51 protein-coding genes and 1 pseudogene (1 of these 52 running past the window's edge) are annotated in these 56,788 nt (G+C 71.8%); 27 read left to right on the plus strand and 25 right to left on the minus strand.

Annotated features, from left to right (window positions below):
- Positions 1–22, plus strand: partial view of an alpha/beta fold hydrolase gene (locus OG841_RS26130; RefSeq protein ID WP_328639272.1) — the 3' end only. It extends 899 nt beyond the left edge of the window; 22 of the gene's 921 nt are visible here — the last part of the coding sequence; its start codon lies off the left edge, out of view; its stop codon occupies positions 20–22.
- A gap of 91 nt (positions 23–113) precedes the next feature.
- Here OG841_RS26130 and OG841_RS26135 read toward each other — a convergent pair whose 3' ends face one another.
- The 3 genes from OG841_RS26135 to OG841_RS26145 all read right to left on the minus strand — a co-directional run bounded on the left by OG841_RS26135 (position 114) and on the right by OG841_RS26145 (position 3,196).
- Positions 114–1,703: a transporter gene (locus OG841_RS26135; RefSeq protein WP_328639271.1), complete on the minus strand. Its 1,590-nt coding sequence runs from the start codon at positions 1,701–1,703 to the stop codon at positions 114–116.
- The gene (locus tag OG841_RS26140; RefSeq protein WP_328639270.1) at positions 1,700–2,470 is read right to left on the minus strand and encodes an ABC transporter ATP-binding protein; all 771 of its coding nucleotides are present in this window, start codon (positions 2,468–2,470) and stop codon (positions 1,700–1,702) included. Before OG841_RS26140 ends, OG841_RS26135 begins: the two co-directional genes overlap by 4 nt.
- Before the next feature lie 63 nt (positions 2,471–2,533).
- Positions 2,534–3,196 (minus strand): bifunctional DNA primase/polymerase, encoded by a 663-nt coding sequence (locus OG841_RS26145; protein WP_266563312.1) that lies wholly within the window; start codon positions 3,194–3,196, stop codon positions 2,534–2,536.
- Positions 3,197–3,666: 470 nt separating this feature from the next.
- Here OG841_RS26145 and OG841_RS26150 point away from each other — a divergent pair, with 470 nt between their 5' ends.
- The gene (locus OG841_RS26150; protein ID WP_328639269.1) at positions 3,667–5,052 is read left to right on the plus strand and encodes a transcriptional regulator; all 1,386 of its coding nucleotides are present in this window, start codon (positions 3,667–3,669) and stop codon (positions 5,050–5,052) included.
- A gap of 170 nt (positions 5,053–5,222) precedes the next feature.
- On the plus strand, positions 5,223–7,037 hold the full coding sequence (locus OG841_RS26155; RefSeq protein ID WP_328639268.1) for a hypothetical protein: 1,815 nt from the start codon (positions 5,223–5,225) through the stop codon (positions 7,035–7,037).
- Positions 7,038–7,073: 36 nt separating this feature from the next.
- Here the strand turns inward: OG841_RS26155 and OG841_RS26160 are convergent, their stop codons facing one another.
- Positions 7,074–8,411 (minus strand): ABC transporter substrate-binding protein, encoded by a 1,338-nt coding sequence (locus OG841_RS26160; protein WP_328639267.1) that lies wholly within the window; start codon positions 8,409–8,411, stop codon positions 7,074–7,076.
- Positions 8,412–8,529: 118 nt separating this feature from the next.
- Between OG841_RS26160 and OG841_RS26165 the strand changes: the two genes are divergently transcribed.
- Both OG841_RS26165 and purU read left to right on the plus strand, forming a co-directional pair.
- Positions 8,530–9,030 carry an SCO4402 family protein gene (locus tag OG841_RS26165; protein WP_079072335.1) on the plus strand — a complete coding sequence of 167 codons (501 nt, stop codon included), beginning with the start codon at positions 8,530–8,532 and terminating at the stop codon, positions 9,028–9,030.
- 46 nt (positions 9,031–9,076) lie between these two features.
- Complete coding sequence (gene purU / locus OG841_RS26170) at positions 9,077–9,946, plus strand: formyltetrahydrofolate deformylase (RefSeq protein ID WP_328639266.1); 870 nt, start codon at positions 9,077–9,079, stop codon at positions 9,944–9,946.
- 165 nt (positions 9,947–10,111) lie between these two features.
- Here purU and OG841_RS26175 read toward each other — a convergent pair whose 3' ends face one another.
- Positions 10,112–11,464, minus strand: coding sequence for a zf-HC2 domain-containing protein (locus OG841_RS26175; protein ID WP_371570825.1), 1,353 nt, complete (start codon positions 11,462–11,464; stop codon positions 10,112–10,114).
- Positions 11,465–11,835: 371 nt separating this feature from the next.
- Positions 11,836–12,417: a sigma-70 family RNA polymerase sigma factor gene (locus OG841_RS26180; protein WP_328639265.1), complete on the minus strand. Its 582-nt coding sequence runs from the start codon at positions 12,415–12,417 to the stop codon at positions 11,836–11,838.
- Between the two features lie 315 nt (positions 12,418–12,732).
- Between OG841_RS26180 and OG841_RS26185 the strand changes: the two genes are divergently transcribed.
- Together OG841_RS26185 and OG841_RS26190 are read left to right on the plus strand one after the other, a co-directional pair.
- Complete coding sequence (locus OG841_RS26185) at positions 12,733–13,113, plus strand: STAS domain-containing protein (RefSeq protein WP_311717794.1); 381 nt, start codon at positions 12,733–12,735, stop codon at positions 13,111–13,113.
- Positions 13,114–13,277: 164 nt separating this feature from the next.
- Positions 13,278–13,790 (plus strand): EF-hand domain-containing protein, encoded by a 513-nt coding sequence (locus OG841_RS26190; protein ID WP_326667293.1) that lies wholly within the window; start codon positions 13,278–13,280, stop codon positions 13,788–13,790.
- Here the strand turns inward: OG841_RS26190 and OG841_RS26195 are convergent.
- Complete coding sequence (locus OG841_RS26195) at positions 13,769–15,277, minus strand: class I adenylate-forming enzyme family protein (RefSeq protein ID WP_365119211.1); 1,509 nt, start codon at positions 15,275–15,277, stop codon at positions 13,769–13,771. The genes OG841_RS26190 and OG841_RS26195 overlap by 22 nt on opposite strands.
- 139 nt (positions 15,278–15,416) lie before the next feature.
- Between OG841_RS26195 and OG841_RS26200 the strand changes: the two genes are divergently transcribed.
- The 4 genes and pseudogenes from OG841_RS26200 to OG841_RS26215 all read left to right on the plus strand — a co-directional run bounded on the left by OG841_RS26200 (position 15,417) and on the right by OG841_RS26215 (position 18,911).
- Positions 15,417–16,550, plus strand: coding sequence for an acyl-CoA dehydrogenase family protein (locus OG841_RS26200; RefSeq protein WP_371566941.1), 1,134 nt, complete (start codon positions 15,417–15,419; stop codon positions 16,548–16,550).
- A 1-nt stretch (position 16,551) separates the two neighbouring features.
- Positions 16,552–17,001: pseudogene (locus tag OG841_RS26205) on the plus strand (acyl-CoA dehydrogenase family protein); the annotation flags it as partial.
- Positions 17,002–17,277: 276 nt separating this feature from the next.
- Positions 17,278–17,940: an acyl-CoA dehydrogenase family protein gene (locus tag OG841_RS26210; protein WP_371570827.1), complete on the plus strand. Its 663-nt coding sequence runs from the start codon at positions 17,278–17,280 to the stop codon at positions 17,938–17,940.
- 509 nt (positions 17,941–18,449) lie between these two features.
- Positions 18,450–18,911, plus strand: coding sequence for an ATP-binding protein (locus tag OG841_RS26215; protein WP_328643570.1), 462 nt, complete (start codon positions 18,450–18,452; stop codon positions 18,909–18,911).
- Between the two features lie 316 nt (positions 18,912–19,227).
- On the opposite strand, the gene OG841_RS26220 is transcribed toward OG841_RS26215, so the two are convergent.
- The gene (locus OG841_RS26220; RefSeq protein ID WP_266384638.1) at positions 19,228–20,154 is read right to left on the minus strand and encodes a cyclase family protein; all 927 of its coding nucleotides are present in this window, start codon (positions 20,152–20,154) and stop codon (positions 19,228–19,230) included.
- Between the two features lie 85 nt (positions 20,155–20,239).
- Here OG841_RS26220 and OG841_RS26225 point away from each other — a divergent pair, with 85 nt between their 5' ends.
- From OG841_RS26225 to OG841_RS26240, 4 genes are all read left to right on the plus strand, one after another.
- A complete protein-coding gene (locus OG841_RS26225; protein ID WP_365119207.1) occupies positions 20,240–21,106 on the plus strand; it encodes an SDR family oxidoreductase in 867 nt (288 codons plus the stop codon).
- Between the two features lie 132 nt (positions 21,107–21,238).
- Positions 21,239–22,390 carry an acyl-CoA dehydrogenase family protein gene (locus tag OG841_RS26230; RefSeq protein ID WP_371566942.1) on the plus strand — a complete coding sequence of 384 codons (1,152 nt, stop codon included), beginning with the start codon at positions 21,239–21,241 and terminating at the stop codon, positions 22,388–22,390.
- On the plus strand, positions 22,390–23,439 hold the full coding sequence (locus tag OG841_RS26235; protein WP_328639260.1) for a Zn-dependent alcohol dehydrogenase: 1,050 nt from the start codon (positions 22,390–22,392) through the stop codon (positions 23,437–23,439). The genes OG841_RS26230 and OG841_RS26235 overlap by 1 nt, the downstream gene beginning before the upstream one ends.
- 74 nt (positions 23,440–23,513) lie before the next feature.
- The gene (locus tag OG841_RS26240) at positions 23,514–24,797 is read left to right on the plus strand and encodes an MFS transporter (RefSeq protein WP_365119203.1); all 1,284 of its coding nucleotides are present in this window, start codon (positions 23,514–23,516) and stop codon (positions 24,795–24,797) included.
- Here OG841_RS26240 and OG841_RS26245 read toward each other — a convergent pair.
- Entirely contained in the window at positions 24,684–25,733 is a 1,050-nt protein-coding gene (locus tag OG841_RS26245; RefSeq protein ID WP_365119201.1) for a GlxA family transcriptional regulator, read from the minus strand. The two genes, OG841_RS26240 and OG841_RS26245, sit on opposite strands and share 114 nt — an antisense overlap.
- A 71-nt stretch (positions 25,734–25,804) precedes the next feature.
- Between OG841_RS26245 and OG841_RS26250 the strand changes: the two genes are divergently transcribed.
- Positions 25,805–27,115: an MFS transporter gene (locus OG841_RS26250; protein WP_365119200.1), complete on the plus strand. Its 1,311-nt coding sequence runs from the start codon at positions 25,805–25,807 to the stop codon at positions 27,113–27,115.
- A 4-nt stretch (positions 27,116–27,119) separates the two neighbouring features.
- Here the strand turns inward: OG841_RS26250 and OG841_RS26255 are convergent, their stop codons facing one another.
- From OG841_RS26255 to OG841_RS26280, 6 genes are all read right to left on the minus strand, one after another.
- Positions 27,120–27,713 (minus strand): flavin reductase family protein, encoded by a 594-nt coding sequence (locus tag OG841_RS26255; RefSeq protein ID WP_365119198.1) that lies wholly within the window; start codon positions 27,711–27,713, stop codon positions 27,120–27,122.
- Between the two features lie 60 nt (positions 27,714–27,773).
- Positions 27,774–28,565 (minus strand): enoyl-CoA hydratase/isomerase family protein, encoded by a 792-nt coding sequence (locus tag OG841_RS26260; RefSeq protein ID WP_365119196.1) that lies wholly within the window; start codon positions 28,563–28,565, stop codon positions 27,774–27,776.
- On the minus strand, positions 28,556–30,781 hold the full coding sequence (locus tag OG841_RS26265) for an acetate--CoA ligase family protein (RefSeq protein ID WP_328639254.1): 2,226 nt from the start codon (positions 30,779–30,781) through the stop codon (positions 28,556–28,558). The genes OG841_RS26260 and OG841_RS26265 overlap by 10 nt, the downstream gene beginning before the upstream one ends.
- Positions 30,782–30,887: 106 nt before the next feature.
- The gene (locus OG841_RS26270; protein ID WP_328639253.1) at positions 30,888–32,384 is read right to left on the minus strand and encodes a flavin monoamine oxidase family protein; all 1,497 of its coding nucleotides are present in this window, start codon (positions 32,382–32,384) and stop codon (positions 30,888–30,890) included.
- Positions 32,385–32,532: 148 nt separating this feature from the next.
- Positions 32,533–33,726, minus strand: coding sequence for a flavin-containing monooxygenase (locus tag OG841_RS26275; protein WP_371566943.1), 1,194 nt, complete (start codon positions 33,724–33,726; stop codon positions 32,533–32,535).
- 251 nt (positions 33,727–33,977) lie between these two features.
- Positions 33,978–35,633 (minus strand): subtype B tannase, encoded by a 1,656-nt coding sequence (locus OG841_RS26280; RefSeq protein WP_371566944.1) that lies wholly within the window; start codon positions 35,631–35,633, stop codon positions 33,978–33,980.
- A 175-nt stretch (positions 35,634–35,808) separates the two neighbouring features.
- Here OG841_RS26280 and OG841_RS26285 point away from each other — a divergent pair, with 175 nt between their 5' ends.
- The 4 genes from OG841_RS26285 to OG841_RS26300 all read left to right on the plus strand — a co-directional run bounded on the left by OG841_RS26285 (position 35,809) and on the right by OG841_RS26300 (position 38,344).
- Positions 35,809–36,255: a DoxX family membrane protein gene (locus tag OG841_RS26285; RefSeq protein ID WP_059206620.1), complete on the plus strand. Its 447-nt coding sequence runs from the start codon at positions 35,809–35,811 to the stop codon at positions 36,253–36,255.
- Positions 36,255–36,668, plus strand: a complete 414-nt coding sequence (locus tag OG841_RS26290; RefSeq protein WP_328639250.1) for a Zn-ribbon domain-containing OB-fold protein — start codon at positions 36,255–36,257, stop codon at positions 36,666–36,668. Before OG841_RS26285 ends, OG841_RS26290 begins: the two co-directional genes overlap by 1 nt.
- Before the next feature lie 161 nt (positions 36,669–36,829).
- Positions 36,830–37,426: a GNAT family N-acetyltransferase gene (locus OG841_RS26295; protein ID WP_328639249.1), complete on the plus strand. Its 597-nt coding sequence runs from the start codon at positions 36,830–36,832 to the stop codon at positions 37,424–37,426.
- Between the two features lie 39 nt (positions 37,427–37,465).
- Positions 37,466–38,344 (plus strand): GNAT family N-acetyltransferase, encoded by an 879-nt coding sequence (locus tag OG841_RS26300; protein WP_328639248.1) that lies wholly within the window; start codon positions 37,466–37,468, stop codon positions 38,342–38,344.
- Here OG841_RS26300 and OG841_RS26305 read toward each other — a convergent pair.
- Together OG841_RS26305 and OG841_RS26310 are read right to left on the minus strand one after the other, a co-directional pair.
- A complete protein-coding gene (locus OG841_RS26305) occupies positions 38,323–38,988 on the minus strand; it encodes a pyridoxine/pyridoxamine 5'-phosphate oxidase (RefSeq protein ID WP_328639247.1) in 666 nt (221 codons plus the stop codon). The two genes, OG841_RS26300 and OG841_RS26305, sit on opposite strands and share 22 nt — an antisense overlap.
- Positions 38,989–38,991: 3 nt before the next feature.
- Positions 38,992–39,417: a pyridoxamine 5'-phosphate oxidase family protein gene (locus OG841_RS26310; protein ID WP_371566945.1), complete on the minus strand. Its 426-nt coding sequence runs from the start codon at positions 39,415–39,417 to the stop codon at positions 38,992–38,994.
- 41 nt (positions 39,418–39,458) lie between these two features.
- Between OG841_RS26310 and OG841_RS26315 the strand changes: the two genes are divergently transcribed.
- Positions 39,459–40,781 carry a hypothetical protein gene (locus OG841_RS26315; protein ID WP_371566946.1) on the plus strand — a complete coding sequence of 441 codons (1,323 nt, stop codon included), beginning with the start codon at positions 39,459–39,461 and terminating at the stop codon, positions 40,779–40,781.
- Positions 40,782–40,793: 12 nt separating this feature from the next.
- On the opposite strand, the gene OG841_RS26320 is transcribed toward OG841_RS26315, so the two are convergent.
- Positions 40,794–41,963 (minus strand): thiolase C-terminal domain-containing protein, encoded by a 1,170-nt coding sequence (locus OG841_RS26320; RefSeq protein WP_328639244.1) that lies wholly within the window; start codon positions 41,961–41,963, stop codon positions 40,794–40,796.
- An 81-nt stretch (positions 41,964–42,044) separates the two neighbouring features.
- Here OG841_RS26320 and OG841_RS26325 point away from each other — a divergent pair, with 81 nt between their 5' ends.
- Positions 42,045–43,292, plus strand: a complete 1,248-nt coding sequence (locus OG841_RS26325) for an acyl-CoA dehydrogenase family protein (RefSeq protein ID WP_371566947.1) — start codon at positions 42,045–42,047, stop codon at positions 43,290–43,292.
- Positions 43,289–43,759, plus strand: coding sequence for a nitroreductase/quinone reductase family protein (locus tag OG841_RS26330; RefSeq protein ID WP_328639242.1), 471 nt, complete (start codon positions 43,289–43,291; stop codon positions 43,757–43,759). Before OG841_RS26325 ends, OG841_RS26330 begins: the two co-directional genes overlap by 4 nt.
- 73 nt (positions 43,760–43,832) lie before the next feature.
- Here OG841_RS26330 and OG841_RS26335 read toward each other — a convergent pair whose 3' ends face one another.
- A complete protein-coding gene (locus tag OG841_RS26335) occupies positions 43,833–44,468 on the minus strand; it encodes a TetR family transcriptional regulator (protein WP_057608492.1) in 636 nt (211 codons plus the stop codon).
- 135 nt (positions 44,469–44,603) lie between these two features.
- On the opposite strand from OG841_RS26335, the gene OG841_RS26340 reads away from it, so the two are divergent.
- From OG841_RS26340 to OG841_RS26350, 3 genes are all read left to right on the plus strand, one after another.
- A complete protein-coding gene (locus OG841_RS26340) occupies positions 44,604–45,356 on the plus strand; it encodes a VOC family protein (protein WP_328639241.1) in 753 nt (250 codons plus the stop codon).
- 170 nt (positions 45,357–45,526) lie between these two features.
- Positions 45,527–47,875 carry an outer membrane protein assembly factor BamB family protein gene (locus OG841_RS26345; RefSeq protein WP_328639240.1) on the plus strand — a complete coding sequence of 783 codons (2,349 nt, stop codon included), beginning with the start codon at positions 45,527–45,529 and terminating at the stop codon, positions 47,873–47,875.
- A 73-nt stretch (positions 47,876–47,948) separates the two neighbouring features.
- Positions 47,949–48,395, plus strand: coding sequence for a hypothetical protein (locus tag OG841_RS26350; RefSeq protein WP_328639239.1), 447 nt, complete (start codon positions 47,949–47,951; stop codon positions 48,393–48,395).
- Between the two features lie 3 nt (positions 48,396–48,398).
- Here the strand turns inward: OG841_RS26350 and OG841_RS26355 are convergent, their stop codons facing one another.
- The 4 genes from OG841_RS26355 to OG841_RS26370 are packed head-to-tail and all read right to left on the minus strand — an operon-like array spanning position 48,399 to position 51,734.
- The gene (locus tag OG841_RS26355; RefSeq protein WP_328639238.1) at positions 48,399–49,367 is read right to left on the minus strand and encodes an alpha/beta fold hydrolase; all 969 of its coding nucleotides are present in this window, start codon (positions 49,365–49,367) and stop codon (positions 48,399–48,401) included.
- Between the two features lie 36 nt (positions 49,368–49,403).
- Entirely contained in the window at positions 49,404–50,189 is a 786-nt protein-coding gene (locus OG841_RS26360; protein WP_371566948.1) for an enoyl-CoA hydratase/isomerase family protein, read from the minus strand.
- Positions 50,174–50,581, minus strand: coding sequence for a Zn-ribbon domain-containing OB-fold protein (locus OG841_RS26365; RefSeq protein ID WP_326667344.1), 408 nt, complete (start codon positions 50,579–50,581; stop codon positions 50,174–50,176). The genes OG841_RS26360 and OG841_RS26365 overlap by 16 nt, the downstream gene beginning before the upstream one ends.
- A 1-nt stretch (position 50,582) precedes the next feature.
- Entirely contained in the window at positions 50,583–51,734 is a 1,152-nt protein-coding gene (locus OG841_RS26370; RefSeq protein ID WP_365119169.1) for a lipid-transfer protein, read from the minus strand.
- A gap of 105 nt (positions 51,735–51,839) precedes the next feature.
- Between OG841_RS26370 and OG841_RS26375 the strand changes: the two genes are divergently transcribed.
- Positions 51,840–53,390: a FadD3 family acyl-CoA ligase gene (locus OG841_RS26375; RefSeq protein ID WP_371566949.1), complete on the plus strand. Its 1,551-nt coding sequence runs from the start codon at positions 51,840–51,842 to the stop codon at positions 53,388–53,390.
- Between the two features lie 83 nt (positions 53,391–53,473).
- Here the strand turns inward: OG841_RS26375 and OG841_RS26380 are convergent, their stop codons facing one another.
- Together OG841_RS26380 and OG841_RS26385 are read right to left on the minus strand one after the other, a co-directional pair.
- Complete coding sequence (locus OG841_RS26380) at positions 53,474–53,662, minus strand: hypothetical protein (protein ID WP_328639234.1); 189 nt, start codon at positions 53,660–53,662, stop codon at positions 53,474–53,476.
- 199 nt (positions 53,663–53,861) lie between these two features.
- On the minus strand, positions 53,862–56,753 hold the full coding sequence (locus tag OG841_RS26385; RefSeq protein ID WP_371566950.1) for an AfsR/SARP family transcriptional regulator: 2,892 nt from the start codon (positions 56,751–56,753) through the stop codon (positions 53,862–53,864).
- Between the last annotated feature and the right edge of the window lie 35 nt (positions 56,754–56,788).

Consider the following 56,788-nt stretch of genomic DNA (forward strand, 5'->3'; position numbering starts at 1 on the left):
GGCCGGCTTGGACAACGACTGACGGGCCGCGGTAACCGCCAGGGCCTCCCGCGGCCGTCACCGCGCCCCCGCCCCCGGCCCGCGGCACCGTCCCGCCCGCCCGCGGCCACACGTCAGCCCTTGCTGACCGCCACCAGGATCTCCGGGAGTTGGCGGGCGGTTCGTGGGGCTGCCAGTCGTAGTCCCGCCAGCGTGATCGCGGTGCCGTACACCGCGCCGATCGGCAGCAGGACCCAGCTCCACTCGTCGCCGTCCGCGCTGAGGTTGGCCCAGATCGTCAAGGCGATCACGGGAGCGCACAGCAGGGCGGCCGAGACCATCCCTCCGACGACGGCGGCAGCGGCGAGGCCGGACTGTCCCGGGGCCACGTTCTTGTAGCCCTCCTGCGGAATCGAGTAGGGAAAGCGCGCCGACGTCCACGCCCCGGTCGCCAGCATCGCCCCGAGCAGAGCGAAGGACACGCCGAGCACCTCGGGCAGCTTCGGCCAGTCGTCGATGAGCGCGGTCGTCAGTACTGTGACGAGGGTGGCGTACGGCAATGTGATCACCAGCAACGCCAGCGCACGCCCCCGCAGTTCGACGTAGGCGTCCCGCGTCGAGGAGATGGTCATCGCGACCATCCAGAACGCGGAGGTGTCCTGCCCGAACTGGTTGTACATCTGCACGCCGAGCATTCCCGCGGCGAAGCACGCGAAGTAGATGGACCCCGTGCCCTGCAGCGCGTTGAACACCGGCACGATCAGCCCGATGGCCAGCGAAGTCACCCACGCGGCCTTGGTCTTGGGGTCGCGCCACACATAGCGCAGGCTGCGTTCCATGACGGTGCCCGTGCGGCCGGCCGGCAGCAGCCGGGCGAGCCCCGTCGAGCTCCGCTCACGGGCGGCCCCCTGGGCGGCGGGGAGGGTGGAGCCGTCGGGGGAGGTCATCAACCGGGTCAGATGGCGGGACCAGAGGGCGAGCAGACCGACCAACGCTGCTGCGGACAGAAGGAGTTGGAGGACAGCGATCCCGTACGACCCCTCGCTCGCCGAGTCGACCGCCCCGATCGCCGAGGCGGGCGGGATCCACTTCAGCACCTCGGCAGGCCCGTCCAGCTGCCCCAGCCCACCCGAACCGAGCCGCTGCGCACCGAAGTTCACGGCCTGCGCGCCGATCGCGATGACCAGTCCGCTCAGCACCGCCAGATCGCGGCCCTTGCGGCTGGTCAGCAGCCGGATGTTGGCCACGGCGACGGCCCGCGCGAGGGCCACGCAGACCAGCAGCGCGAGCACGACACCGATCACGGAGACGACGTACGCCGACGCGCCGTGCGCGACCGAGACGACGGACCCGACGAGCATGCAGAGCGTGAACACCGGCCCGATACCGACCAGCGAGGCCACCAGCAGCGCCCGTACGAGGGGCCGGGGCCGCAGCGGCAGCATCACCAGGCGGGTGGGGTCGAGGGTCTCGTCGCCGCCGGGGAAGAACAGCGGCATCACGGCCCAGCCGGCCGCCAGCACGGCGACCAGCGGGACGACGACGGAGGCGGCGTGCTCGTCGCCGCGCAGGGCGATGAGGCCGAGCAGCTGAAGGGCGGAGAAGAGGAGTACGGCGACGGCCGAGGCGATGTAGGCGGCCCGCCGCCCGCCGGACTGCCGCAGGCCGTTCCTGAGCAGCGACAGCTTCAGCCGTACGACGACCGGGGTGATGTCTGGGGTCATCGGGCCCCGCCGCCCAGCCAGTCGAGGTTCGCGCCGGTGTCCTGCCCCTGGGCGCCGACCAGTTCGAGGAACGCCCGTTGCAGTGAGGGCGCGCCGCCCCGCACCTCGTCGAGCGTCCCGTGGGCGCGGATGCGCCCGGCGGCCATGACGGCCACCCAGTCGCACAGGGACTCCACGAGCTCCATCACATGCGAGGAGAAGACGACGGTGGCGCCGGAGGCCGTGTAGCGCTCCAGCACGCCCCGGATGGTCTGTGCGGAGACGGGGTCGACGCCCTCGAACGGCTCGTCGAGAAACAGCACTTCGGGGTTGTGGAGCAGGGCCGCCGCGAGCCCGATCTTCTTCCGCATCCCGGTCGAGTAGTCGACGACCAGTTTGTGCTGGGCCCCGGCCAGATCGAGCACGTCGAGCAGCTGAGCGGTCCGCCGGTCGACCTCGGCCCCGGGCAGCCCCCGCAACCGGCCGGAATAGGCGAGCAGTTCACGACCCGACAGCCGCTCGAACAGTCGCAACCCCTCGGGCAGGACGCCGATCCGTGCCTTGACGTTCACCGGGTCCTGCCACACGTCCTGCCCGACGATCTCGACGGACCCCTGATCGGGGCGGAGCAGCCCGGTGACCATGGAGAGAGTGGTGGTCTTCCCGGCCCCGTTGGGCCCGACAAGCCCGATGAACTTCCCAGCAGGCAGTTCGAGATCAATCCCGGCGACAGCAACCTGCTGCCCGAACCGCTTCCAGAGCCCACGCACACTCACAGCCGACGTCATGAACGCCAACCTTAGGCGCGTGGGTGCTGTGCCTTTTCATGCGGCTCCGCCGCGTGGCTCACGTCACCTGTCCCGACCGCAGGCGTAGGCGAGCGGGGAGATCAACTCCTCGGCATCCGGAAGCCAACGGTTCGCAGGTGTCGGACGGCAGGCCCACTGAACGGCACCGGAGGACCCGTACCGAGTGGGGGGACCGGCGACGTACGACCCTTCCCCCAGCGCGATCAGATCGAGCGACGAGGGAGTCCAGCCGAGCTTCCGCACCAGCTCCGGCACCTTCACCGACGCCCCCGGCAACACGAAGAAGTGCATCCGGCGATCGGGCGTCAACGTCACGGGTCCCAGCGTCGACTCCATCCGCTCCATGCGGGCCAGCGCCAGAAACCCCGCCGTCTCCGGAACGGAGATCGCGTCGAACGTCCGGCCGGTCGGCAACAGAATCGAGGCCGTCGGCTGCTTCTGCCACATCCGGCGCGCGACCGTCGCACTGCCGGTGGCCTGCGTCGCCCAGTCCTCCCGAGAGGGATGCGCCCCCGGCGCGGCGCACGCGGCGTCACCGCAGGAACACCGCTGCACCCCGTCGACGGCTTCCAGCCAGGTGCCGGGGAAGACGTCCCAGTGGCGCTCCTCGGCGTATCGAACGGCTGTCTCCAGCAGCGATTCCCCGCGCTGCTTCGGAATCTGAGCGGCTTCGGTGCCCGCGATCGTCTCTTCCACGCTCAGCACAACTCCCGCGCCAACCTGGGGTTACGGCCGGGCCCCGGCGTCGGACCGACTTCTGCCCAGTGAAGCCGGCACGCGTTCCCCCATGTTCGGCTGCGTTCGCGCGGGGGGACCGCGGGGTGGCCCCCGTCGCCACCCGCGAGTCTCGTCCTTCGGGCGGACGGAACCAGTCCGACGCCAGGACCTGCGCGCGCGGGGGAGGAGCATTGATCGGGCATCTGGGGCGCATGGATGCATGTGTGGGGGCGCGCGAGAGGAACCGGGGCGTGAGCGGGGTAACCACGAGAGGGGGGCAGGCTTCTGCCTTTACCCCGGCAATCCTCGCATGCCTCGCATTTTAGACGTCACGGTGGGGCATTGATCTTCACGGCCGGATCTTTTCGGTGGGTTCGAAGGGATCCGACGGACCGATCCGGTGGAAGACACGTCAACTCGGTGCGTGGGCAGGCACCGCAGCCACAGGGGGTACGCCAATGGCCGCAAGGCCTCTCGTCGCGCGGCAGCCGAACGAACGGCTGCAGGCGCTCATCCAGGAGGCGGGGTGCTCGAACGCCGGGCTCGCCCGCCGGGTCAACATGTGCGGCGCCGAGCACGGCCTCGACCTGCGCTACGACAAGACGTCCGTGGCCCGCTGGCTGCGCGGACAGCAGCCGCGGGGCAGGGCGCCCGCGATCATCGCGGAGGCCCTCGGGCGCAAACTCGGCCGTACCGTCACGATCGACGAGATCGGCATGGCCAACGGCAAGAACCTCGCCTCCGGCGTCGGGTTGCAGTTCTCGCCGACGGTCCTGGGCGCCATCGAGCAGGTGTGTGAGCTGTGGCGCAGTGACGTGGGCCGCCGGGACTTCCTGTCCGGGTCCTCGGTCGCCGCGTCCGCGTTGGTCGAGCCGAGCCGCGACTGGCTGATCTCCTCGCCCGACTCGCAGGTGGCGCGCCAGGCGGGCCCGCGCGTGGGGCAGTCCGACGTGGCGGCGGTGCGCGCGATGACGCAGGCGCTCGTCGACCTCGACCACCAGTACGGCAGCGGGCATGTGCGCCCGGTCGTCGTGCACTACCTCAACAGCGTGGTCTCCGGGCTGCTCGCGGGGTCGTACCGGGAGGCGATCGGGCGTGAACTGTTCGCCGCCGTCGCCCGGTTGACGGAGCTCGCCGGATACATGGCGATCGACACCGGGCAACCGGGCCTGGCCCAGCGGTACTACATCCAGGCGCTGCGGCTCGCGCAGGCGGCGGGCGACCGCGGATACGGCGGCTATGTGCTCGCCGCGTCCATGAGCCACCTCGCCGCGCAGCTCGGGAACCCGCGCGAGATCGCCCAGTTGGCGCGGGCGGCGCAGGAGGGGGCGCGGGGTCGGGTGACACCGCGCGCAGAGGCGATGTTCTACGCGGCGGAGGCCCGCGGGCACGCACTCATGGGCGACGCGCGGGCCACCCAGGTGGCGTCCGGACGGGCCGTGCACGCGCTGGAGGCGGCGGACCCCTCCTCGGGCGACGATCCCGCCTGGATCGCGCACTTCGACGAGGCCTATCTGGCCGACGAGTTGGCCCACTGCCACCGCGACCTCGGTCAGGCCGAGGCGGCGGCGCGGTGCGCGCAGGAGTCCCTGGACGGGCTTCCCGAGAACAAGGCGCGTCGGCGGGCCATCGGTCTGGTCCTGCTCGCCTCCGCGCAGGTGCAGCAGCGCGAGATCGAACAGGCCTGCAACACCGGCCTGAAAGCGGTCGAGTTGCTGGAGACCGTGCGCTCCAACCGGGGCGCGGAGTACCTCGACGACTTCCAGCAGCGCCTGGAGCCGTTCCGGGACGAGGCCGTCGTCAGGGAGTTCGGGGCCCGGCTGGACCTTCAGGCGGCCGCGTAAAGGAGGACGTATACAGCGGATGCGGGCCCGGAACTGTCACGTGATCTCCCGGGATTTGTTACTGCGGTCACAGGGACGCAGGTCACGTCCTGTGCTACGTGGCACCGGGCTCGGAGGACCCGGTAGCGTGAACCGACGATTCCGAAGTTCCCGCATCAGTAGGAGTCCCGGTGACGCAGAGTGGACAGGGCGAGCAGCCCTCGGCGCGCGAAGCGCGCGAAGGCATCGTGCTGCCCTCCGACGGCGGGGAACCCCTGCTGCCGGGACAGACGGGTGGCCACGGCGGTCCGCAGCCCGGATACGGGCCCCCGCAGCAGGGCGGTTACGGCGGCCCTCCGCAGCCGGGCCCGTCCGGCCCGGCGCCCGACGCGGCGTACGGCCGGCCTTCGGACGCCCCGTCCTACGGCCAGCCGCCCGGCGGTCAGGCATGGGGCACCCCGTGGGGCCCCGGCCAGCAGCAGGACCAGGCCCAGCAGGGCCAGGATCAGCCGCAGGCCCAGGACTGGTCGCAGCCGCCCACCCAGACCTGGGGCACACCCCAGTCGCCCGGCGGCATACCGCCCCAGTCCCAGCCGCAGCCCGCGCCGGGTTACGACACCGACGAGCCGACCTCGTACTACCTGCCGCCCGTCGGTCAACCCGCCCCCCAGTCCCAGCCGCTGCCCCCGCAGCAGGGCCAGGTCGCGCCCTACGAGGCTCCCGGGGCCGGTGCGCCGCAGCAGCAGCCCGCGCCGGGCTACGACTCCAACGAGCCGACCTCCTACTACCTCCCGCCCGTGGGCCAGCCCCTCCCGTCGGGCCCCGGCATACCCGCCTCCGCGCCCCTGCCGCCCGCCGACGAGGGCGCCACGCAGTTCATACCGCCGGTCGCGGCCGCCCCCGCCACCCACGAGGGGGCCACCCAGTACCTCCCGCCCGTCCGCCCCGGCGCGCTCCCGCCCGAGGTGTCCGCCGAGGCGGCGCACTACCCGAGGCAGCACCCGCAGTCCCCGTACGGCGCGCAGTCCCCGTACGGCGCGCAGCCCCCGCAGAACGCGGCCCCCGGCGCCGGCGCGTTCCCGCCCGCAGCGCCGAGCGGCCCCGACGCCGAGGCCACGCAGTTCATCGCGCCCGTGCCCGGGCAGACCCCCGGCGCACCCTACGGCGGGGAACGGCAGCCGCCCTCCGAGTTCGACAACCTCTTCCGGGGTGGGCCGGGCGCTGACGGCGGGGCCGCGTCCACGCAGCAGATGCCGCGGTTCGCCCAGCCCGAGGCCGTACCGCCCGCGTACGGGGCCCAGCAGCAGGCGTACGGCGCCCAGCCGCCGTACGGCCCGCCCGGCGGTGACGTCTACGACGACGGCGACCGAGGTGGCCGCGGGCGGTCGCGGGTGCCGGTGATCGCAGCCGTGGGCATCGGTATCGTCGTGCTGGGCATCGGTGCGGGCGCGCTGCTCGCCGGGGGCGGGGGCGGCGACGGGGGCGACAAGAACGAGACCGTGTCGGCGACGGCCCCCGCGACCGACGGCTCCGCCTCTCCTTCCTCCGATCCCGCGAAGGGGCAGGCCGCCGAGCTGGACAAGTTGCTCGCCGACAGTGGCAACAGCCGTTCCTCGGTGATCAGCGCGGTGGCGAACGTGAAGTCCTGCAAGAACCTCGGCCAGGCGGCCAAGGATCTGCGGGACGCGGCGGCCCAGCGCACCGGCCTGGTGACTCGGCTCAAGGCGCTCCCCGTCGACCAGTTGCCGAGCCACGCCGAGCTGACCGACGCCCTCACCAGGGCCTGGCAGGCGTCCGCGTCCGCCGACAACCACTACGCGGCCTGGGCCGACCAGTCCGCCGGCAAGAAGGGCTGCAAGAAGGGCCAGGCCCGCATCACGGGCCAGACCCAGGCCGGCAACCGGGACAGCGGCACCGCCAGCACCGAGAAGGCCGAGGCGGCCCGGCTGTGGAACGCGATCGCCAGGAAGTACAGCCTGACCGAGCGCACGGCGACCCAGCTGTGAGCGGTCCGCGGGGGGCGTCTCGGCGCCCCCCGCGGGTCAGTTGACGTCCGCGTTCTGGAGGGTCCTCGTCACGTCGGTGAAGCCCTTGCGGGCCGCCACGAGCTGGCCCTGGCGCACCACCTGGAGCGTCACATGGGCGTTGACCATGCGCGGGAAGCCCACCGAGGCGAGGTCGTCGGTGGAGCTCCAGGTGTCCCGGGTGGTCCACCGCAGCGTCGGTGTCAGACCGCCGGTCGGGATCTTGAGCCCGTTGTTGAGAGTGGCGCGGATGCTGCCGGCGGACACCTCGCCGCTGCCGAGCGACTCGACGGCCTTCTTGAACACCGTGTAGGCGATCCAGGTGGTCTGCACCCCCGCGTCCGCCGAGTCGATGCGGTTGTCGCCGAAGGCCTCCTCGCTGATGACCTTCTTCATCGCGGCCCAGCGGGCATCGCTCTCCACGGGGTACCAGCCGGTGATGTACGAGCCCTCGTAGGGTCCCGACGCCCCGCCTGACGCGTCGATCACCGTCTGGTCGACGCTGCCCATCGCCATGGCCGTGCGCACCTGCGGGTAGTCCGCGCGGGCGCGCCGGAAGGAGTCCATGAAGGTGCTGGTGCGGTCGCCGAGCGCGGGCACCACACACCCCTGCTTCGAGCCGGCAGCCGGGGCGCCGGACGTCGAGCCGTCGAGCGCCTTCGTGGACTGCGCCGAGTACTCGCTGGCGTCGTCCGCGGCCCGCACGTCGCCCGCGGCCCGGTGTCCGCCGGTGGCCAGCCCGGAGTCCAGCAGTACGGGCAGCTCGTCGCCCGCGATGGTGTCGGGCCGTACGAGGGTGACGTTGCCGCAGGCTGTGGCGAGCGCCTTGCCGAGGCCGGCCAGCAGGGTGGGCTGGCCGCCGTTGACGGGGTAGGACAGCGGGCTGGTGAACTCGGCGTTGGTGACGCCGTAGCCGCCTATGTAGGGGATGCCGGCGCCCTCGAGGGGCGGGAAGAAGGAGTCGGCGTATTGGCTGTAGGAGCCGACGACCGCGACGACGTTCTCCTTGACCGCGCGCCGGGCGCACTTCGCCGCGGACACCCCGTCGTTGTGGTCGTTGCAGGTCAGGACGGTGAGCTTACGGCCGTTGATGCCGCCCTTGGAGTTGATCCAGCGGGCGTACGCCTGGGCGAAGGCGGGCATGCCGGGCTTGTTGGTCGCCTTGGTGTCCGACGGGGCCCAGGTCATGACCTTGATCGGGCCGTCCCCGGAACCCCCCGTGGTACCGGGGACGACCCCGCAACCGGCGGCGAGGGAAGCACACGCCACCAGCGCCCCCGCCGCGAGGGCGGTGGCTCTGACGGGCCGGTGGTGCTGGGGGAGGAAGGTGCTGCGGATGCGTCGCCTGCCGGTCATGGACCCACACGCTTCCGTCACATCGCCAACTCGGGAGTGACCCTCGGTAGATGAAGGGTGACGTAAAGGTGAACAGCGGGGGCCTGTGAGGCACGTATGGGGGAAGAACGTACGATCGGTGACCGTGCAAGGTTCGGAGAACTCTTCCCGTCGCGGCCGTCGCTCCTCCACCATGGGCGGCATGCCACTGAACGACATGCCGTGGTGGCGCTGGCGCAGCAATGTGCGCTCCGCGCTGCACATGCTCTCCGACCCGGGGTTCCAGCAGAACGTCTGGCTGGCCGGCGTCGAGGGGTACGGGGACGTCACCGACGCCGTGTACCGCCTCGTCGAGGACACCTGGCTCGACAACTGGTCCGCCGAGAAGTACGTGGGCACGATCTTCCGGGACTCCCAGGAGGCGGCCCTCGTCGACACCGCCGTCCTGCGGGTGCTGCGGATCATGCACCAGGTCGGTCCCGACGCCCCCGTCTCCGTGTACATGGAGAACCCGGGGTGGCCGGACGCGGTGCGGGCGGCGCGGGACGCGCACGTGCGCATGGCGACGGCCGACGGGGAGGACCCGGACGGGCCGCCGCGCACGCTCGAGGTGCTGCAGATCATGACCCGGTCCGCGTGACGGACGCGCTGTCTGCCGCACCGGTGGATATGCGACCCTGTCCTGCATGAACGAGCAGTCCACCCCGGCCGACCAGTACGTCCTGACCCTGTCCTGCCCCGACAAGCAGGGCATCGTGCACGCCGTGTCGAGCTATCTCTTCATGACCGGCTGCAACATCGAGGACAGTCAGCAGTTCGGCGACCACGACACGGGTCTGTTCTTCATGCGCGTCCACTTCTCGGCGGAGGCGCCGGTGAGGGTGGACAAGCTGCGGGCGTCGTTCGCCGCGATCGGTGACTCCTTCGACATGGACTGGCAGATCAACCGGGTCGAGGACCGGATGCGGGTCGTGCTGATGGTCAGCAAGTTCGGGCACTGCCTGAACGACCTGCTCTTCCGTGCGCGCATAGGTGCGCTGCCGGTGGAGATCGTCGCGGTGGTGTCCAACCACACCGACTTCGCCGAGCTCGTGGGGTCCTACAACATTCCCTTCCACCACATTCCGGTGACGCGGGAGAACAAGGCCGAAGCGGAGGCGCGGCTGCTGGAGCTGGTGCGCGAGCAGGACGTCGAACTCGTCGTGCTCGCCCGGTACATGCAGGTGCTGTCCGACGATCTCTGCAAGCAGCTCAGCGGCAAGATCATCAACATCCACCACTCGTTCCTGCCGAGCTTCAAGGGCGCGAAGCCGTATCACCAGGCTCATGCGCGGGGGGTCAAGCTGATCGGGGCGACGGCGCACTATGTGACCGCGGACCTCGACGAGGGGCCGATCATCGAGCAGGAGGTCGAGCGGGTGGGGCACGGCGTGACGCCGGACCAACTCGTGGCGATCGGGCGGGACGTGGAGTGCCAGGCGCTGGCGCGGGCCGTGAAGTGGCACGCCGAGCGCCGGATTCTGCTGAACGGGCGGCGGACGGTCGTGTTCGCCTAGGAGCTCGGGGGCCTGTGCTTGTAGGGCGGCTGCGGGTCAGTGGGGGCTCGTCGCGCAGTTCCCCGCGCCCCTGAAAGACCTCGACTGCACATGCCTCGAGGGGCGCGGGGAACTGCGCGAGCAACCACGAACCACCCGCAGCCGCCTACGAGCCCCCGCCCGCCCCTACATCCGGCTCAAGCTCGCCGCCGCGAACAGTACGTCCCTGATCGCCTCGCGATCACCCAGCTGCCCCGCCGCGGCCTCCGCCGGCGGCACATGGCCCGCGGCCAGCTGGCAGAACTCCACGCCGTCCAGCGCCACATGGGCCACCTCGTGCTCCGCCGAACCCACCGCCGCGGGGGAGTCCAGGGGGATCAGCCACTCGCCTCCACCCAGGCCCTCGATCTCCAGACGCAGAGTGCGGCCAGGGCCTCCGGCGCTCACGAGATGCCGTCCATGGGTCGGTGACGCCAAGCCCTTCTGCCGCCGTTCCGCCAGCACCGCGGGCAGCACGCGGGCCGCCAGGTCGATCATGCGGTGGAGATGGCGGGGGGACGGCGGCTCGTAGGGGTAGTCGACCGCCTCCGCGATGTCCTCCGCGTGGACCCAGCACTCGAAGGCACGGTCCAGCATCGCGTCGTGGAGGGGGAGGACGAAATCGCCGTAGGCCACCTCGAGTTTGCCGGAGGTGCCGCCGGTGAACGACACCGTGCGGACGAGGTCGTGGCTCTGCTCGCGCCAGGGGGTCCGTACCGAGCGGGTCGGCGGGAAGTGCGACGCGCGCCAGTACGCCTCGGTGCGGCCGGCCGGTGTGGGCGCGTCCACGGAGACCTCGCCCATCGGATCGTCCAGACCCAGGGCGACCGCGACGAGGCCGTCGACCGACATCAGGTGGGCTATGACCCCGGCGACCGTCGTACGCCGGCTCGTCGCCTCCTCGGCGTCGAACCAGCGCAGCCGCACCGGCGCGTGCCACTCGGAGTCGCCGAAGTCCTGCAGCAGGGCGTCGAGGCGGGCGGTCTCGGCGTCGTACGGCGTCGCCCACTCGGGCACCGGGATGCGCGGCGGACGCCGGTCGAGGCAGCCGTCGAGGACGCGGGTGCGCAGGCCGGGGTCCAGGTCGAGGCTCTCCGGGCGCTGCAACAGGCCCACCGCCCCGCGCAGCCGCAGTGCCTCCTCGGCGCAGGCGCCGCAGACGCCGAGGTGGTCCTCCACGGCGGCCGTCTCCTCCGCCGAACACGCGGCCAGCGCCCACGCCCCGAGCAGCGCCTTCAGCACCCGGTGCTCCAGGACGAGGGGCGCGGGGGTGACCGGCACCTCCAGCACCGGCAGCGGACGGCCGGTGTCCTCGACGGAGGCGCGGGGGAGCGGTATGCGGGGCGGGTGCTGGGGGTCCGTGCCGTGCGAGTCGTCGCCCGCGAGGTCGTCGGGGCCGCCGCCGCCCGCACTGCCCGCGCCTCCGGCGCCGGGGCGGGTCGCGTCAGCGGCGCCGTGCGTACCCCCGGGGCCGGGGTGGCCCGGTCCGTCCGCGCCCAGGGGGGACGGATCGCCGAAGCCTCCCGCGCCGACGCCGGTCGGATCGCCGTTGCCGTGCTCGTCCGTGCCGGGCCGGGGCGCGTCGCCGGTGCCGTGCGTACCCCCGGGGCCGGGGTGGCCCGGTCCGTCCGCGCCCAGGGGGGACGGATCGCCGAAGCCTCCCGCGCCGACGCCGGTCGGATCGCCGTCCGTGCCCGGGCCGCCCTCGTGGTCGTCGCCCGCGCTGCGGGTGCCGTCGTCGCCGTTTCCGAGGCCGTCGCTCATTTTCCCCGTGCTCCCGGGAAACACCCCACGGTCCCCCGAACCCTCGCGCGCCCCCCTGCCCTCGTACCCGTCCTGCTGGTCGTGCGCCTCGAAACCGTCTGCTCCGCTCACGCCGCGCCTCCGTATCCCGGCGGCGCCCCGGGCGCTCCCGTGTCGTGGGCCGTGGACAGGAGCTGGAGGCCCAGGCGGAGGCGGCGGCGGGCCTCGTCCTCGGTGATGCTGAGGTCGGCGGCCGCCTGGCGGTAGTCACGGCGCTGGAAGTAGGCCAGCTCCAGGGCGGCCCGCAGCGGGGTGGGCATGGACTGGACGATGTAGTCGGCGCGGGCGGCGACCGAGGCGTGGCGCACCTTGCGCTCCAGTTCCTCCGTGGAGCCCTCGGCGCCCTGGGTGAGCGCGGCGGTCTCGGTGGCGCGCAGCCGCTGCACGGCCAGGCGGTGGGTCAGCCCGGCGACCCAGGAGCGCAGCGGTCCCTGTTTGGGGTCGTAGGCCTCGGGGTGCTCCCAGACGTGGACGAAGACCTCCCGTGTGATGCCGTCGGCGGCGCGCTCATCTCCGAGCACGCGATGGGCGAGGCCGTGCACGAGTGAAGCGAAACGGTCGTAGAGCTCGCCGAGGGCGGCCGCCTCACCGCGTGCGAGCCGCTGCTGCATCTTGCGGTCCCAGCGGGGCGGTGCGTCCTTCTTCGCCATGCGGCCCCCTCACCCCTGGAAGTGTCCGGGTCAAGCCTGCGCCCACCGTCTCCTCGAATGTAGTCGGCACCTCCGGCAGCGCACGCCCCTTTGTTCCAATGCACGCCCCCTGACGGGCCGCAGGTGGTAGTGGACCTTCCCCTACCCGCCCACTCACTGATCAGACCTGATCGAACAGGATCGAAGCCGACTAAAACAAGCCTCTTTCGAACCATTTCCGTTTCTCGGTCTTTGTTTCAGGGAACGGCCGCTGGGCAGCCGCGCTGCAAGGAAGCGTAGGAAAGGCTTCCGTTTGCTTTCCGGCGAGCGAAGGGCATGGTGGTGGCGTTCAATGTGACCGGCAACGAGCAGGGCGACTGGACCGTGCTCAGTGTGACGGGCGAGCTGGACCTGGTGACCTCGCCGGTGCTCCGCCAGCGCGTCCACGACGTGGTGGCCGAGGGGCGCCACAGTCTCGTCCTCGACCTCTCGGATGTGTACTTCTGCGACTCCAGCGGTGTCGGCGTCCTCATCGCCTCCCGCCGCCTGATCCGCTCCTGCCAGGGTGATCTGCGCCTGATCCTCCCGGCCCAGGGCGCCGCCGACGGCTCCCACGTCAACCGCGTCCTCGGCGCCCTCGGCGTCCGCCGGCTGTTCGAGGTCCACCCGGACCTGGACTCGGCGACCGACGAGGAGGCGGGACCACTGTCGGCCTGAGCGCGTACGCCGGTTGTGACCTGGGGCACCCCGACTGCCACACCGTTGTCCCGAAATTCCTCCGGTCTTGGCACAGGCGCCGCCTTCCGGCCCCCGGGGCGCCGCCCGCGTCGTACGCTCCGTGCGAGATGCACCCGATGTGATGTGAGGCGGCCCGAAGAGACATGGTCAGCAGCGAGTACGAGCGCAGGATCGCCGGCCGGTTCGTCACCTTCGACCAGGACGGCAACGGCTACATCGACCGCGAGGACTTCAACGTGGCGGCCAAGGCGCTGCTCACGGAGTTCGGTACCGCGGCACGCTCCGACAAGGGACAGGCGCTGTACGTCGGCGCGGAGGCGTTCTGGCAGGGCATGGCCGGGATCGCGGACCGGGACGGCGACCAGCGGATCACCCGGGACGAGTTCGTGAACGGCGCGGTCAAGCGGCTGCGCGACAACCCGGAACGCTTCGCCGAGATCGCCCGCCCCTTCCTGCACGCCGCGCTCGCCGTCGCGGACCAGGACGGCGACGGACGCGCCACCGTCGAGGACACCGCGCGCGTGCTGAGGATCCTCGGTGTGAGCGAGGACATCGCGCGGGCCGCCGCGGCCACCCTGGACGCCGACGGCGACGGCAAGGTCGGCGAGGACGAGATCGTGCCCGCCTTCGCCCGCTACTTCACCGTGCCCGAATAGCGCTCCCTGAGCTGGTACTTCAGGACCTTCCGCAGGGTCTCGTTGCGCGGGAGGGCGTCCACCACCTCCACCTGCTCCGGCAGCTTGTGGGTCGAGAGCCCTTCCGCGCGCAGATACGCGGTCACGGCGTCCAGGGTCAGCTTCCCCGCGCCCTCGGGCTGTTCCACCACGGCACACACGCGTTCCCCCCGCTCGGCGTCCGGCAGCCCGATCACGGCCACGTCCCCGACGTCCGGATGCGCGGCCAGCAGGTCCTCGATCTCCTTCGCCGAGATGTTCTCGCCCTTGCGGATGATCACGTCCTTGAGCCGTCCGGTGAGCACCAGGTGGCCGCCGGCCGTGAGACGTCCGAGATCCCCTGTGCGCAGATAGCCCTCCTCGTCGAAGGCCTCCGCCGTCTGGGAGGGGTCGAGATACCCCTGACACACCGCCTCCCCCTTCAGCCGCACCTCCCCGTCCACGATCCGCACGGACATCCCCTCCGGCGCCCGTCCCTCGGTCGTCGCGAGGTTCTCCACCGTGTCGTCCGGATCTCCCATGGTGATCATCGGCACCTCGGTCATGCCGTACCCGTGCGTCAGCTGCACCCCCAGCTCCCGTACGACGGCGTGATAGACCTCCGGCGGCTTGGGCGCCCCGCCGCCCGCGAGCAGCCGCAAGGAGGGGATGATCTTCTCGCCCGGTTGTTTGCGCTGCTCGGTGAGGAACATCGAGTAGAACGCCGTCGAACCGCCTGCCACCGTCACCCCGTGGCGGCGGTATCCCTCCAGCGCCTCCGGCAGGGCGAACTGCTCGAACATCACCGCCGGAAAGCCGTACAGCAGCAGCATCACGGTGTAGTCCGGGCCCGCGATGTGCGCGTACGGGAAGGCCATCGACCCCACGTCGTCCGCCGTGAGGCGCAGCGCGTGCGCGAGGCAGGAGCCGCCCGCGATCAGTGAACGGTCCGTGTGGAGAACGCCCTTGGGGTCGGAGGTGGTTCCCGAGGTCCAGTAGATCCACCGGACGGAGGTGCCGTCGGCGGGCGGGGCGGGCAGGACGGCCGGATCGCCGTCCGGGAGGTCGTCGTACGCCTCGAAGACCCCCTTCGCGCCGAGCCGCCGGGCCATCTCCGTGTGGTCGAAGCCGCGCCAGACGCCCGGTACGGCGAAGAACTCCGCCTTCGACTCCCGCAGGGCGAAGGCGACTTCGCGGTCCCGGTAGAACGGGATGACGGGCGACTGCACGGCGCCCAGACGGGCGAGCGCGAAGGAGAGCAGGGCCGTCTCGACACGGGTCGGCAGCTGCCAGGCGACGACCGTGCCGGGGCGTACGCCCATGTCGTACAGGCCGGCCGCCACCCGCTCGGCACGCGCGCGCAGCTCGCCGAAGGTGAGCGTGCGGTCGTCCTGGAGGAGCACCCGGCGGTCGGGGGTCAGGTCGGCGCGGCGGGCGACCAGCTCCCAGAGGGTGCGGGACGCGCTGAGCGCGTGGGCGGTGTCGGTCACGGCGGCCCCCTTGTGGAACTGACGGGTAGTCAGATCGTGGGCAGAGCGTAGGGCGGGACGCCTTGTCGGTCCAGGGGTGCGGGACTTAGCCTTCCGGTGCGAGCGGTATCTGACGGGTTATCAGATATGGAGTGCCGTCATGGATCTCGCGTACACGCCGGAAGAGGAGGAGTTCCGGGCGCGGCTGCGGGAGTGGCTCGCCAAGGCGCTCCCCACGCTGCCGCCGAAGCCGTCCCCGCAGGACTGGCCCGGGCGCAGGACCTACGACCTCGGCTGGCAGCGCATGCTGTACGACGCCGGGTACGCGCACGTGCACTGGGACGCGTCGCCCACCACGCGGCTGATCTTCCTGGAGGAGACGGCGGCCGCGGGCGCGCCCTATGTGGGCGCCGGGTTCGTCGGACTGCTCCACGCGGGACCGACGATCGCCGCCGAGGGCACCGCCGAGCAGCGGGAACGCTGGCTGACGCCGATCCTGCGGGGCGAGGAGGTCTGGTGCCAGGGGTTCAGCGAACCGGACGCCGGGAGCGACCTCGCGGCGCTGCGCACGCGCGCGTGTAGGGACGGCGACGACTATGTGGTGACCGGGTCCAAGATCTGGACCTCGCACGCCGAAGTGGCCGACTGGTGCGAGCTGCTGGTGCGGACGGATCCGGCGGCTCCGAAGCACCGGGGCATCACCTGGCTCGCGATGCCCATGTCCTCGCCCGGTGTCGAGGTGCGCCCCTTGCGCACGCTCGCCGGGTCCGCCGAGTTCGCCGAGGTGTTCCTCGACGAGGTGCGGGTGCCGGTGGCGAACCGGGTGGGCGAGGAGAACGACGGCTGGCGCGTGACCATGGTGACGCTGTCCTTCGAGCGCGGAACGGCCTTCGTGGGCGAGGTCGTCGCCTGTCGGCGGGTGCTGGGCGAACTCGCCCGTACGGCACGGGAGAACGGGCGCTGGGACGATCCCGTGCTGAGGCGGCGGCTGGGGCGGCTGAACGCCGAGTTCCGTGCGCTGTGGCGGCTGACGCAGTGGAACGTGAGCGAGGCCGAGGCGAGTGGCGGGGTGCCGGGGGTGGGAGGTTCGGTTTTCAAGCTCCGCTACTCGCACGCCCGCCAGGAGTTGTACGACGCCGCCGCGGACGTACTGGGGCCGGACGGTCTGGATCTCGACCGGCCCTGGGTGCTCGACCGGTTGTCCTCGCTGTCGTACACGATCGCGGCCGGGACCTCGCAGATTCAGCGGAACATCGTGGCCGAGCGGATTCTCGGGCTGCCGAAGGGGCGTTGACGTGCGCTTTCAACTGACCGAGGACCAGAAGGCGTTGCGTGGCGGAATGCGGGAGCTGCTCGCGCGGCGCTTCGACGGGGCCGCGCTGCGGGCCGCCGCGGAGGAACCCCGTCTGGACCGGGCGCTGTGGCGGGAGTTGGGTGCGGCGGGGTTCTTCGCGCTGCGGGTGCCGGAGGCGGACGGCGGGGTCGGGCTGGGGTTGCCGGAAGCCGTGCTGGTCTTCGAGGAGGCCGGGCGGGCCCTGCTGCCGGGGCCGCTGGTGGCCACCCACCTCGCGGCGGGCACGGTGCCGGGGGCGGCTACCGGCGAGGCGGTGGTGACGGACGTCGACAGCGGCGGGCTGGTCGAGTGGCTGTCCGAGGCGGACGTCGTGCGCGGAGACGCCACGGCGGCCGTATCGCTGCGGTCCGTGGACCCGCTGACGCCGCTGCACCGGATTCCCGGAGCGGGGGGCGGGCCGGGTCGGGCCGGGCCCGCGTGCGATCCGGGGACGGGGGCGGGGCAGGAATCCTCTGTGCGGCTTCCGGAGACGGGGGTGGGGCAGGAATCCTCCGAGCGGCTCTCTGCGACGGGCCCGTCGCCGACGCCCGGGTCGTCCTCGGCTGCCGCGCCCGGTTCGTCTTCTCTCACCGCCCTCGATTCGCGTTCCGCGGCTGCGCCTGGTTCGTCCTCCGTCGAGGGTGCTGGTTCGTCGTCGGCGGCCGTTGGTGGTTCGTCGGCGGCTGCCGTGTCCGGCTCGGCTTTCGTCGGCGCCCCCGGTTCGCGTTCCGCGACTGCGGCTGGTTCGTCTTCCGGCGAGGCTGCTGGTTCTCCTTCCGCGGCCGCCGCCGGCCGGTCCTCCGAGACCGCCCCCGGCCGGTACTCCGCGGCTGCCCAGGGCCGGTCCTCCACGACCGCCTCCGGCCGGTTCTCCACCACTGACCCCGCGCGCGGCCCCTCGCCGTCGGGTCTCCCTGTGTCCCGATCCCTCCACGTCTCCGACCCCGTTGCCGTACTCCTGACCGCCGCCGAGCAGCTCGGTACCGCCACGCGCGTGTGTGAGCTCGCTGTGCAACACGCCGGGGCGCGGGAGCAGTTCGGGCAGCCGATCGGGGCCTTTCAGGCGGTCAAGCACCTGTGTGCGCAGATGCTGGTGCGGGCCGAGACCGCCCGGGCCGCGGTGTACGCGGCCGCCGTGACCGCCGACCCGGTGGACGTCGCCGCGGCCCGGCTGCTGGCCGACGACGCGGCCGAGCGGGGTGCCAGGGACTGTCTCCAGGTGCACGGCGGGATGGGCTTCACCTGGGAGTGCGAGGTGCAGCTGCATCTGAAGCGGGCCTGGGTGCGGGCCCGGAGGGCCGGCGGCGGTGCGGAGAGTGAGGAGTTGCTCGCCGTCGATCTGTTGGCCTGAGGCGCCCGCGACCGGCCCGCACCCCGGCGGGTCCGGAGCGGATGTCGCGGATTGTGGCATACCGGAATCACGGAGCGTTGGTATCGGGTTGTGTCCTATGTGTGACTCGTCACGTCCTGGAGTCGGCGCCCCGCTCCGGTACCTTGTGTGAGATGCGAGTGGTTCCGAGCATGAGCCATGCCGGTGTTGCCGAAGAGGCGGCCCCGGACCCGGCGATGCGCGCCGCTGTTCGCGGGGCGGGAGGCCCTGCGGTCACCGCTTGTTCGACTTCCCGTGGTGGGCGTCGCACAGTATCCCGCACGGGTAATCCTTCGCGCTGGAATATGCCCGAAGCGCTTGTTGGCGTGACTGTACGTCAACCATGCTGTCCTGTAAGGGATTCACGTTCTGTGACCCCGGCTTTGGTCATTGTTCTGGTCATGCAAAAAATGGCTACGATCGTGGCCCTCGTGAGGCGCGAGGCCATGTGCCCGCCGGTTCGGATGGTGTGAGCGGTGCAGGTGCTTCAAGTGCAGCTGGAGATCCGGCCCGACCCCGCAGAGGTGGGGCGAGCCCGGCGGTGGGCCCGTTCGCGGCTCGCCGTATGCGGGATGGAGCTCGACGAACCGCTCGCCGAGATCCTGATCCTGCTCGTGTCGGAGCTCGTCACCAACGCCGTGGTGCACACCGGCCGGCCGGCCGTCCTGCGCCTGTCCCTGCCGGATGCCGAGGTGGAGTCGGCCACCGTCCGTCTCGAGGTCGCCGACCGCAGCGGCCGGGCCCCGGTGCCGCGCTGCGCCGACGGTGAGGCGACCGGCGGCCGCGGCCTCGCGCTGGTCGACGGCCTCGCGGACCGCTGGGGCTGGAGCCCCGAAGGCACGGGCAAGAGCATCTGGTGCGAGCTCGACCGCTGCGAGCAGCCGCGACAGAGCGCGGAGACCTACGACATCGACGCCTCGGCCTATGAGGGGTTCGCGTTCGAGGCGGTGTGACCGGCGCACGGTCGCAGAGGCCGCCGTCACCCTTTGCTCGAGGCGGGTCGGTGCGCCGGGACGTGCATCCGTGCGCGGTCATGGCAAATGGGTCGTAAGTAATAAATCCCCGTACCGGTGTTGACGCAGCGTGTTCGATTGATGACGCTGGTGGTCAGCGATTCGCCGCGAGGGGACGCCGAGGGCTTCGGTGACGGAAGCCCCCGACGAGTGTGGATCGTGACGCGGTGTCGATTTCCTCAGGGCGGAAGGAAGTCGATGACGGCGGCGCGCGAGACCGTGCTCGGGGCGGGTTGCGCGCCGCCGACCGACCACCTCACAGAACGGCCACCGGGGCCACCGGCGTTCCGGTGCCGCCGGCGAACGGCTCGGGCATCGCCGACAGCAGGAACGCGTACCGGCCAAGTTGTCCACAGGCTGTGGACAACTCTTCCAGGTTCCAGTTCTGGCCCTGCAGCATCCCCATCTCCACCAGGTCCAGGGCGTGCACCGGCAACCACAGGTCCTCGATCTCGGGCGGAAAGATCTCGAACGTGAGTGTGTCGTTGGCGACCGCCGCGACATCGCGCGCGTGGAACCACTCCGGGGTGCGGACCGACAGGCCCGGCGACGGATAGGCGTACGCCTCCTTGTCCCCGGCGAGATACACCTGGATCTGTCCGGTCCGTACGAGCACGATGTCACCGGCACGCACGCGCGTGCCCGCGAGTTCCTCGGCGGCCTCCAGGTCCTCGGGGGTCACGGCGTGGCCACCGTCGAGCCGGTCCACGCCCCGCGCGCGGGCCACGTCGAGCAGTACCCCGCGCGAGACCACGTGCCGCGCCTTGTCGATACCGCTGAACTCGGCGCCGCCGTGCGGGGTGATGGTGCCGGCCGGGCGTCCGTTGTAGAGCATGCCGGAGTGCGAGACATGGGTGAGCGCGTCCCAGTGGGTGGCGGCCTGCAGGCCCATGGTCACCGCGTCGTCGCTGCAGGCGACCGTTCCCGGTCCGAAGATCTCCTGGTTGATCTGCACCATCACGTGCAGGGGGTTGACCCGGCCCGGCATCATCCCGGTCTGCACGCCGTCCTGCCTGAGGGGCAGGGCGAGAGGGATGCGACGACCCGTGCGGACGGTCGCGGCGGCCTCGCGAACGACCTCGTCGGTGATCAGGTTCAGGGTGCCGATCTCGTCGTCGGCGCCCCAACGACCCCAGTTGTTCACGCGCTTGGCGATGTCGTGGAACGCGGCCGGAAGTGACATCGGGCCCTCCCCGGGGCTTGTGTCCGCACATCTGACAGGTCATAAAATCTAACGGTCCGTCAGAAACCGCGGGAAGGGGCCGGGCATGGGGAACTTCTTGGCAGGCAGGGTCGTCGCCGTGACCGGCGCGGGGCGGGGGATCGGGCGGGCGGTCGCGCTGGCCGCGGCGGGGGAGGGGGCGCGCGTCGTCGTCAACGACTACGGCGTCTCCGTGGACGGGGCGTCCCCTGCGAGCGATGTCGCCTCGAGTGTGGTGAAGGAGATCGAGGCGGCCGGGGGTGAGGCCGTCGCCGTGGCCGACGACATCTCGACGATGGCGGGTGGGCAGCGCGTCGTCGATGTCGCGTTGTCCTCCTATGGGCGGCTCGACGGTGTCGTCTGCGTCGCCGGGATCCTGCGTGAGCGGATGCTGTTCAACATGACCGAGGAGGAGTGGGATCCGGTCCTCGCCACGCATTTGAAGGGGACGTTCACGGTGTTCCGGGCGGCCTCCGCGGTGATGCGGAAGCAGCGGGCGGGGACCCTGATCGGGTTCACCAGCGGGAATCACCAGGGGTCGGTTTCGCAGGCGAATTACAGCGCGGCGAAGGGCGGGATCATCTCGCTGGTCCGTAGTGCGGCGCTCGGGTTGCACAAATATGGGGTGACCGCGAACGCGGTGGCGCCTGTCGCCCGTACGCGGATGTCGGCGAACGTGCCGTTCGAGCTGACGGAGATCGGGGAGCCGGAGGACGTGGCCGCCATGGTGGTCTACCTGCTGTCGGCGCGGGCCCAGGAGATCACCGGGCAGGTGTACACCGTGGCGGGGCCGAAGATCGCGGTGTGGGCTCAGCCTCGGGAGTTGCGCGCCGCGTATGCCTCCGGCGGGTGGACGCCGGAAACGATCGCGGAGTTTTTGCCGGGGAGCGTGGGAGTGGATCCGATGCCGTTGCTTTCTGGGCCGAATGCCTAGTGGCTCGGGGGTGCTCCTTGTGGGGCGGCTGCGGGTTGTCTGTGGCTTGTCGCGCCCGCGCGGCGGAGCCGCAAATCGATGCAGCCCCGCGCCCCTGGTTCTCAACTCGTCCAGTACTGAGAGGAGACGTTCGTGGACTTTGGGTTCAGTGCTGACGACGAGGCGTTTCGCAGCGAGGCACGGGAATGGCTGTCCAGCCACGTGGACGGGGCCCAGGACCGCCGTACCTGGGAACGTACCCTCGGTAAGTCCGGGTGGATCGGGATCGGCTGGGAGGAATCCGGGTACGGCAACCGGACCGCCACCCTCACCCAGCAGGTCGTCTGGGCCGAGGAGTACGCGGGGTCGGGGGCGCCGGCGCGGTCCGGGCACATCGGGGAGAAGTTGCTGGCTCCCACTCTCCTGGCGCACGGGACCGACGAGCAGAAGGCGCGCTTTCTTCCTCCCGTCGCCGCCGGGGAGGAGCTGTGGTGCCAGGGGTACAGCGAACCCGGGGCGGGGTCCGACCTCGCGGGGGTGCGGACCAGGGCCACGCGGGTCGAGGACGGGACGTATCGGATCAGCGGGCAGAAGATCTGGACGTCCCTCGCTCATGAGGCGGACTGGTGTTTCGTCCTCGCACGGACCGATCCGGACTCCCGCCGGCATCACGGGCTGTCGTTCCTCCTCGTTCCCATGGACCAGCCGGGGCGCATCGAGGTGCGGCCCATTCGGCAGATGACCGGGACCAGTGAGTTCAACGAGGTCTTCTTCGACGGGGCACACGCGCGTGCGGAGCATGTCGTGGGGGGTGAGGGGCACGGCTGGCAGGTGGCGATGAGTCTGTTGGGGTTCGAGCGCGGAGTGTCCACGCTGGCCCAACAGGTCGGGTTCGCCGAGGAGTTGACGCGGGTGGTGCAGACCGCCGTACGGACTGGCGCTGCTTCCGATCCGGTCGTGCGGGCGCTGCTCGTGCGGCAGTGGGCCGAGCTGCGGACCATGCGGTGGAACGCCCTGCGGACGCTGGGGGGCTCGGGGGACGCCGGGGCCTCCAGCGTGGCCAAGCTGCTGTGGGCGGGGTGGCATCAACGGCTCGGGGAACTGGCGATGCTCGTGCGGGGGGCGGAGGCGACGGTCGGGCCCGGAGACTGGTCCCCTTCCTCACCGTACGAACTCGACGCCCTGCAGCACCTGTTCCTGTTCTCGCGGGCCGACACCATCTACGGCGGCTCGGACCAGATCCAGCGCACCATCATCGCCGAGCGGGTGCTCGGTCTGCCCAGGGAACCCAAGGGGGTCGTCTGATGCGCGGCGTGCTGTTCGACGGGAGGCAGATCCAGGTCGTCGACGATCTGGAGGTGCGGGATCCGGGACCCGGGGAGGTGCAGGTCGCGATCTCGGCGGCCGGGCTGTGCCACAGCGACCTGTCCGTGGTGGACGGAACGATTCCGTTCCCGGTCCCGGTGGTGCTGGGGCATGAGGGCGCGGGCGTGGTGGAGGCGGTGGGGGACGGGGTCACCCATGTCGGGCCCGGGGACCATGTGGCGCTGTCCACGCTCGCCAACTGCGGTGCCTGCGCCGACTGCGACCGGGGGCGGCCGACCATGTGCCGCAAAGCCATCGGGCGGCCCCAAAAACCCTTCTCGCGGGGCGGGGAGCGGGTGTTCCAGTTCGCGTGCAACTCCGCCTTCGCGGAACGGACGGTGGTGAAGGCCGTCCAGGCGGTCCGGATCCCGAAGGACATTCCCCTGCCGTCCGCCGCGCTCATCGGGTGCGGGGTGCTGACCGGGGTGGGGGCCGTGCTCAACCGGGCCCGGGTGGACCGGGGGGAGAGCGTGCTGGTCATCGGGACCGGGGGGATCGGGCTCAACGTCATCCAGGGCGCGCGGATCGCGGGGGCGTCGCGGATCGTGGCGGTGGACGCCAATCCGGCGAAGGAGGCGATGGCCCGGCAGTTCGGGGCGACCGACTTCCTGACGGCGGCGGAGGGAGTACGGGACCTGCTGCCGCACGGCGTGGACCACGCCTTCGAGTGCGTCGGCCGGGTCGAACTCGTGCGCGCCGCCGTGGACTTGCTGGACCGGCACGGCCAGGCGGTCCTGCTGGGGGTCCCGGCGGCGGGTGCGGAGGCGTCCTTCGTCGTCTCGTCGATGTTCCTCGACAAGTCCATCCTCGGCTGCCGCTACGGTTCGTCGCGGCCGCAGCGGGACATCCCGCTGTACGCCGAGCTCTACCGGGAGGGACGGCTGTTCCTCGACGAGCTGGTCACGGAGACCTATCCCATCGAGGACTTCGAGAAGGCGGTGGGGGACGCGGAGGCGGGGCGGGTGGCTCGGGGCGTGCTCACGTTCTAGGCAGCGGGCGGGGTTTTCCACAGGCCCTGGAAAACCCTTGGAGCGATGTCAGTGCCGGGCCCTAGCTTCGACGCATGACCTACCGAGACGTCGCCTCCCCGCAGGTCCTGGTCTGGGCCTGCACGTCCGTCGGCGCCCGTATGCCGGTGGCGATGGCTCCACTGGCCCTCGTCTTCCTGGTGCGCGAGAGACCAGGAGGGTACGCGCTGGGAGCGGTGCTCGCGGCGGCCTATGTGATCGGTGAGATCGTCGGCGCCCCGGTGCTCGGGATGCGGCTGCCCCCCGAGCGTCCCCGGCCCCGGCTGGCGGCGGGGCTCGCGACCGGGGCCTTCGGGTTCGCGGGGCTCGGGGTGTTTCCCGACGCGCCCTCCCTGGTGCTGGGCGCGTTCGCCTTCCTGGCCGGGGCCGCTCCCGCCGCCGCGACCGGCGGGCTGCGCGCACTGCTCACCGAGCTGGTCCCGGAGCGGGCCGTCGCGCAGGCGCTGTCCACCGAATCGATGCTCAACTCCGTCATCTGGGCCGTCTCCCCGGCCGCCGTCGCCGGCCTCGCCCTCCAAGTCGCGCCCCACGTACCCCTGTTGCTCGCCGCCGCGCTGATGGCGGCGTCGGTCGCGGGACTGTGGCTGCTCCCGGACGGATGGACGGTGGACGACTCGGCGGGCGGCGCGTGGTCCGGCGGATCGCTGCCCCGGCTGCTGCTGGGCGCCTGGCCGGTGTATGTCACGGGCGCGGCCAGCCTCAGCCTGCTGGGCCTCGCCGAACTCGTCCTTCCCGCCCTGCTCGAACAGCGCGGCATAGCCGTCGGCTGGTCGGGACCGCTGCTGACCGGCCTTGCGGTGGGCGGCGGACTCGGGGCGTTCCTCTACGGCCTGCGCACCTGGCCCGGTCTGCTGCGCACCCGCAGTGTGGTGCTGATGTGCGGCACCTCGGTCTGCGTGACGCTCATCGCGGTGATACCGAACACCGCCGGGATCGCGACCGCGCTCGCCGTGGGCGGCCTGCTCCAGTCGGGCGCGCTGGTCACCCGCAACCTCGCCCTGCGCGACGCGCTTCCGCCCGGGGCGCTGGCCGCCGGCTACTCCGTGATGTACGCGGCGGCGGGCGCGGGTTACGCGGCCACGGGTTCGCTCGCCGGAGTCCTGCTCAAGGTGACGGTGCCGTCCACCGCCGTCCTGGCCGGGGTGGCGTTGACCCTCGCGCTGACGGGGGTCGGGTGGTGGGGGGAGGTGCGCCGCGCGGGGAGCTCAGCGCGGGGCGCCGACGCCGTCGGAGTGTCCGGCAGCGTGGTCGAGGGTCCCGCTCCCGGTCCGGAAGGTGCGCCGATAGGCGGTCGGTGTGACGCCGAGGGCCGTCTGTAGGTGCTGGCGCATCGACTGGGCGGTGCCGAAGCCCGCGTCGTGGGCGACCTGGTCGACGGAGAGGTCGGTGGACTCCAGGAGATGCCGGGCGCGTTCCACTCGTTGCTGGGTGAGCCACTGGCCGGGGCTGACGCCGACCTCCTCGCGGAAGCGGCGCGTGAAGGTGCGCACGGACATGGCCTCCTGCTCGGCCATGTCCCGCAGCTGGATCGGCTCGTGCAGACGGCCGAGCGCCCAGGCGCGGGCCGAGGTCGTGGTCGCCTGCTGCGGGTCGGGCACGGGCCGGTGGATGTACTGCGCCTGACCGCCGTCGCGGTGCGGCGGTACGACGGTGCGGCGGGCCACGTCGTTGGCGATCGCCGTGCCGTGGTCGCGGCGCACCATGTGCAGGCACAGGTCGATTCCGGCGGCCACGCCCGCGGAGGTCAGGATGTCCCCGTCGTCGATGAACAGGACCTCCGGGTCGACCTTGACCTGCGGGAAGAGCCGCTGGAGACGGTCGGAGTCGGCCCAGTGCGTGGTGGCCGGGCGGCCGTCGAGAAGGCGGGCGGCGGCCAGGACGTAGACGCCGGTGCAGATGGAGGCGAGCCGGGTGCCGGGGCGGATGTGGGCGAGGGCGGCGGCCAGTTCGTCGGTCAGCACGCCCTGCTCGAAGACCGGGCCCAGTTCGTAGGACGCCGGGACGATCACGGTGTCGGCGGTCGCCAGGATCTCCGGTCCGTGCTCGACCTGGACGGCGAAGTCGGCGTCGGTCCGCACCGGGCCCGGCGGGCGGATCGAGCAGGTGAGGACCTCGTACAGCAGGCGCCCCTCGGCGTCCCTTGGGCGGCCGAAGATCCGGTGCGGGATGCCCAGCTCGAACGGCAGGACACCGTCCATGGCGAGGACGACCACGCGGTGCGGGCGGAACTCCGGGGGACGACCGTCAGGGCTCATGGCCCGATCCTAACGAATGCTGTCCTTCGGGCCAATGGATCCGGGGCGGCGCAGGACGGAAGCTCTATGTCGTGACCCAGACAAGCGAAGCCGCCGTGCAGGCAGCCCACACGGAACACCAGTCGGCCCCTCGTATCCACCGCGCCTGGTTCGTCGCCGCCGTCACCTTCGTGACGATCATCGGAGCGGCCGCCTTCCGCTCCCTGCCGGGCCTGCTCATCGACCCCCTGCACGACGACTTCGGCTGGTCGCGGGGCACCATCAGCGCGGCCGTCTCCGTCAACCTCGCGCTGTACGGCCTGACCGCGCCCTTCGCGGCGGCGCTGATGGACCGCTTCGGCATCCGGCGGGTGGTCGCGGTCGCGCTGACTGTGATCGCGGTCGGTTCGGGCCTGACCGTGTGGATGACGGCGGCCTGGCAGCTGATGCTGTACTGGGGCCTGCTCGTCGGTCTCGGCAGCGGCTCGATGGCCCTGGCGTTCGCCGCGACCGTCACCAACCGCTGGTTCACCGAGCGGCGCGGCCTGGTCACCGGCATCCTGACCGCCGCCTCCGCCTCCGGTCAGCTGATCTTCCTGCCGGTGCTGTCCTGGATGGTCGAGAAGCACGACTGGCGCCCGGCGGCGATCACGGTCGCGCTCGCCGCCCTCGCGGTCGTCCCCTTCGTCTGGCTGCTGCTGCGCGACCACCCGGCCGACGTGGGCCTGAAGCCGTACGGCGCCAAGGAGTTCGTGCCGAAGCCGGAGCCGGTCCCGGGCGCCGCGCGCCGAGCCGTCATGGTCCTGTTCAAGGCCGCCCGCACCGGCCCCTTCTGGCTGCTGGCCGGCACCTTCGCGATCTGCGGCGCCTCCACCAACGGCCTGATCCAGACCCACTTCGTGCCCGCCGCCCACGACCACGGCATGCCCGTCACCGCGGCCGCCTCGCTGCTCGCGGTGATCGGCGTGTTCGACGTGGTCGGCACGGTGGCCTCCGGCTGGTTCACCGACCGCTTCGAACCGCGCCGCCTGCTCGCCGTCTACTACGCCCTGCGCGGCATCTCGCTCCTGTTCCTGCCCATGCTGCTGGCCCCCTCGGTCCACCCGCCGATGCTCTTCTTCATCGTCTTCTACGGCCTCGACTGGGTCGCCACCGTCCCGCCCACCGTCGCCCTGTGCCGCGAGCAGTACGGCGACGACAGCGCGATCGTCTTCGGCTGGGTTCTCGCCTCCCACCAGGTCGGCGCGGCGCTGATCGCCTTCCTCGGCGGTGTCGCCCGGGACGTGTTCGGCTCGTACGACATGATCTGGTACGCGTCCGGCGCGCTGTGCGCGGCGGCGGCGCTGATGGCGCTGGTGATCAGGAGGAGGCCCGCCGCGGTGCCCTTGGCGGCGGCGGCCTAGACCTCTAGAGGAACCGCCCCTTGTGGAACAGGAGGGGCGGTTCGCCGTCTCCGTCGCCCGGCCCGAGTGCGTCCACCCGCCCCACCACGATCAGATGGTCCCCGCCGGTGTGCACCGCGTGGATCGTGCAGTCGATCCAGGCGAGGGTGCCCGCGAGGCGGGGAGAGCCGGAGGCCGGTGCCGGGGCGTGGGCCACACCCGCGAACTTGTCCGCGCCGCTCACCGCGAACGCCCTGCACAACTCGCCCTGTTCCGCGCTCAGGACGTTCACGCAGAAGGCGCCCGCCTGGGCGATGCGGGGCCAGGTCGTCGACGTACGGCCCACCATGAAGGCGACGAGCGGCGGGTCGAGGGAGAGGGCGGAGAAGGACTGGCAGGCGAAACCGGCCGGCTCCTCGCCGGGCGGCCCGGGTGCCGTCACCACGGTCACGCCGCTCGCGAACAATCCCAGCACGCGCCGGAACTCGGCCTGCTCGACGGGCGCGCGCTCGTCCTCCCGCACACACCGCAGCTCCGGGCGGGGCAGCGCCTCGACCGCGAGGCTCCTGCCGGACCGGAGGTAGCGGACGGCGGCCTCGGCCATTCCTGCTTGTCCCATCACACCCCCATTGAAGCTGACGGATCGTCAGATAGGAAGGGGGTTGTCCCCGTCTGACCGTCAACGGCCCCGGTACTCGGGGCTCCTGCGCTCCACGAAGCTCGCCACGCCCTCCTGCGCGTCCTGCGTCGTCATGTTGATCTCCTGGGCGGCGGCCTCCGCGGCGAAGGCGGTGGCGCGGTCGGTGTCCAGGGAGGCGTTCACGAGCTGTTTCGTCAGGGCGAGGGCGCGGGTCGGGCCGGCGGCCAGGCGCTCGGCCCATTCGCGGGCCGTCTTGGTCAGCTCCTCGTCCTCCAGGACCCGGTTGACGAGACCCAGCCGTTCGGCTTCGCGAGCGGTGAGCGCCTCGCCGAAGAACATCAGCTCCTTCGCCCGCCGCGGGCCGATCAGACGAGGGAGGAGGTAGGCGCCGCCGCCGTCGGGGACCAGGCCCCGGCGGACGAAGACCTCGACGAACTTGGCCGACTCGGCCGCCAGTACGAGATCGCAGGCGAAGGCGAGGTGCGCGCCGAGGCCGGCCGCGGTGCCGTTCACCGCGGCGATCACCGGCTTCTCGCAGTCCAGGACGGCCGCGATCAGCCTTTGGGCCCCCAGCCGCAGGGTGCGGGCCACATCGCCGGCGACGCGTTCTCCCGCACCGGAGGCCCCTCGCAGGTCCGCACCCGCGCAGAAGCCGCGGCCGGTTCCGGTGAGGACGACGGCCCGCACGTCCGGATCGGCCGACGCCCGGTCCAACAGTTCGACGACCAGGTCCCGTTGACCGGGCGTGAGGGCGTTGAGCACCTCCGGCCTGTTGAGGGTGATGTACGAGACCTGGCCGTCGACGATGTGCCGCACCTCGCTCACCGGCACACCACCAACGCGTCCAGCGCCACCGCCCCCTGCCCCCGGGGCAGCACCATCAGCGGGTTGATGTCGAGCTCCGCGACCTCGTCCCCCAGCTCCAGGGCCATGCGCTGCACGCGCAGCACGACCTCCACGAGGGCGTCGAGATCCGCGGCCGGCCGCCCCCGGACCCCGTCGAGGAGGGCCCGACCGCGCAGATCGTCCAGCATGTCCCGGGCCTGCTCCTCACCGAAGGGCGGCACGCGCACGGCCGTGTCCCGCAGCACCTCGACCAGGACCCCGCCGAGCCCGACCGTCACCGTCGGCCCGAACAGCTCGTCGTGCGCGGCCCCCACGACCATCTCCACGCCCCGCTCGACCATCTGGCAGACCAGGACACCGTCCAGCGAGACGTCCTCGTAGCGGGCGATGTCGGTCAGCTCGCGGTAGGCGTCCCGTACTTGGCTGGCGGAGGTCAGGCCGATCTTCACCAGGCCCAGCTCGGTCTTGTGGGCGATCTTCGCGCCGGACGCCTTCATCACCACCGGATAGCCCACCAGGCCCGCCGCACGGACGGCCGCCGCCGCGCTGGTCACCAGCTGCTCGCGCGGCACCCGGATCCCGTACGCCCGCAGCAGCTGCTTCGCCGCGTGCTCGCTCAGCTGCTGGCCCGGGCGCATCAGGGCCTGTGCCTTGCGGAAGGAGGGCGAGGGGGTGCGCGGGGCCTCGTCGAAGGGGGAGCGGTAGCCGCTGACGAAGCGGTGGTGGTCGAGGTAGGCGCGGACCGCGGTGATGCAGTTGCCGACCGTGCGGAAGGTGGCCACCCGGGAGGAACCGAGCAGGACCTCGCGGTAGGCAGGCTCGGTGCCGACGGGCGAACCCCACACCACGCAGACCAGCTTGTCGGTCTGCTCGGCCGCGTCCACCAGGTCCTGCACCAGCCGGTCGCTCAGCGGAGGAAAGGGCCCGGTGACCGGACAGATCAGTACCCCGACCGAGGGGTCCGCGAGGATCGCGTCGATGATCTTCCGGCCGCGCCAGTCGCCGACCGGGTGCCCGCCGTTGTCGACGGGGTTGGCCACGCTCAGGAACTCCGGTATCCACTGGTGCAGTTCGGTCTGCTTCGCCTCCGGGAGAGTGGGGAGCCTGAGGCCCGCCTCCGTCGCCAGGTCGGCGAAGTGCGCGCCGGTGCCGCCCGAGATCGAGTAGACGACGACCCCCTCGGCGCGCGGCGGCCTCGCGCGGGCCAACAGGGCCGCGGTGTCCTGGAGTTCGTCGAGACCGTCGACGCGGATCACGCCGTACTGCCGCATCGCGGCGTCCACCACCGTGTCCGCGCCGGTGAGTTTGCCGGTGTGGGAGGCGGCCGTGCGGGCGCCGGTCTCGGTGCGGCCGACCTTGACCGCGACCACGGGCACCTTGCGGCGGGCGGCCCGGTCGGCGGCGAGCAGGAAGGAGCGGCCGTCCTTCAGGCCCTCGAGGTAGCAGGCGATGGCGCCGACCTCGGGACGCTCGGCGAAGTAGGAGAGGAAGTCGGCGCTCTCGAGATCGGCCTCGTTGCCGGTGGGGGCCCAGTGGGTGAGGCGGATGCCGAGCTCCTGGAGGGCGAAGACCGGGCGGCCCTGGTGTCCGGACTGGGTGATGAGGGCGATCCCGGGCCCGTCGAGGTCGTCGCGGAACGACGAGAAGGCGTTCAGGTTGGTGTTGGGCCCCAGCAGCCGCATCCCGGACTCCGTCACGGCGGCGGCGAGACGCTCCTGCGCCGCCACCCCCTCCTCGCCGGTCTCCGCGAAGCCGGAGGCGAAGACGACCGCGAACTTCACCTTGGCCTCGGCCAGTTGCCCGATCAGCGGAAGAGGCTCCGCGACCAGCAGAACGGCGAGATCGACCTGCTCGGGCAGGTCCGCGACGGCTGCCACACAGGGGATGCCGAAGACCGACGGGCGGGTCGGATGCACCGGGTGCAGCCGGGCTCCGACCCGGTCCGCCCAGTCGATCAACTGCCGGGTGACACCGGTGTTCGGACGGCCCTCGGCGTCCGAGGCGCCGATCACGGCGACCGACTCCGGACGGAAGAAGCGGTCCAGATCGGGGACGTCGGCATACAGCGGACGGCCGCCGACGTCGAGATCGTCGACCTCGGCGGGCCGGCCGTGGACGGCGGGCCCGGGTTGCTCGCCGCACGCGACGACCCGGGCCCGGCGGGAGTCGGTGGTGAGGGTGCCGTGGGTTGATCCAAGCATCGGTCCGCCCGCTCCTGTCGTGACAGCACTAATAACTGACGCAGTGTCAGATTACAGAACTGACGAGGTGTCAGGAACGGGCGTGCACGCAAAGTTGATGCGCCGACTACAGGACCGCGAGAACCTCCTTGGCCACTCGCTCGCCCGACCGCACCGCACCGTCCATGAAGCCCATCCAGTGCAGGGACGTCTCCGTACCGGCCCAGTGGATGCCGCCGACGGGGGTGCGCAGGGCGGGACCGTACTGGGTGAGCACTCCGGGCGCGCCGATGGAGACGGGGCCGCCGCGGGTGTAGGCCTCGTTGTTCCAGCGTTGCAGGACGAAGGAGGTGGGGGAGGCCGCTTTCGAGCCGAAGTACGTCACGTAGTCCTTGAGGACGGCCGCCTTGACCTCCGCCTCGCTCGCCGCGTCGTACTTGCGGGCCTCGTCGGCCTCGATGAAGCCCATCAGGGCGCCGTAGGAGGCGTCGGGCGGGGAGTTGTCGAAGGTCGAGCTGATCACGCCGGTGTCGCTGACGACCTGGCCGTTGAGGCCGTCCGCCCGCCAGAAGGGGGTGTCGTAGATCGCGATCGCCTTGCCGACCGAGGCCATCGGAAGGCGCTGGGTGAGCTGGTCGCGGGCGGCGGGCAGCAGCGGGTCGTAGGTGATGCGGGCCGCGAGCGGCGGCGGTACGGCGACGACGACCCGTTTGGCCGTGACGGTGACCCCGTCGGCCGTGACGACGTACTTCGCGCCGGACTTGGCGATCGTGCGCACCGGGGCGTTCAGCACCACCCGGTCGCCCAGGGTAGCGGCGAGCTTGATCGGCACCAGCTGGGAGCCGCCGACGAAGCGCAGTTCCTGGGCGCCGCCCGCGGTCTCGGTGAGGCGTTCCAGGGTGCCGGGAGTAGTCTCGTTGCCGGCGGCGGCGATGTAGAAGAGGACGAACAGGAGGGAGAGCTCGCGCGGTTCGGCCGAGAAGATCGATGTGCAGGCCACGTCCAGGAGGAACTTGGCCGACGGGATCACGGCGTTGGCGCGCAGCCAGGTCTCGAAGGTCTGCCGGTCCCACTCCTCGGCCTTGGCGGCGGTCCAGGGCGCGTCGAGCGGGATCGTCTTGGCCATGTCGTCGAGGGAGGCCTGGACGATCGCCGCGTTGGCGAGACCGGCGGCGTCGATCGGCGGGACCGAGCCGAGGAGGCCGTCGGTGGCGTAGGGGGTCTTCTTGCCGTCCTTGTAGAGCAGGTTCTTGCCGGTGTTGTAGGTGGCGAAGGTCCCCACCCCGAGCGAGTCCGCAAGGGCCTTGATGCGGTCCTGGGTGGGGCCGATGAACTCGCCGCCGCCCTCGGTGACACCGCCGCCCGCCAGGGGCAGGTTGAGGACCCGGCCGCCGACCCGGTCACGGGCCTCCAGTACGGCGACGGTCTTGCCGCCCGCGACCAGGTCACGGGCCGCGGTGAGCCCGGCGAGACCGCCGCCGACGATCGCGACGTCCACGTCACGGGTGGCGGCGGATGCGGGGGAGGCGGCGGTGCCGGTCAGGGTGACGGCACCGGCCGCCGCGGCGGCACCGCCGAGCAGGGAGCGCCGGGAGAGCGGGGGGAGCTGTCTTTCGCGTGCCACGTGCGTCCTCCGTGGTGGAGAGAGTGTGGAGCTAGAACATGAGAAGTGTTCACATTCTGGCCCCGCACGGTGGCACACGACAACGCTCCCGTCACATCTGGCACATGAGTAACGGGAGTCGTACTGAAGAGAGTTGAGGTTTCCTACGTCAGACGGGAAGCCGCGAGAGCCGGCCCGCGCCGTCCTTCTCGACGGCCTTCGCGATCTTCTCCGCGTCGATCGCCACCTCGCGGAAGGTGCCGCTGATGGGAGTGACGTAGCCGGTGAAGAACAGTCCTGGGGTCTCGTCGGGGCAGCGGGAGCCGTTGACGACCGGTCTGCCCTGGGTGTCGAGGACGCCGAGGTGGCCTACCAGGCCCTCCAGCGAGCAGGAGTACCCGGTCGCCGCGATCACCGCGTCCGGACCGACGCGGGTGCCGTCGGCGAGCAGGACCTCGCCGTCCTCGAAGCCCTCCACGGCGGCCACCACCTCGACCTTGCCCTTGCGGACCGCGTCGATGAGGCCGACGTCCTGGACCGGGATGGCGCCCTCCTTGACCCGGCTGTAGAGCCCGGTGTCGGGGCGGGGCAGCCCGTGCTCCGACAGGTCGGGCACGCTGAGCTTCGCCATGGGCCGGGCCAGCCGGTCCACGAGGCCGACCGGCAGCCGCCGTACGAGAACGCCCGTGTACTGGGCTGCCCAGCCGGCCGTGGAGCGGCGGACGATGTGCGGGGCGGTGCGCACGGACAGCCGTACCCGCGAGGCGCCGCCCTCGACCAGGTCCACGGCGATCTCGGCACCCGTGTTGCCCACGCCGACGACGAGGACGTCACGGCCGGCGTAGGGCTCGGGGTTGCGGTACGCGCCGGCGTGCAGGAGCTCGCCCTTGTACGTGTCGCGGCCCGGCCAGTCCGGCAGCAGCGGGGTGTGGTTGTAGCCGGTGGCGACGACCACCGCGGCGCCGGTCAGCTCGCGGCCGCCGGTGGCGTGCAGCAGCCAGCCGGTGCCGTCGGGGGTGCGCTCGACGCGGGAGACCTCGACGCCGGTGACGGTCTCCAGCTCGTGGAACTCGGCGTACTTCTCCAGGTAGCGCACCACGTCGTCGCGGGCGACCCAGCGGCCGAAGCGGCGGGGCATCGGGAGGCCCGGCAGGGCCGACAGACGGCGGGTGGTGTGCAGGTGCAGCCGGTCGTAGTGGCGCCGCCAGGAGGCGCCGACGTGCTCGGACTTCTCCAGGACGACCGCGCGGATGCCCCGGGCGCGCAGCGCGTACGCGACGGAGAGTCCGGCCGGACCGCCGCCGACGACGTAGACGGGGCGACCGGGCTGGTCGGGGCGGTCTGCGGGTGTGGAGTCGGCCATGAGCGCGAGCGTAATCAGACAGCGCGTTGATGGGTCTCGGTCAAGACGGGAATTGGTTGCGGATCGATCACGGCTGTAGGAGAGGTGGGTGGGACCTGTGGCGTAGGTCACCTGGTTGTGCGGGTACGGAAAAGTCACGGAGAAAGGCCACGGCGCCGGGCCCGCGGGTGCGGGGCTCGGCGCCGTGGCGTGCGGCGGCCGGAAACTGACGGGAAACCGGGGCCGCGGTACAGCGGTTCCTACGGCATGGGTTACTTCTTCTTGGCCTTCTTGTAGCCCGTGACCTTGGCGATCCAGGTGATGAAGTCGCCGGGGTCGGTGTTGGCGCCGTGGCCCTCGTCCCAGTAGTAGAGGTGGTCGACCTCGTCGCCGAGGTTCTCGGCGCGGGCGGCGAGGTTCGCGGAGATGACGTGCGAGGTGTCGGTGTCGTTCGTGCCGAGGCGGATCCACCAGTGCTTCGAGCGGCGCCCGTTGACCTTCTCCACGAGGTGGTACATCGGGTTCATCAGGTTCAGCAGCTCGGGGATGTCGCTCTCGACGCGCTTGGTGGACAGGCCCGTGGTGTCGTTCTTGGCGCCGTACACGGTGAAGTGGCGGTTCGCGGTCGTGGCCGAGCCGAACTCGTTGTTCTCGCCGGCCGACAGGTCGAAGGCGTCGAAGGCCGGCACGGTCTTCTTGCGGGCGCCGACGTGGGTGAGGAAGCCGGCCCAGGTGAAGGTGGCCGTGCCGTTCTTCCAGGTGATGAAGGTGTTCTTGGCGAGGTAGGTCTCCCGGTCGGAGTCCGACAGGGCCGCGAGATAGGTGGTGGCCGAGGGCTCCATGTACTGCTTGAGCAGGTACGCGTCGTAGTTCCGGGCGGTGAGGGTGCCGAAGCCCGAGCCCTTGAGGCCGCGCAGCCTCAACTTCGCCTGGTACTCGGCGAACTGCGACCCGAGGTCCTTGGAGACCGTCTGGTCGACCTGCTTTCCGGTGCCGAGGGCGTTGGTCCCCCAGTTCCACTCGTAGGCGCCGTCGGCGTGCTCCAGATCGGTGATGGGGCACCACGCGCCCACCGCGAAGATCGCGTCGGAGGCGTCGGCCGCGCCGATCTCCTTCAGGTGCTCGTCGTAGAGCGGGCTGTCGCCGGAGGCGCCGAGCAGGGTGGACACGGCACCGCCCGCGCTGGTGCCGGCGGAGACGATCCGGTCGACGTTGCCGGGGATGCGCCCCTTGTTCGCCTTCACGTACCGGACGGCCGCCTTGAGGTCGACGATCACGGCCGGAGCGCTGCCGTAGTACTCGCCGTCGGAGTTCTTGAGTCCACGACCACGGGCACCGGGCTCGACGACGACGTACCCGGCTGCCAGGGCCAGGAGCTGGTTGGTGTTCATGGCGCCGCCGGTGGCGTTGGTGTTGCCGTTGGCACCGGGCGCCGAGGCGGAGGCGCTCGCGGTGGGCGAGGCGGAGGCGCTGGAGGTGGGAGCCCCGCTCGGTGCGCCGCCTCCCGCCCCGCCGCCCATGCTCGCGCCTCCGACGCCGGCGGCGTCGGCCACGGAGGACGGCATGTACCCGCCGACGGAGTTGGCGAGCAGGATCGGCGCGTTGCTCGCGTCGACCGCCGTGCCGTCGATCTCGACCGGCACGCTGACGTTCAGCGACTGGTAGGTCGCGTCGACCGGCTTGGAGACGTAGGTGATCGCCTTCCAGAAGTGGTAGGTGACCGCGTGCTCGGTTCCCTCGGTGTCCGTGACCGTCGTCGTCAGCTCGGTGTAGGCGTCGGGGTCGAAGGCGAGGCTGCCGTCGCTGCTCTTGGAGGCGTTGCCGGTCGCCGCATTGGCGTACAGGGCGATGCCTCCGACGGCCGCGACCCCGGCCGTCGCACCGATGCCGATGACGACGTTCCTGCGCTTGATTGCCCTGTGCTTCACGGTTGGCTCCCTCGGCGTTTTTGCTGGCGGGAACGAACGTAGCCGCGTCTTCGACAAAATTGCCAACAATCCGCGGGGATTCATGGGGGACCCACAGCTGCCAGGCGCACGCACAGGATTCTCGCCGCGACCGCGGTCTTCCCGGGGTCCGCGATCTGACGTACCGTCAGATTCCATGGACACGATCTGGCTGACCGGCGCGCAATGGCTGGCCGTCCTGCGCATCGGCCTCGGGCTGTGGTGGCTGGAGAGCTGGCGGCACAAGGACAAGAGGACGTGGTTCGAGGGCGGCGGCATCACCTGGGCCGCGGACATCGCCGCCAAGCACCGCTGGACCCCGGTCCGCAGCGGCTTCGACGTACTGGTCGCGCCCCGCCCCAGGACGATGGCGTACGTCGTCGCGTACGCCGAACTCGCCCTCGGCGCGGGCCTGATCCTCGGCTTCCTGACCCCGCTCGCGCTGGTCGGCGGCCTGCTCCTGAACGTCCTCTACTTCACGCTCATGATCCACGACTGGGCCGAACAGGGACAGAACTCGATGATGGCCCTCATCTCGCTCGTGGCCCTGTTCGCGATGTCCTGGCAGACATGGTCGCTCGACGCCGCGCTGGGCTGGTTCTGATGGGCGCGAGGTACGACCTGCCGGAGGCGGACGCCTTCACGCGGACCTACTGGGACGCGGCCGCGCGGGGCGTCCTGCTGCTCAGGCACTGCGGGACCTGCGACCAGGTCCACCACTATCCCCGTGAGTTCTGCCCGCGCTGCTGGAGCGAGGACGTCACCTGGTCCCCGGCCACCGGCCGCGCCACGCTCCACACCTGGTCCGTCGTCCACCGCAACGACCTGCCGCCCTTCAAGGACCGCACCCCGTACGTCGCCGCCGTCGTCGACCTCGCCGAGGGCCCCCGGATGATGACGGAGATCGTCGGCTGCGCGCACGACGACCTGCGGGCCGGGCTGGACCTGGAGGCCGTCTTCCCGGACGGCGTGCCGAAATTCAGGGCGCGCGGGGCGGGCAGGGGCGGTTGGGGGTGAGTGATGGGCGTCGGCCTGGGTGGGGATGCGTTGATGGTGAGGGAGGTCGTCGGTTGTGCCGGTGAGGACCTGTGGGCCGGCCTTGGCCTGGAGGGGGTCTTCCCGGACGGGGTGCCGAAATTCAGGCCGCGCGGGACGTCCGGGGCGGTTTGAATAGACGGATGACCGACGTCGACGATCAGCACCTCATCCGCCCCTTCACCCCGCTGCACGGCCACGGCCTGCGCCTGTGCGCCTGGGACGCGGACTCCGGCGCCCAGGCCCAGGACTGGCTGCGCGGCGCGCTGGACCCCGAGTTCGGGCGCTGGAACACCCCTCTCACCCTGATCCACGACCTCGACGGCGCCCGTGCCGGCATGCGACGCAGGGCCGAACAGGCGGCGCAGGGCACGAGCGTGTCGTACCGGATCACGGACGAGTCGAGCGGTACGACGCTCGGACACCTCGGCATCAACGTCATCGACCACGTCTTCCGCACCGCCCGCGTCGGCTACTGGGTGCTGCCCGAGGCCCGCGGCCACGGGGTGGCCACCCGCGCCCTCCGCCTCGGCGCCCACTGGGCCCTCACCGACCTCGGCCTGCACCGGCTGGAACTGGGCCACGCCCTCGGCCACGGGGCCTCCTGCACCGTCGCCGAACGCTGCGGCTTCCGCTACGAGGGCACGCTGCGGGGCGCGATGTTCGAGTCGGGGCGGCACGACGCGTTCCGGGACGTGCACCTGCACGCCCGACTGGCGACGGACCCGGAGCCGTCGTAATTCGGAGGCGTCCGGCGCGCTCGCGCAGGATCATGAGACATGCCTCCCACAGCCTGGCACTCCACCGAAGACCTCGACGAGTTCCTCACCCGCGCCGGTGACTTCCTGCGCTCCTGCCCGGACCTGCACACCGTCGTCCTCACCGTGACCGAGGGCCTGCGCACCCGCGGGCTCCATGCGTACGGAGACGAGGCGCCCGTCTTCGGGCTGCTGGAGGAGGACGGGAGCGTACGGGGGGCCTACTTCCGGACACCGCCGTACCGGCTCTATCTCACGCCCCTGACCACCACGCGGGCCGACTCCCTCGCCGCCCATCTGGCGGCCCTGGACCATGCCGTCCCCGGCGTCAGTGCCGAGGCCGCGACCGCGGAAGGTTTCGCCGAGGCCTGGCGGCGCCGGACCGGGGGCGAGGCCGTGCCGTATCAGCGCCAGCGGCTGTACCGGCTGGACACGCTGACCGAGCCGGAGCCGGTGCCGCAGGGACGGCCGAGGATCGCGGGGGAGGGCGACCGGGAGCTGCTGGTGCGCTGGTTCGGGGAGTTCGTCCGGGACATAGGAGAGAGCGAGAACGACTCCGTGCGCGCCGAGTCCTGGGCCGACGCCCGCCTCGCCTACGGCGGCGTCACCCTCTGGGAGGCCCCCGACGGCACCCCCGTCTCCATGGCAGGCCTCACACCGCCGGTCGCCGGCCAGATCCGGGTGGCGCCCGTCTACACCCCGGCCGGTCTCCGCGGCCGCGGGTACGCCGGTGCCGCCACCGCCGAGGTCAGCCGGCTGGCGCGGGAGCGGGGCGCCGACGAGGTGCTGCTCTTCACCGACCTGGCCAACCCGACCAGCAACGGCCTCTACCAGCGCATCGGTTACCGGCCGGTGGCGGACTTCGCGGTGTACGACTTTCAGGGCCAGAGCAGTTCCTGAGACCAACCCTGATCCGCGCGACGGTAGTTGAGCCTGATGTGCCGCCTGCGCTCGTCTCCCTGGAAGAACTCCACCTCGTCCGGGAGCAGTCGGTACAGGGTCCAGGACGGGACCGGCACCTCCGGCTCACACTGCGCCCGTTCCCAGGCCTCCTCGGACACCCGCGCCAACTCCTCGAGTGAGCCCAGGACGTCGCTCTGCCGTCCGGTGAGCGCGGCGGCCAGCGCGCCGGTCGAGCGGGCGTGCAGGTCGGCCTGGCCCTCCTCGGAGGGCGCGGCGCTCACCGGCCCCTTCACCCGCACCTGCCGGCCGAGGACCGGCCAGTAGAAGCCGAGGGCGGCGTACGGCCGTACCGACAGGTGCCCTCCCTTGCGGCTGTGGGAGTGGCTCGCGAACGCCCAGCCGTCCTCGTCCGCCCCGTGCAGCATCACGGTGCGTACGTCGGGCCGGCCCTCCGCGTCCGCCGTCGCGAGGGACAGGGTGTGCGGCTCGGTCTGCCCGGCGGCCACCGCCTCCGCGAACCAGGTGGTGAAGAGCTCCAGCGGGGTCGCGGGCGCGGTCGCGGGGTCGAAGGAGGGCAGCGAGGTGACCTCCGGGTCCCACACCCGCAGTGACCTGAGCAGTTCGTGAAGATCGGTTGCCATGCCTCAGACGGTACCGAGGTCGGACGTCACCCACCGTTCGGGCCGCATCCGGATGATCACCTGCTCGCCGTGGTTCTTCGAGGCGAACTCCACGTATCCGTCCACCTTCTCGGCCGGCAGGTAGCGGGCGGAGATCTCCCGGAGGTCTTCGCCGGTGCCCGGCCGGGTGTCGACGACCGGCCCCTCCACGGACACGTACCGGATGGTGGGCTCGACGCGCTCGACCAGCAGGGAGAAGCGGCCGGCCGCCCGGATCAGTTCGTGCTTGCGGGAATCGCGCCCGGTCATGATCCAGATGTCACCACCGGGCGTGTACTGGTACCAGATCGGCAGGGCGAGCGGTGCGCGCCCCTCTCCGGCGTCGACCGCCAGCGCGGCGATATGCGGCTCGGCCAGGAACTGTTCACGTTGCTCACGAGTCAGGGCCATACAGTGCAGGGTACTTCGCACACCTGAGGGAGGGACGGCCGGTGAATCGCTTGTCCGGTACGGCAGTTGGTGCCGCCGGAGTACTGCTGCTCGCGTCCCTCGCCGCCTGCGACTCCGGGGCGGCGCACTCCTCCCTCACCGTCCCCGAGCTCTCCTACCTGCGCCCCTACGGCGACAAGTCCGGCCCGAAGGACAAGATGCCCTTCTCCGTGACCGCCGAGGACGGGAACGGGCCCGGGGTCCGTCGGCTCACCGTGGAGGTGGCCCCCGACGGGCGGGACGTGGTCCGGCTGAAGAAGTACGGCCCCTGCGAGGGCGACTCCGCGCATCTGACCTGCGAGGTCGACGGCGACTACAGCAACTGGGCGGACAGCGCCCGTGCGCAGCCGCACGCCGTCAAGGGCGCCGAGGCCGGTGCCACGGCCGTTGTCCGCTACACCTACACCACGAAGAGCGGCAGAAAGCTCACCGCACGGACCCGGTTCGTCGTCGGCGAGCCGGTGGTCGAGGCGGTGGCGCCCGCGTACACGAAGGATCTCCTGCGACCCGGCTCCGAGCTGGTCTCTCCGCTCGTCGTGCGGAACACCGGCGAGGTGCCGGTCAAGGGGCTCGGGATCGCGATGATCGCCGACGGGACGGAGTTCACGCGGCGGTACGCCAACTGCCGTTATCCCGAGCTGAGCAAGGGGCATCTCGCGGTGTGCGAGCTGCCGGAGGCGACGATCGACCCGGGAGAGACGGTCGTCGTCCGCCCCGCCATGAGACTGCGCGTTCCCGCCGCGCAGATGTACCCCTCCTACGGCCGGGACGTCTGGGCCCTGGACATGGGCCCGGGTCAGTACCACAGCTATACGAAGGGTGGCGGCCCCGGCGACGGACCGGCCCTGGAGGCCGAGCCCACCGCCGGCACCGAGGGCGCCTTCGTCGGGGGCGGCGGATCCACCCAGCTCGTCGTCGACACCCACGCCGACTACCAGGTCTCCGACGTCGAACTGCGCGGCGGTCCCGGCACCCGCCGCACCTTCCGCATCGAGGTCCGCAACGACGGTCCCGCCGACGCCGGCACCACGGCCGAGCTGGTCTTCGAGCCGCCCTTCGAGCTGAGAGTGGTGAAGGAGCCCATGGAGGAGTACGACGACGGCGCCTACCGGGCGTACTGCGACAACAACGGCTTCACCTACACCTGTGAGGTACCCGACCTGAAGCCGGGCGAGACCCGTTCCTTCGCGTTCACGGCCGAACTCGGCGCCCCCGGGGAGGGCACCCTGAGCCTCCTGGAGAAGGATCCCTCCAGCCCGTGGGACGTCGGCCGCAGGGACCCGGACACCGCCAACGACCAGGCGACCGTACGAGTCGTGCCCTGAGGCCCCCCGGCTTCAACGCCCCAGCACCACCGTCCCCGACGAGCAGAACCAGCCGCCCGTCCCGGACGCCACCGCCAGCCCCGGCGCCGACCCGTCCGGGCGCCGCACCTGCCGTGCGCCCGCCTCCCCGCGCAACTGCCGTACGGCCTCCACGAGCAGGAACAACCCGCGCATGCCCGGGTGCTGGGCGGACAGGCCCCCGCCGTCCGTGTTCACCGGCAGGTCCCCGCCCTCGACCTTCAGCCGTCCCTTCTCCACGAAGACACCGCCCTCACCCTTGGCGCAGAAGCCGAGGTCCTCCAGCGTCACCAGCGTCATGTAGGTGAACGCGTCGTAGATCTGGGCCAGTTCGATCTCCTCGGGGCGTACGCCCGCCCGCTCGAAGGCCAGCCGTCCGCTCACCGCCGCCGGGGACACCGTGAAGTCGGGCCACTCGGACATGCTGACGTGCGAGACGTACTCCCCGGTGCCGAGCACCCAGACGGGAGCGGTACGGCAGTCCCGTACGTACTCCTCGGCCGCGAGCAGCACCGCCGCGCCGCCGTCGGAGCGGATGCAGCAGTGCAGCTTGGTGAAGGGGTCCGCGATCATCGGGCCGGACAGGACGTCGTCGACGGTGATCGGGTCGCGGAACATCGCGTCGGGGTTGAGGGCGGCGTTGGCGCGGGCCTGGACCGCGATCTGCGCCAACTGCTCGATGGTCGTGCCGTGTTCGATCATGTGGCGGCGGGCAGCCATCGCGTACTTGGCGATCAGGGTGTGACCGTAGGGCACCTCGAACTGGAGCGGGCCGCGGGCGCCGAAGGAGAGGGTGCCGGTGCGGCGGCCCGCCCTGATGTCGGCGCGGGCGGTGGAGCCGTAGACCAGCAGGACCGCGTTGGCGTGTCCGGCGGCGATCGCGTCGGCCGCGTGCGCCGCCATGACCTCCCAGGTGGAGCCGCCGACCGAGGTCGAGTCGACCCAGGTGGGGCGCAGGCCCAGGTACTCGGCGATCTCGACGGGGGCGAGGGTGCCGGTGCCGGCCGAGGCGAGGCCGTCGACCAGCGAGCGGTCCAGTCCGGCGTCGGCCAGGGCGCGGCGGGCGGCCTGGGCGTGCAGGGTGTAGGGGGTCGCGTCGTCCACACGGCCGCAGTCGGCCAGGGCCACGCCGGTGATCGCGACTTTCCGGCTCCCGGGGGGCATGAGGGGCTCCTGCCTCTGGGCATCTGGTGCGGGCGCTCCTAATATGACGGACCGTCAGATCAGGAGGGAAGAGGAAGAGCCATGGACGCTCGCTTCACCGCCGAACAGGACGAGATCCGACGTGCCTTGAGGGAGCTGCTGCGCAGGCGTTGCGGGCCCGAGGAGTCGAGGAGTGCGGTCGACACTCCGGCCGGCTACGACCCGGCACTGTGGACGGCCCTTGCCGAACAGCTGGGACTGCCGGGGCTGGCGCTTCCCGAGGCGTACGGCGGTGTGGGGTGCTCGGTGACGGAACTGGCGCTGGCCTGCGAGGAGACGGGGCGGGTGCTGGCGCCCTCGCCGTTGCTGGGCACGGCGGTTCTCGTGGCCCCGCTGGTGCTGGCCCTGGGGACGGAGTGGCAGCGCGCCGATCTGTTGCCCCGGATGGCTTCCGGCACGTTGACCGCTGCCCTTGCCGTGCCCCCCGGGGCGGCGCTGGGGCTCACCGGCGACAACAGTGCCGAGTGGGCGGGCGGGGGGCGCGCGGGCGGGGTCCAGGCCCGGCGGTCCGGCGGTGCGGGTGGGGGTGCCGTCGCTACGGAGGGGGCGGGGAGGCCGCGTCCCGAAGAGCAACCCCACACTCTCGGCTGGCGGTTGTACGGCGAGGTCGATCAGGTCCTCGACGGCCACAGCGCCGATCTCCTGCTCGTCGCCGCACACGCGGGAGGGTTCGCCCGGTCCCGTACGCTCCTCTTCCTCGTCCCCGGCGACGCCCCCGGGCTCGTGCGCACCCGGCAGCGTGCCCTCGACGCCACCCGCCCCCAGGCCCGCGTTCAACTGCGGGACGTAGAAGCGGAGTTGCTCGGTGATGACGGGGCCGATGTCCTGGGGGCCCTCGCCCGCACAGGGGGCACCGCCGCCACCGTCCTCGCCTGTGAAGCCGTCGGGGCCGCCGACCGTGTGCTGGAGATGACCGTCGAGTACGTCAAGCAGCGGGAGCAGTTCGGGCGGGCGGTCGGGTCCTTCCAGGCCGTGAAGCACCGGCTCGCCGATGTGTACGTCCAGCTTCAGGCGGCCCGTTCCGCGGCCTGCTTCGCCGCCTGGGCCGCCGTTCACGACGGGGGGCGGGTCGGTGGGCTCGCCCTCGCCCAGGCCCTCGAAGCCCTGCGCACGGCCGCCGCCGAGGGCATTCAGCTGCACGGCGGCATCGGGTTCACCTGGGAGCACGAGGCGCAGCGGTACTTCAAGCGCGCCACCGGGGACGAGCTGCTCTTCGGCCCCGCGCACCGGCTGCGGGCGCACGCCGCCGACGCGGCGCGGCTCTTCGAGCGGGCGGAGGTGTCGGTGTGATCGGGGCGAGGGTGGTCCAGCGGGTGTCGTCCACGCGCGGCTTCGCCAAGGTCGCGCCGCATGTGATTCCGGCCCTGGACCGGGCCGTGCACCGCATCACGCGGGGCAAGTTCCTGCTCAGCGCGCAGATGCTGCCGGGAGTCGTGCTCACCTCGACGGGCGCGAGGAGCGGGCTGTCCCGCCGGACCCCGCTCGCCTGCATGCCCGAGGAGGAGGGCCGTACCTGGATCCTCATCGGCTCCAACTTCGGCCGCGACGGCCACCCCGCCTGGACCGCCAACCTCCTTGCCCACCCCGAGGCCTCGGTCAGCTGGAAGGGGCGGGACATCGCGGTGACGGCGACGCTGCTGACGGGGGAGGAGCGGGCGGCCGTGTGGAAGACCGCGCTGGCGTTCTGGCCGCCGTACGCCACCTATCAGGCACGGGTCGAGCGGGAGATACGTCTCTTCCGGATCACCCGGAGGTGATGGCCGGACGCACGACAGGCGGCTGTCCACCCGTGTGAACAGCCGCCTGCCAGACAGGACTCGAGGAGGGCCGTTATTTCGTCGGCTTCTTGCCCGTCACGCCCAGGTGCACCAACAGCGCCAGATTCGGCTTGAGTTCGGCCTGTTTGACGCCCCAGGTCTGGAAGCCCTTCTGGTGCGAGGCCACCGCGGCGAGCATCGCGACGAGGGAACCCGCGACCGCGGCCGGGTTGACGTCCTTGTCGACCTTGCCCTTGGACTGGAGCTCGGTGACCGCGTCCACCAGGGAGTTGTTCACCGAGTTGAGGATCTTCATGCGGATCTTGTAGAAGCGTTTGTCGCCCTCGGCGGCGCCGAGGTCGACCACGCGCAGGATCGCGTCGTTCCTGCGCCAGAACTCCAGGAAACCTTCCACGAGTTCCTGCGCGGTCTGCCATCCCGCCTTGCCGACCCACGACCGGCCTTCGAGCAGCTGGGTCAACTGACCGCCCTCGGTGGCCATTTGCTCGGCGATCTCCAGGACGGCTCCCTCGACGTCCGGGAAGTACTGGTAGAAGGTCGCGGGTGAAGTGCCCGCCTTCCGGGCGACATCGATGACCTTGACGTCCCGGTAGGGGGAGGAGCTGAGCATCTCGCTGAGGCAGTCGAGCAGCTTCTGCCGGGTCGCCTGCCCACGCCGGCCGGCCACACGGCCGTCGACGGTACGCACTTGTCCTGTCATGCCGTCAGCTTACCGAGGGGTGATCGGAGCGCGATTCGGCCGACTGCAAATGGGGTGCGCGGGGCCGGGGAGACGGGTGTGCCTGGTCCTGCGGGGTGCGTGCGACGCCGTTACTTTGACGGTATGGCCGAAAACAGGGCATCCGCAGACGGAACGGGATACGGCGAGGGCGTCCCCTGCTGGGTGGACGCGCAGCTTCCCGACGTGGCCGCCGGACAGCGGTTCTACGGTGAGCTCTTCGGCTGGACCTTCCACGACCGGCCGGACACCCACGGGGGTTCCGTGTGGGCCCACCACAAGGGCCGTCCCGTCGCCGCCCTCGCCCACAAGACGGACGGCCGGATGCCCACCGTGTGGACGGTCTACTTCTCCACCCCGGACATCGAGGGCCTCGCCGACCGGATCTGGGCGGCCGGCGGACAGGTCGTCACCGCGCCCATGCCGGTGGCGGAGCTGGGTGCGTCCGCGCTGGTCACCGATCCGGAGGGGGCCGTCTTCGGCCTCTGGGAGCCGGGCAGCCATCCCGGTTTCGGTGTGCGGCACGAGCCCGGCACCTTCGCCTGGGCCGAGCTGTACGCGCGGGACACCGAGGCAGCCAACACCTTCTACGGCGGGCTCTTCCACGACGCCCTGTTCGGACCCGAGGCCCACCCCGACTTCGGCCGCGCGCCGGTCTCCGACGTGTTCCCCGTCGAGATGCCGCCCCACTTCCTCGTGCACTTCGGTGTCGAGGACTGCGAGGCCGCGCTCGGGACGGTCGGCCGGCTCGGCGGGCGGGTCCAGGCGCCGCCATTCGAGACGTCGTACGGAAATGTGGCCGTCGTCACCGACAATCAGGGAGCGTCGTTCGCCCTTCTGGAGCGCTCGGAGCGATAGAAGGTTCCGCTTTGAGGTGAGACACCCCAATTGACCCCGGGTTCGCCAGCAGGCCTCCGGCCAGGAAGAATCAGGGTTGCGTGCCGCCATGGCGGTGCGGTGGTGAGACGCTGCACGGGGTCGCGTACATATGTGGGTGGCGCGGCTTGTACGGGGAGGTGGCAGGCAGAGTGGTGGATCAGCTGACGCAGCACGATCCGCGCAGGATCGGGCCGTTCGAGGTGCTGGGACGGCTGGGTGCCGGCGGCATGGGGCTGGTCTATCTCGCGCGCTCGGCGTCGGGCCGGCGGGTGGCGATCAAGACGGTTCGTACGGAGCTCGCCGAGGACCAGCTCTTCCGGGTCCGCTTCACCCGTGAGGTGGAGGCGGCCCGGGCGGTCTCCGGTTTCTACACGGCCGCCGTGGTCGACGCCGACCCGCGCGCGGCCGTGCCGTGGCTGGCCACGGCGTACGTCCCCGCGCCCTCCCTCGAAGAGATAGTGAACGACTGCGGGCCGCTCCCGGCCCAGGCGGTGCGCTGGCTCGCGGCGGGCGTCGCGGAGGCGCTGCAGTCCATCCACGGCGCCGGGCTGGTCCACCGTGACCTCAAGCCCTCCAACGTCCTGGTGGTCGAGGACGGCCCCCGGGTGATCGACTTCGGTATTGCGTCCGGCGTCTCGAACACCCGTTTGACGATGACGAACGTCGCCGTCGGCACCCCCGCCTACATGTCGCCCGAGCAGGCGAAGGACTCCCGCAGCGTCACCGGCGCCAGCGACGTCTTCTCGCTCGGCTCCATGCTGGTCTTCGCCGCCACCGGCCACCCGCCCTTCCACGGCGCCAACCCGGTCGAGACGGTCTTCATGCTGCTGCGCGAGGGCCCCGACCTCGAGGGCCTCCCGGACGAGCTGCGGCCACTCATCGAGTCCTGTATGCAGATGGAGGCCACGGGGCGTCCCAACCCGGCCGACCTCCAGGCCCAGCTGGCACCCCACCTCTTCGGCTCCGGCTCGGACGACAGCGGTACGGCCTCGGCCTGGCTGCCCGAGAAGGCCGTGGCCATGATCGAGACGCGGCGCGGCGGGCGCCCGGCGCCCACCCAGGCCGGTGGTGCCCGCAGCGGAGGCGGCCGCCCCGCCGTACCGCCGCCGCCCGCCTACGACCCGCCGCAACCCGCCCCCGTCCCCGTCGGCGCCCCCGACACCGGCCCCGTACGCCTCGCCGGTGCCCAGGTGCCCATCGGGCCCGGACCGCGCGTCGCCGACGCCCGTGCCGCCGCCGTGAAGGCGCCCCCGCCGGAGGCCGGCCTGGTCGCCACCTGGTCCCGGCCGCGCCCCGGTGTCAACGGCACGGAGCCCGCCGTGGGCCCCGCCGTACCGGCACTCCCGCCCGCGCCGCCGGAGAACCCGGGCGGCTGGCGGCCCTGGCGGTTCCGTATGTCGAACGACGTGTGGGGCACCCCGGCCGTCGCCGGGGACCTTGTCTACGTCACCTCCTTCGAGGTGCACGCCCTCGACGTCGGCACCGGCCGCCGTCGCTTCAAGACGCGGGACGTGGCCTGGTCGATGGCGGTCGCGGACGGCCGTATCCATGCCTCCGACGGCCCCACGCTCTTCGCCCTCGACGCCCGCGAGGGCGCCGACCAGTGGCGGCTGAACACGGACGCGTGGGTGTACTCCCTCAAGGCCGAACGCGGGACGGTGATCACCGGGACCCGCGGCGGCGGTGTGCAGGCCTGGGAGTCCGCCACCGGACGCAAGCTCTGGGAGCTGGCCGGCTGCCAGACCGACTTCGAGTCCCCCGAGGCCGGCCCCGCGCTCCACGAGGGCACGGTCTACGTCTGGCAGGAGGGCCGCCTGCGGGCCCTGGACGCCCGCACCGGTGAGGAGCGCTGGGCGTTCCCCATCGGCGACGCGGCCTCCTGCGGCGGGGTGCCGATCCGGGTGGCCCAGGCCCACGACGGGTTCGTGTACATCTCGGCCGGGACGCGCGTCATGGCCCTCGACGTGGCGAGCGGACGGGTGCGCTGGCACTTCGAGGCCCCGGCCGTCTTCCTGTGCCCGCCGACCTTCGTACCGGGGGCCGCGGTCACGGGCGGCGGGGTGTACCTCGCCGACTACCTCGGCACGGTGTACGCCCTCGACGCGGCCGACGGCCGCGACCGCTGGCGCATCGCCACCGAGGCCCGGGCCTCGGTCGAGCCGGTGCTGGTGGCCGGGGGACACGTCCATGTGGGCAGCGGCAAGGGGCTGTACACGCTGGACGCCGTCACCGGTACGCCGAAGTGGCGGTTCCAGGCGGGCGGGGACATCGTGGGGGCGCCCGCGGTGGCCGAGGGGCGGATCCACTTCGGGTCCACCGACCATCTGCTCTACACCCTGAAGGCCGATGACGGCCGCCTGCGCTGGAAGCTCGCGACCGGCGGGGAGATCACCGGGTCGCCGGTGGTCAAGGACGGGGTCGTGTACGCATGCAGCAAGGACCGGTGCGTGTACGCGCTGGACGCGGAGAAGGGGACGGGAACGGCCAGGGCCACCTGAGCGTGATGTCGGAGGCCCCCGTTAGAGTGATCGCATGCATTCACGGGGGCGTGTTCTCAAATTCACGGCAGTCATGGCGATGGTGGTGCTCGCGCTGACGGGCTTCTCCAGCGGGCACAAGAGCAGCGGGCGGCACAAGAGCAGCCACAGGGACAGTGACAGCGGCGGTGGCTGCAGCAGCTCCCGCCAGCAGCACGACAGCTATACACCCCGCACCACCAGCACCCGCAGCAGCTCCAGCAGCTCGGCCCTCAGGGACGGCACCGCGCTGGTGGTGAGCTGCGCGACGACGGCGATCCCGTACGCGACGGTCGAGGTCACCAACCCGAACAGCCGCCAGGCCACCTTCGAGGTCGAGTTCGCCTTCGCGGACGCGGCAGGCAAGGCGCTGAGCTCGCAGACCAAGCGGATCTCGGTGCCCGCGAGGGGCACGTCGAACGTCCAGGTGAAGGCGAGCCCGTCCCTCCTGGCCGAGCTCGACCACTGCCAGGTCGAGCCGGAAGCCGACCTGGTGAACTGACCGTCAGCCCCGCAGCTCCGTCAGGAAGTCGACCAGGGCCGCGTTCACCTCGTCCGGGCGCTCCTGCTGGGTCCAGTGGCCGCAGCCCGGGAGCAGGATCGGGTCCCGGACCAGATTGGGCATCAGCTCCGGCAGGCGCTCGATCAGTTCCGCGGTGCCCGGGAACGCCGGGACCAGATCCCGGTCGCCGTACATGTAGAGCGCGGGCGGGGTGACCCCGGCGCCGTGCCAGGGGGCCGTCAGCTCCCAGTTGCGGTCCAGGTTGCGGTACCAGTTGAGGGCGCCGGTGAACCCCTTGGCATAGCTCGCGGTGAGCTCGTCCAGGTCCTCCTCGGTGAGCCAGGCGGGCAGCTCGTCGGGCTCGGGCATGTCCGCGAGCCAGCCCCGCTCCAGGTCGGTCACCAGTGCCTGTTCGTAGTACCCGCCGCCCGCGCCGTCGCCCGAGGCGCCGACCAGCAGCCTGCGCAGCGCGGAGCGGGGGTCCTTGCCGAACTCGGCGTCGGCCACGCCGGGCTGTGCGAAGTAGTTCCAGTAGAAGTGCCCGCCGAACCGTTCCCGCATGGTCTGGAGGGGTGGCCGCTCACCCCGGAACGGCGGCGGCACGCTCAGCCCCGCCACCCCGCGCACCACGTCGGGCCGCAACAGCGCGGTGTGCCACGCGACCGGCGCCCCCCAGTCGTGCCCGACGACGAACGCCCGCTCCTCGCCCAGCGCGTGCATCAGTCCGACGACATCGCCGACCAGGTGGAGGATGCTGTACGCCGACACGTCCTGCGGATGGTCGCTCGCGCCGTATCCGCGCTGGTCCGGCGCGACCACCCGGAACCCGGCGGCGGCCAACGGCCCGAACTGGTGGCGCCAGGAGTGCCAGGACTCCGGGAAGCCGTGCAGCAGCACGACGAGCGGCCCCGCGCCCTCCTCCGCGATGTGCAGCCGTATGCCGTTCACGTCGACCATGCGATGTTCCACCATGGGGCGAGCATACGCCTGTATAGGACACCGACATTGCTAACGCAACCTGAATCCGGACTGCCGGGAACGGAACAGTTCGGCCTGCCGGTCCAGGGGGAGGTTCCCGAGCGAGATGAGGTGGGGTGCCTGCGCGAAGCCCTGTTGCACGGCGGCCTCCTTGGCGGCCCAGAGTGCGCGGACCGTGCCCTGCACCCCTTCCGGCGGATAGCCGGCGATGACCTCGGCGGCGGCGGCCGCGGCGGCCGACGCCCCGCCCGGTGACGTGAGTTCGGTGACGAGCCCGATGGCGTGGGCGCGCTCGGCGGAGAGCCGTTCCGCCGATCCCATCAGCGCCAACCGCGCGGCCTCCCCGTGCGGCATGACCTGCGCCATGAGCACCGACTCGTAGGCGCTGACCATTCCGTAGGTGGTGTGCGGGTCGAAGAACGTGGCGGCCGGGTCGGCGAGGAGGAAGTCGCTCTCCCCCAGCAGGTAGAAGGCGCCACCGCAGGCCATCCCGTTCACGGCGGCGATGACCGGTTTCCAGAGGTCGTTGGACTTCGGGCCGATGTGGAGGAGCGGATCATCCGCCATGTAGGGGGAGTTGGGCTGCGGAACCTCGGCGTCCCGGTCGAGTCCGGTGCAGAAGGCCCGCTCGCCGGCACCGGTCAGGACCACGGCCCGTATGGTGTCGTCGAAGCGCAACTCGCGCCAGGCGGCGATGAGTTCGTCCCGCAGGCCCAGGTCGATGGCGTTCAGCCGGTGCGGCCGGTCGAGGGTGACGACGGCGACTCCGGTGTCCTTGTCGGCGGTGACCCGCAGGCCGGTCACGACAGCACCCACTGGGGAAGCCCGTCGGCGAACACCACGTGCACCCGGGCGCCGATCCGGATCCGGCCCGGATCGAGGGAGTTCAGCGGCGCCCCGGCCACGGTGACCAGGTTCCCGACCAGCCGTATCCGGGGGGCCTCCTCCAGTTCGACGACGACCACGTTGTACGGCGCCTGCGCCGCGTAGTCGGGCAGGAGGGGCGGGTGGGGGACGACGTAGGACCAGACGCGGCCGCGCCCGGAGACCGGCCGCCACTCCTCGGCGAACGACTGGCAGTGCGGGCAGCAGGGCCGGGGCGGAAAGCGGAGTTCCCCGCAGTCGGCGCAGGCCTGGACGCGCAGTTCGCCCCGGGCGGCGTACTCCCAGAAGGGGGCGCCCGTGGTGTCCTTCACCGGTTCGAGCATGTCAGCTCCTGTTGGTCAGCAGCAGGGCGGAGGTGGGGACGCCCTCGCCGGCGGTGACGAGGCAGGTGGTGGCGTCCGGTACCTGGGCGGTGCTGGTCCCGCGCAGCTGCCGGACGCCTTCGTCGATGAGGTTGAAGCCGTGCACGTAGGCCTCGGACAGTCCTCCGCCCGAGGTGTTGATCGGCAGCCGTCCGCCGATCTCCAGGGCCCCGCCCTCCGTGAAGGAACCGCCCTCTCCGCGGCCGCAGAATCCGTAGCCCTCCAGGGAGAGCGGGACGAGGGAGGTGAACGCGTCGTAGATCTGGGCCACGTCGACGTCCTGCGGGGTGAAGTCGGCGTGCTTCCACAGGTGTCGGGCTGCGGTCCAGGCGGGGCCGGTGAGCGGGTCGTCGTTCCAGTAGTTGACCATGCCGTGGTGCTGGGCGGGCAGGCCCTGGGCGGCGGAGTGGACGTAGACGGGAGTGTTCGGGCAGTCGCGGGCGCGCTCCCGGCTGACCAGCACACAGGCCAGCGCCCCGTCCGTCTCCAGGCAGTTGTCGAAGAGGCAGAGAGGTTCGCTGATCCAGCGGGAGGACATGTACATCTCGCGGGTCAGGGGGCGGTCGTACATGATCGCGGCGGGGTTCTGGTTGGCGCGGTTGCGGCAGGCGAGGGCGACGTTGAAGAGGTGGTCTCGGGTGGCCCCGTACTCGTGCAGGTAGCGGCGGGTGAGCATGGCGATCTCGTCGGCGGGGCGGAGCAGACCGAAGGGTCTCGTCCACTGGGCCGGGGTGGGGAGCTGGACGGTGGTGTTGGTCCAGGGGCGGGGCCCCGAGCCGCGCTTCCGCGACCGCCAGGCGACACCGACGCTCGCCTGCCCGCTCGCTATCGCCGCCGCGAGATGCGCGACCGTGGCGCACGAACCGCCGCCGCCGTAGCCGGCCTTGCTGAAGAAGGTGAGGTCGCCGAGGCCGACGGCCTTGGCCAGCTCGACCTCGTCCGTCTCCTCCATGGTGTACGAGGCCAGGGCGTCGACCTCGCCGGGAGCGATCCCGGCGTCGTCGAGGGCGGCGAGAACGGCCCGGCAGGCCAGGGTTCTCTCGTCCTCGGCGAGGTGTCTGGCGAAGGGAGTCCGTCCGATACCGACGATCGCCGTGGCGTCCTTGAGGGTCACGCTCCACGCACCTCCGCACACTGTGAGGCCTGCTGACAGCCCGTCAGGCTACAGCTAATCTGACGGGTAGTCAGCTAACGCGTTTCCGCTTTCGGGGAGGCCGATGTGGAGTGGCGGAGCATCCCGGAGCTGGTCGCCCGGGCCGCGGAGCGGTACGGCGCCGCGGAGGCGGTCGTGGAGGGCCGGAACCGGGTCACGTACGGCGAGTTGGGCGCCCGCGTGGAGCGGGCGGCGGCCGCCTGCATCGCGAACGGCGTGCGGCCGGGCGACCGGGTGGCCGTCTGGGCCCCCAACTCCCTGGACTGGATGGTCTCGGCGCTGGGCGCGGTGTCGGCGGGCGCGGTCCTGGTGCCCCTCAACACCCGCTTCAAGGGCGCCGAGGCGGCGGATGTGCTGCGCCGCAGCGGGACCCGGCTGCTGTTCGTGACCGGCACCTTCCTGGGGACGTCGTACGTGGCGTCCCTGCGCCGCGCCGTCGCGGAGGGGCCGGCGCTGCCGGAGCTGGAGCAGGTGGTGGTGCTGTCGGACGACGCCCCGGCGGACTTCCGTACCTGGAAGGACTTCCTGGCGAGCGGGGACGGGGTCGGTCGGGCCGAGGTACGGGCGAGGGCCGCGGCGGTCGAGGGGTCCTGGCCGTCGGACATCGTCTTCACCTCCGGGACCACCGGCCGCCCCAAGGGCGCGGTGATCACCCACGAGCAGACCTTGCGGGCCTACGACGTCTGGTGCGAACTGGCCGGGCTGCGGCAGGGCGACCGCTACCTGATCGTGAACCCCTTCTTCCACACCTTCGGTTACAAGGCCGGGGTGATCGCCTGTCTGATGCGCGGGGCGACGATGATCCCGCAGCCGGTGTTCAGCGTGGACACCGTGCTGGCGAACATCGCGGCGGAACGGATCTCGGTGCTGCCGGGCCCGCCGACCCTCCACCAGTCGCTCCTCGACCATCCGGCGCGCGATTCCCACGACCTGTCCGCGCTGCGCCTGGTGGTGACGGGCGCGGCGGTGGTGCCGCTCAGGCTGGTCGAGCAACTGCACGGCGAGCTGGGCGTGGAGACGGTCCTGACCGCGTACGGCCTCTCGGAGGCGAGCGGCATCGTGACGATGTGCCGGCGCGGCGACCCGCTGCCGGTGATCGCGTCGACCTCCGGACGGGCCATCCCCGGGACGGAGGTACGGGTCGAGGCGCCGGCCGGCGAGCCCGGCGAGGTCCTCGTCCGCGGCTTCAACGTGATGCGCGGCTACTACGAGGACGAGGCGGCCACCGCGGAGGCCGTGACGGAGGACGGCTGGCTGCGCACCGGTGACATCGGCGTCCTGGACGAGGCGGGCAACCTGCGGATCACCGACCGGCTGAAGGACATGTTCATCGTGGGCGGCTTCAACGCCTACCCGGCGGAGATAGAGCAACTCCTCGGGCTGCACCCGGCGGTGGCCGACGTGGCGGTCGTCGGTGTGCCGGACGCACGGCTCGGCGAGGTCGGCAGGGCGTACGTGGTCCGCCGCCCGGGCGCGGTCCTCACCGCCCACGACCTCATCGCCTGGGCCCGCCGGGAGATGGCGAACTACAAGGTGCCGAGGTCGGTGGAGTTCGTGGCGGAGCTGCCGCGGAACGCGAGCGGGAAGGTGGTGAAGGGGGAGCTGCGCCGGTCCTGAGCGACCGGCCCCGGACATGCCTCGGCCGCGACGGCTCCCCCTCCGCGCCGCCGCGGCCGATCCCCGTGCGAGGAAAGTCCTTGTCAGGCCTTCTCGTCCGTGGCGTGGTTGTCGAGCGGCTTGACCGTGCCGTCCGTCGTGCCGGCGGCCAGGGTGACGACCTTCTCGGCGCCGGTGGCGTGGTTGTCGAGGGTGGTGACCTCGTCCTCGGTCCCCGTGGCGTGGTTGTCGAGCGGCTTGACCGTGCCGTCCTGCTTCTCGGTTGCACTCATGGGTGGTGACACTCCCGGTTGTGTGATGGGCGAGGCCCGCCCGGCGACTCCCCCGAGGGTCGCCGGGCGGGCATGTCAGGGTCGGTAACCCCAGCGATGGAGACCACCGCTGACCCGTCTGCCCCCCGACGCGACGGATCGACACGATGAGCTTGCCGTGCGGCGATAAACGAACGATGAACGTCCTTCCGCCGGACGCCTAGACGGTGGCCGACGGGGCGAGCAGGAGCCGTACGTCGGCCGCCTCCGGCGAGCCCAGCTGCTCGTAGATGCCGAGCGCCTCCTGCCAGCACGCCTCCGCCCGGCCGGGCTGTCCGAGCCCGCTGAGGGCGCGGCCGAGCACGGTCAGGACGTTGCCGCGCCGCCACTCGCCGCCGATGCCCCGCAGTACGGCCAGGGCCTGCTCGGTCAGGGCGGCGGCCTGCGTGGGCCGGTGGCCGACGAGGTGCGCCTCGGCGAGCCGGAAGAGCGTCATGCCCTCCCACAGCCGCTGCCGGCTGTCGCGGAAGACCTCGAGCGCCTCGGTCAGCCGGTCCACCGCGGCGTCCAGCCGACCCTGCCCGGTGAGGGCCAGGCCCAGCGCGTACCGGCCGTTCGCGCCGCGCAGCGTGTGCCCCAGCCGGTCGTAGATGACGATGCCCTGCTGGGCGAGTTCCACGGCGCTGGTGCTCTGCCCCATGGCCAGGTGGATGCGGGAGAGGTTGCACAGCGCGCTGGCCTCGCCCGCGAGGTTCCGGTCGTGCCGGAAGCTCTCGATGGCCTCCTTCAGGTACGCCTCGCCCTCGGGGTGACGCCCTTGGTAGAGCGCGATGATGCCGCGGTCGTTGGCGGCCCAGCAACGGGGCGCCAGGTCGTCCGCCGCGCGGGCGAGGTCCATGGCCAGCCGGGCCTCGGCATCGGCCTGCTCGAAGCGGCCGGCGACGAGATGGACGTTGGTCAGCGTGGTGAGCGCACGCGCACGGCTGCGCGGGTCGTCCGTCGCGTCGGCCGCGTCCCGCAGGGCGACGGCGGCGACCTCGTACTGCTTCGAGTTGGCCCCCGACTCGGCCAGGTCCTTCGCCACCCACAGCAGATCCACCGCGCGTCGCAGCAGAGCCCCCTTCGCGCACTGCTGGACGAAGGCGAGCAGGGCGTTGGCCTCCGCGTACAGCCAGTCCTGGGCGGTGTGGCGGTCCTCGAAGGACAGGCCGGGGTAGCGGATCTCCTCCAGGTGCTCCACCAGCCGGTCGCCGGGACGCTCGATGGCGTACACGGCCGCCGCGGTCGCGAGATAGAAGTCCAGCAGCCGGGACAGCGCCGCCTCCCGCTCGCTCGGCGGCCACTCGTCGCGCTCGGCGCACGCACGCGCGTAGAGCCGTACGAGATCGTGGAACCGGTAGCGGCCGGGCGCCGCCGATTCCAGCAGTGAGGTGTCGACCAGGGCCTCCAGGAGGTCCTCGGTGTCCTCCACGGGGAGATCCAGCACCGCGCCGGCCGCCGCCAGCGACATGTCCGGACCGTCGGCGAGGCCCAGCAGGCGGAAGGCGCGGGCCTGGGCGGGCTCCAGCTGGCCGTAGCCGAGTTCGAAGGTGGCCTTCACCGCGAGGTCGCCGGCCTGGAGTTCGTCGAGGCGGCGGCGTTCGTCGGCGAGCTTCGCCGCGAGGACGGAGACCGTCCAGGTGCGGCGGGCCGCCAGGCGGGAGGCGGCGATGCGGATGGCGAGGGGAAGGAATCCGCAGGCGGCGACCACGTCGAGGGCGGCCTTGCGCTCGGAGGCGACCCGTTCCTCGCCGACGATCTTGGTGAACAGCTGGAGGGCCTCGTCGGGGGACATCACGTCCAGGTCGACCAGGTGGGCTCCGGCGAGGTCGACCATGCGGACCCGGGAGGTCACCAGGGCCGCGCAGCCTTCCGTGCCCGGCAGCAGGGGCCGTATCTGGGCCGCGTCGCGCGCGTTGTCGAGCAGGACGAGGACCCGGCGGCCGTCGAGGACCGAGCGGTACAGGGCGGACCGCTCCTGAAGGGAGTCCGGGATCGCGGAGTCGGGGGTGCCGAGGGCTCTGAGGAAGGCGCCCAGGACCGTCTCCGGCTCGGCCGCCCGGGAGCCCGCGCCCTGGAGGTCGACGTAGAGCTGCCCGTCGGGGAAGACCGCGCGGCACTGGTGGGCCACGTGCACCGCGAGGGTCGTCTTGCCGACGCCGCCGATGCCGGCCAGCGCGGAGACCGCCATCACGTGGCCCTCGGAGCCGGAGGCGAGCACCTGGCTCAGTTCGGTGACGAAGGACGCGCGGCCCGTGAAGTCCGGGACCGTGGCCGGGAGTTGTGCGGGCCGGACGGGGGCGGCGACCGGTTCGGGCTCCGGGGAGGAGGGGGCCGCGAGGCCGGGGTCGGCCTGGAGGATGCGCTGCTGGAGTTCGCGCAGGCCGGGGCGGGGGTCGACGCCGAGTTCGTCGGCGAGCAGGCGGCGGGTGTCGGCGTAGACCGCGAGGGCCTCCGCCTGGCGGCCGGAGCGGTACAGGGCCAGCATGAGCAGCTCACGCAGGCGCTCGCGCAGGGGGTGCTCGGCGGTGAGGGCGGTGAGTTCGGAGACCGCCCCCGCGTGGCAGCCCTGCTCCAGGTCCATGTCGAGGCGCGTTTCGAGGAGTTGCAGCCGCCACTCCTGAAGGCGTACGCGCTGTGCCTCGGCGTACGGCCCCGGCACTCCCGCGAGCACCTCGCCGTCCCACAGGGCCAGCGCCCGGGTGAGCGCCTCCCGCGCATGGCACAGGTCCCCGGTGCTGCGGGCCTTCTCCGCCTCGGTGGCCAGCTCCTGGGCGGCGGCCAGGTCGAGCGCGTCCTCGCCGAGCCCGCGGATCGCGTACCCGCCGGACTCGCTGACCAGGATCCCGGGGTCGAGGATCTTGCGGAGCCGGGAGGCGTACGTGCGCACGGCGGCCAGGGCCTGGGAGGGCGGTTCCTCGCCCCACAGGGCGTCGATCAGCTCGGCGGCGGTCGCCGTACGGCCCTCGCGCAGCAACAGGGCGGCGAGCAGGGCCCGTTGCTGGGGCGAGCCGGTGTTCAACAACTCCTCACCACGCCGGGCCCGCACCGGCCCGAGCACGCTGAACCGCAACGACGGCAGGGGCGCCGCGGGGCGCGTGTCCTTCC

Source organism: Streptomyces canus (assembly GCF_041435015.1).
Lineage (GTDB): Bacteria > Actinomycetota > Actinomycetes > Streptomycetales > Streptomycetaceae > Streptomyces > Streptomyces canus_G.

Excerpts from the sequence above, each read along its gene's own strand:
- OG841_RS26135 (WP_328639271.1), bottom strand. The coding sequence starts at position 1,703 with ATGACCCCAGACATCACCCCGGTCGTCGTACGGCTGAAGCTGTCGCTG.
- OG841_RS26140 (WP_328639270.1), bottom strand. The coding sequence starts at position 2,470 with ATGACGTCGGCTGTGAGTGTGCGTGGGCTCTGGAAGCGGTTCGGGCAG.
- OG841_RS26150 (WP_328639269.1), top strand. The coding sequence starts at position 3,667 with ATGGCCGCAAGGCCTCTCGTCGCGCGGCAGCCGAACGAACGGCTGCAG.
- OG841_RS26160 (WP_328639267.1), bottom strand. The coding sequence starts at position 8,411 with ATGACCGGCAGGCGACGCATCCGCAGCACCTTCCTCCCCCAGCACCAC.
- purU (WP_328639266.1), top strand. The coding sequence starts at position 9,077 with ATGAACGAGCAGTCCACCCCGGCCGACCAGTACGTCCTGACCCTGTCC.
- OG841_RS26180 (WP_328639265.1), bottom strand. The coding sequence starts at position 12,417 with ATGGCGAAGAAGGACGCACCGCCCCGCTGGGACCGCAAGATGCAGCAG.
- OG841_RS26185 (WP_311717794.1), top strand. The coding sequence starts at position 12,733 with ATGGTGGTGGCGTTCAATGTGACCGGCAACGAGCAGGGCGACTGGACC.
- OG841_RS26190 (WP_326667293.1), top strand. The coding sequence starts at position 13,278 with ATGGTCAGCAGCGAGTACGAGCGCAGGATCGCCGGCCGGTTCGTCACC.
- OG841_RS26200 (WP_371566941.1), top strand. The coding sequence starts at position 15,417 with ATGGATCTCGCGTACACGCCGGAAGAGGAGGAGTTCCGGGCGCGGCTG.
- OG841_RS26220 (WP_266384638.1), bottom strand. The coding sequence starts at position 20,154 with ATGTCACTTCCGGCCGCGTTCCACGACATCGCCAAGCGCGTGAACAAC.
- OG841_RS26225 (WP_365119207.1), top strand. The coding sequence starts at position 20,240 with ATGGGGAACTTCTTGGCAGGCAGGGTCGTCGCCGTGACCGGCGCGGGG.
- OG841_RS26235 (WP_328639260.1), top strand. The coding sequence starts at position 22,390 with ATGCGCGGCGTGCTGTTCGACGGGAGGCAGATCCAGGTCGTCGACGAT.
- OG841_RS26240 (WP_365119203.1), top strand. The coding sequence starts at position 23,514 with ATGACCTACCGAGACGTCGCCTCCCCGCAGGTCCTGGTCTGGGCCTGC.
- OG841_RS26245 (WP_365119201.1), bottom strand. The coding sequence starts at position 25,733 with ATGAGCCCTGACGGTCGTCCCCCGGAGTTCCGCCCGCACCGCGTGGTC.
- OG841_RS26255 (WP_365119198.1), bottom strand. The coding sequence starts at position 27,713 with ATGGGACAAGCAGGAATGGCCGAGGCCGCCGTCCGCTACCTCCGGTCC.
- OG841_RS26265 (WP_328639254.1), bottom strand. The coding sequence starts at position 30,781 with ATGCTTGGATCAACCCACGGCACCCTCACCACCGACTCCCGCCGGGCC.
- OG841_RS26275 (WP_371566943.1), bottom strand. The coding sequence starts at position 33,726 with ATGGCCGACTCCACACCCGCAGACCGCCCCGACCAGCCCGGTCGCCCC.
- OG841_RS26285 (WP_059206620.1), top strand. The coding sequence starts at position 35,809 with ATGGACACGATCTGGCTGACCGGCGCGCAATGGCTGGCCGTCCTGCGC.
- OG841_RS26290 (WP_328639250.1), top strand. The coding sequence starts at position 36,255 with ATGGGCGCGAGGTACGACCTGCCGGAGGCGGACGCCTTCACGCGGACC.
- OG841_RS26295 (WP_328639249.1), top strand. The coding sequence starts at position 36,830 with ATGACCGACGTCGACGATCAGCACCTCATCCGCCCCTTCACCCCGCTG.
- OG841_RS26300 (WP_328639248.1), top strand. The coding sequence starts at position 37,466 with ATGCCTCCCACAGCCTGGCACTCCACCGAAGACCTCGACGAGTTCCTC.
- OG841_RS26305 (WP_328639247.1), bottom strand. The coding sequence starts at position 38,988 with ATGGCAACCGATCTTCACGAACTGCTCAGGTCACTGCGGGTGTGGGAC.
- OG841_RS26310 (WP_371566945.1), bottom strand. The coding sequence starts at position 39,417 with ATGGCCCTGACTCGTGAGCAACGTGAACAGTTCCTGGCCGAGCCGCAT.
- OG841_RS26320 (WP_328639244.1), bottom strand. The coding sequence starts at position 41,963 with ATGCCCCCCGGGAGCCGGAAAGTCGCGATCACCGGCGTGGCCCTGGCC.
- OG841_RS26325 (WP_371566947.1), top strand. The coding sequence starts at position 42,045 with ATGGACGCTCGCTTCACCGCCGAACAGGACGAGATCCGACGTGCCTTG.
- OG841_RS26340 (WP_328639241.1), top strand. The coding sequence starts at position 44,604 with ATGGCCGAAAACAGGGCATCCGCAGACGGAACGGGATACGGCGAGGGC.
- OG841_RS26350 (WP_328639239.1), top strand. The coding sequence starts at position 47,949 with ATGGCGATGGTGGTGCTCGCGCTGACGGGCTTCTCCAGCGGGCACAAG.
- OG841_RS26355 (WP_328639238.1), bottom strand. The coding sequence starts at position 49,367 with ATGGTGGAACATCGCATGGTCGACGTGAACGGCATACGGCTGCACATC.
- OG841_RS26365 (WP_326667344.1), bottom strand. The coding sequence starts at position 50,581 with ATGCTCGAACCGGTGAAGGACACCACGGGCGCCCCCTTCTGGGAGTAC.
- OG841_RS26380 (WP_328639234.1), bottom strand. The coding sequence starts at position 53,662 with ATGAGTGCAACCGAGAAGCAGGACGGCACGGTCAAGCCGCTCGACAAC.